Origin of the sequence: Streptomyces sp. NPDC003247 (genome assembly GCF_042888135.1) — a bacterium.
In the GTDB taxonomy this organism is placed as follows: Bacteria; Actinomycetota; Actinomycetes; order Streptomycetales; family Streptomycetaceae; genus Streptomyces.
This window is the reverse complement of record NZ_JBIAPF010000015.1, coordinates 1-57,671: the sequence shown is the minus strand read 5'-3', so window position 1 is coordinate 57,671 and position 57,671 is coordinate 1. Positions and strand designations below refer to the sequence as shown.

The window sequence follows — 57,671 nt, the reverse complement described above, 5'->3', positions numbered from 1 at the left end:
AGCATGCAGCTGGCCGCCTCGAGCGGCCTGCTCAGCCTGGCGCTGTTCCTGGTCGGTGTCGCCCTCATAGCCATGCTGGCCGGCAGTTTCTGGCTGGGCGCGCGAGTCAAGATGCGCGAGTCACCCAGGCCGCGCCCCGAGGAACAGCCGCATCTGCCGCCGGAGGGCCCGGTCCACGAGGTCCGGGAGAACCGGGAACCCGACGAGGTGCCCCGCATGGCGGAGGGCGGCCGTCCCCTGACCCCGTACGAACTGACCAACATGCAGACGCGGTCGAGCGACTCCAAGACACGTCCGCGCTGGAGCCGGGGCAGCAGCGGCTCGTTCGGCGGGGGCGGTCTGGGCGCCCACTGAGCGCGCCCACTGAGCGGACGTCCCGCCCTCGCCCCGCCGCCACTCGGCGTGCGCCGTACCGCTCGGCGCACGCCGTACCGCTCGGCGCGTCCGGCGCCTCCCGCGAACGGAAGCGTGCCTGGTGCCCACCGCGAACGGAAGTGAGACCGATGACCGACCCCGGCCGCACCGCCCTGCCCCTGCCCGACTACGACCACCTGCCCCTCGGCGGCCTGGAGAGCCGCGTACGGTCGCTCACCGCCGGGGAGGTGGAGGAGTTGCTCGCCTACGAACGGACGCACGCCGACCGGCTCCCGGTCACCGAGCTGCTCACGTCCCGCCTGGCGCAGTTGGAGGCGGGCGCGGAGCCGACCTCGGGCGATCCGGGCGCCCTGCGTCCCGAGCAGACCCAGGGGCGTGCGGGCTCGCCGGTGTCGCCGGCGACCTCGCCGGAGCCCTCCAGCCCGCCGCCGCACGGCACCCCGGACCAGCGGGGCAAGCCGAAGGGCGACCGGACGTCGTGAGGGTGCGCCGTGACGAGGGCCCGGGTGATCGCCCGGGCCCGCGTCATGGCCGGCGTCAGTGGTCGCGCAGGGCTCGCTCCGCCACCGACAGCGCCTGTTCGGCGTAGGCCCGGCCGAACAGGACCGCGTGGACGAGGAGCGGGAAGAGCTGGTGGATCCCGACCCGGCCGGTCCAGCCGTCCGCGAGCGGCGCCGCCCGCCGGTAGCCGTCGAGCACCAGCTCCAGGTGGGGGCAGCCGAACAGGCGGAGCATCGCCAGGTCGGTCTCGCGGTGGCCGCCGTGCGCGGCCGGGTCGATGAGCCGGACCTGCCCGTCCTCGCCCCACAGCACGTTGCCGTTCCACAGGTCGCCGTGGAGCCGCGCCGGCGGTTCGGCGGGACCGGCCCACTCCGGCAGCCGCGCGCAGACCCGCTCGACGACGGCCGCCTCGGCGGGACGCACCGTGCCCTCGTCGACCGCCGTGCGCAGATACGGCAGCACGCGGTGTTCGGCGTACCAGGCGGGCCAGTCCGCGCCGTCGGCGTTGCACAGGGGGGCGAGGCCGATCCGGGCCCGGCGGGGGCCGCCCGGCGGCGGGGCGCCGAAGGCGGGCGCGCCGGCGGCGTGCAGGGCGGCGAGGTCGCGGCCGAAGCGGAGGGCCGCCTCGGGGGTCGGTGGGCCCGTCACGACCCGGTCGGTCACCAGCGACCGTTCGTCGTGCCCGTGCACCGCGGGGACGCGGACCGCGCCGGCGTCGGCCAGCCAGCGCAGTCCGGCGGCCTCCGCCCGCACCGCCTCGGGGCCGTTGCCGCGCTTGACCATGACCGTGCGCCCGTCGTCGAGGGTCACCTCGGCCAGGGTCGTCGACCGGGGGCGTTCCCGGAGCGCGGTCGCACCCGTGAAACGGGCGGCGACGGCACCGGGCGTCTCAGGCGTGTACACGGCGCCAGGGTAGACGGCGCCAAGGTAGGCGACACACGTCACACGGAAGAATGCGAACGGGACATTTCGGCCGGCCGTGCGGTTTCCGAATACCGGACAGCCGGTGCCGCCTCCTTGCGATGCGAGATCGCGAGCCCGCACACGGGAGGAATCATCGGGTCACAGGCTGCCGTAGGCTGTGATTCCGAGGAAGGGCGGGTTGGTTATCAGCAGCCCAACGATGGAAAACGCATGATTTAACGTCCTGTGTCATGACACAGACGGTGACGCGGTCACGGACCGACGGGACGCAGAACGACGCCGACGGCGTGCGCGGCAAGGGCCTGGGCGGCAACTCCGTCGGCCTGCTGGGGAGTGCCGTGATCGGTGTCTCGACCGTCGCGCCGGTCTACTGCCTCACCTCCACGCTCGGCTCCACCGCGGGCGAGGTCGGGGTGCAGATGCCGGCCGTGTTCCTGGCCGGGTTCCTGCCGATGCTGCTGGTCGCCTTCGCCTACCGTGAGCTCAACAAGGCCGTGCCGGACTGCGGCACCTCCTTCACCTGGACGGTCAAGGCGTTCGGACCGCACGTCGGCTGGATGTGCGGCTGGGGCCTGGTCATCGCGACGGTGATCGTGCTGTCGAACCTGGCGGGCGTCGCCACCTCGTACTTCTGGCTGCTGGCGGGCGAGGTGACCGGCAGCGACCGGATCGCCGCCCTGGACGGCGACAAGGCGGTCCACATCGTCACCTGCCTGCTGCTGATCGCGGCCGCGACGGCGATCAGCTACCGCGGGATGACCACCACGAAGGGCGTGCAGTACGCGCTGGTGGCGCTGCAACTGGTGGTGCTGGCGGTGTTCGTCGCGCTGGCCCTCCAGAAGGCCCGCTCCGGGGAGCTCGCCGGTCACCTCGACTTCTCCTGGTCCTGGCTCAACCCGTTCGAGGTGAAGTCGTTCGCCGCGTTCAGCGCCGGACTCTCCCTGTCGATCTTCATGTACTGGGGCTGGGACACCTGTCTGACGGCGAACGAGGAGACCGTCGGCAGCGACCGGACGCCGGGCCGCGCCGCGCTCGTGGCGATGGTCGTGCTGGTCGGCTCCTACCTGACGACCTCGGTGGCCGCCCAGATGGCGGTCGGCGCCGGGACCGACGGTCTGGGCCTGGCCAACCCCGAGACCTCCGACAACGTCTTCGCCGCCCTCGCCGGCCCCGTCATGGGCGGCGCCCTCGGCATCCTGCTCTTCCTCGCCGTGCTCGCCTCGGCCGCCGCCAGCCTCCAGACGACGTTCATCCCCGTCGCCCGCACGGTGCTGGCGATGGCCACCTACGAGGCGCTGCCCGCGTCGTACGCGCGCGTGCACGACCGCTTCCGCACGCCCGGACGGGCCACGGTCGTCGCCGGCGTGGCGACCGGCGTCTTCTACACCGTCATGACGCTCGTCAGCGAGCACGTCCTCGTCGACACCATCTACGCCCTGGGCCTGATGATCTGCTTCTACTACGCGCTGACGGCCTTCGCCTGCGCCTGGTACTTCCGGGACACGCTGACCCGCTCGGTACGGGACGCGGTGTTCAAGGGCGTCTTCCCGGTGCTGGGCGGCATCCTGCTGACGGCCGTCTTCGGCAAGACGCTGTACGACATGTGGGACCCGGCATACGGCAGCGGCTCGGCCGTCCTCGGCGTCGGCTCCGTCTTCGTCATCGGGGTCGGCCTGCTGCTCCTGGGCGTGGTCCTGATGGCGGCGATGCGCCGGCGCAGCCCGGCGTTCTTCCGCGGCGAGGTCCTGACGACGGGCACGCCGGCCCTGGTGGTCGAGGACTGAGGACCCGTCTGAGGGAGCACGGACGCCGCTGCCGGGCCGGGGGATTCCCGGCCCGGCAGCGGCGTCCGGGGTCAGTCAGGCCGGCGGATGCCGGTTCTGTGTTCGACCGTCGTCGCTCACGACAGCTTGACGAGCTGGGCGTCCAGGACGGCCGCCGGGATCGACGGCGTGCCGCTGAGGTAGGCCACCGTGGTGCCGGAGCGGAGGATCACGGCCTTGGCCGCCGTCTTCTCGCCGTCCCGCTCCACGGTCGCACCCAGGCCCATCGCCTGGTCGGTGCCCTCGGGGGCGAGCTCCGGGGTGACCTCGCCGACCTTGTGCTCGTCGCCGTCGACCGTCGCCGTGAAGCCGTCCGCGCACGCGTCGAGGGCGGTGCCGATGGCGTCCATCGCCGTCTCGGCCTGGCCGGAGGCGTACTCGGCGAGGACCACGGTGACGGTGGCGCCCTCGCCGGACGCCTCCCGTACCACCGTGGACGCCGGCTTGCCGACCACCGAGCCGGACAGGGCGTGGGCGAGCGGGGCGCAGGCGTTCTCGGTGACCTGCACCGTGCGGCGGTCGGCCGAGGTGGACACCGTGAAGCCGTCCGCGTCCCGGGCGGCGAGCGCGGCGCCGCCGAGGCCGCCGGCCCGCGCCGTGGCGCCCGGCTGGGCGGTGGGCTTCAGCAGGCCGTCCTCGCCGCCCCCGCCGCCGCTCGCCGCGTCGCAACCGGTCAGCAGGCAGGCCAGCCACACCGCTGCGGCGATCGTCCGCATGTCCCGCAAGGTCTCATTTCCTTCCCGTCTCCATGACGATCGGTCACCGGCAGCGGCTCACGACTCGTCGGCCGCGCCGTCGGGGTCATCCCCCGGCCAGGCCTCCAGCTGACGGACGACGGCGTCGAGTTGCACCAGAAGGTCCGCCTCGGACATCTTCCCGTCGTCGTAGTCCGACCAGAGGTCGGATGCCTTCTCCACGACCAGCCCGAACTCTTCGATCGCATCGGCGAGCCGCAGGGGATCCCCCGACGCTTTCCCATCCCTGAGCATCCACAGCTGGGCGGATGCATAAGCAGAGATTCCCCTGCCGGCCAGCACGACGACGTCCCAACCCAAACGACCGTCAGAGGCCATTTTGACGAAGGGCGCCAAATAGGGGGAGATTTCCGCAGTCACGTGACAAACCTCAAAAGATTCAGGGTGCACAGGCCGGTCTTCGGACGTTTCCCGATGCTTCCGGGGCCGCGATCGAAGACCGGCCGAACATTTCGCCGGCTGATCAGCCGTCTCTGAACGCCGACTGTAGACCACGTTTCGCCCAAGCAGCCATGCGCACTCCGGTATCCGGGAGATCCGTCACTCCACCCTCTCGTAGGACATCACAGACGTGGGTGAGGCAACTGTTGGTCAAGAAGTCGTACTTCCCTTGACCGGTACCGATCTTCTTGCCCTGGAACTCGCGTGCAGCCCCGGCATTGGGAAGCCTGAACGAGAATGTCATCGTCCCGGCCGATCCGGTGTAGTTGCGAATGGCGGTCTGTGTGTGCCCCACGTTGGGCATCAGTTCGGAATGGGTGATCTCACCGGCTCCGTCCATTACCTCGACGGTGAAGTGGACGTTGTTCCCATCGCTGACGTGTGCGTGCACCAACGCCGTCCCCTCGTCGGCGTCAGGTCCACAGCCCTGATTGTGGACCAGGACCGGCGTGGTTCCTGCCAGCACGTAGTAGGTGTGCAGGTCACTTACGGTCAGGTTGTGGACGGTGGCCCACGGCGTGGTCCAGCGCTCGACCGCCGTGACCTGGACGTAGGTGCCGGCGCTGGTGCGCAGCCACTCGCCCGCCTCCAGGTCGGTGGCGTCGATCCACTCGCCCAGTTCCGGGACCCAGAACGGGTGTCCGTCCGTGGCCGTCACCTGGGCGGTCTTTTCGCCGTCGCCGGCTGCGACGGTCACCTTGACCAGATGCTTGACGCCCTGGCCGACGATTTCGGCGGTGACCGTCTCGGCGGCGGTCTCACCGGTCTCGGGGTCGGTCGCCAGGACCTTGTCGCCGTTCTTGACGTCCTCGATCGGCTTGCTGGTGCCGTCCGCCATCAGTACCCGGGTGCCGGGGACGAAGCTGTTGATCGGGCAGCTGGCGCCGGATGCGCCGCTGTCGTCATCGCCTCCGCCCGACGACTCCTTCTTCGCGGCACTCGTCTGCCGCGGCTTGGGTTCGGCCTTCTTCGCCGCCGTCTTGCGCGCCTTCTGGATCGCGTTGCCGGTCTTCTGCGCGGCCTTCTTGGCCTGACGGGTGGCGGCTTCCTTGGCCTTCTTCTTCAGCTGTGCCGCCAGCGCGGCCGCCTTCTTCTTGGCCGCTGCCGCCTTGCGGGCCAGTTCGCGTGCCTTGCGCGCCAACTCGATGATCTTGCGGGCCTTCTCCTTGGCCTTCATCAGGGCGTTGACGGCCTTGGCGATGCGGTACGCCGCCTTGGCGATGCCGAAGGCCTTGTACGCCTTCGTCCACGGGATGGCGTTGAGGAAGAGGTCACCGCAGGCCCAGACGTCGCCGCGGGAGAAGCAGCCGACCACGCTGTCCCAGCCGACGAACTCCTTCAGCGCCGCCCAGCCGATGGACAGGATGACGTCCGCCACCGACGTGTTCAGCGTCTTCTTCGCCGCCGCCTCTTCCGATGCCGACGGGCCGCCGTACTCCGAGCTGCCGCCTTCCGACGCCAGGCCCGACGGGTCGGCGAAGGTGACCGGGTTGTTCTCGCAGTAGACGTAACCGTTCATCTGGACCGGGTCGTTCAGGTCCAGGACCGGGTCCGGGGAGAGGAAGCGGCCCGTGTTCGCGTCGTACTCGCGGGCGCCCAGGTGGACCAGGCCGCTGCTGGTGTCGTCGTCGCCGCCGACGTAGCTCTGGTGGGAGCGCCAGGTCGTCGCCTCGGTCCGCTCGACGCCGAAGGGGTCGCGCTTGGAGAACTTGACCTTGTTGCCCGACGCCAGCGCCACGTTGATGTACGCGGTGCCCTGTTGGTCGGTGACCTGCACGGACAGTTCCGCCGTGCCCGTGCCCTGGGCGTGCCGCATCACGGTCGGGGCGCCGGCCTGCGAGTAGTAGCGCTCGGTGTAGGCCGGGCCGCCGGCCGCGTTGACCGAGATCGTCGACTCGCCGAGGTAAAGGGTGCGCTCGGTGGCGGAGATGGCCATCAGGCGCGATCCGTCACCGCCGTAGATGTACTTGGTCTCCTTGTCCGGCACCCACTGCTGGTTCGCCCCGGTGCCGCAGGTGTTCAGCTGGAGGTCGGTGCTGTCGGCCGAGTTGGAGCTCGGCACGTCCAGGCACTTGCCCGAGGAGACGTGCTTCAGGGTGCCGGTGGAGGTCGCCGTCCACTGCTGGGCCGCGGCCCCGGTGCAGTCGGCGATGACGACCAGCGTGCCGTTGGCGGTGCCGCCGGCCTTCGGGATCACGCACTTGCCGAGGACCTTCAGCGCGCCCGTCGACGGGTCCGAGGAGGACGCGGAGTCGATGCGGAACTTCTGCGCCTTGGAGCCGTTGCAGGTGTAGAGCTGGACGGGGTTGTCGGCCGTCGTCGTCGCGTTGGCCAGGTCCAGGCACTTGTTGGCCAGGCCCTTCCACGCGCCGGCGCCGTTCTCGCCGAAGCCCGTGATCTTCTCGACCTGGCCGTCCCACGTCCAGTCCAGCGCCTGCTCGGAGCCGTCGTACGTGCGGGTGAGCGTGTTGCCCGCGTCGTCGTAGGTGAGCGTCGTCGCCTTCGTGACCTGCGCGCCGGAGTCCGCCTTGTAGGTGGAGGACATGCCGGTCAGGGTATGGGGCTGGGTACCGTCCGCGTTGCCGTACGCGTACGAGGTGGTGGCGTCCTTGGTGGTGTCCAGGCCCGGGTCGTGCTCGACGAGCGTCTTGCGGTTGCCCAGCGCGTCGTAGGTGTACGACTGCCAGTAGCCGCTGTTCGCCGCCGTGACGTTGGTCGTGCCGTCCGAGTACTTCGCGGCCGCCGTGGTCTTGCCCGTCGCCGTGCAGGACGTCGGGGCGGTCCACGCCTCGGTGAGCTGGCCCAGCGCGTCGTAGGTGAAGCACTGGCGGTCGGTCACCGAGTTGGAGGTGTCGGCGATCGAGGTGACGTTGCCGGCCGGGTCGTACGCGTAGGAACGGGAGTTGACGCGGTGGCCGGTGACGGCCGTGGTGTCGCTGGTCGACTCGCGGTCGACGATGCTCTGGGTCAGCTCACCCGTCGCCTCGTCGAACAGGTTCGTCGTCCACACCCGGTTGGGGTTCTCACCGCTGGCCGTGCGCAGCACCTGCCCGTACGGGGAGTACGAGGTCTGCGCGGTGTACCAGGCCAGGCCCGAGGTGGAGACCGGCAGGCCGTCCTCGTTGTAGCGGACGACCACCTTCTCGGCGGGCAGGGTGCCCACGGAGGGCAGGTTGACCGCCTCCAGCAAGCCGGACTCGGAGTACTCGTAGCTGTAGGAGTAGCTCGCCTCCAGACCGTTGGCGAGGGCCACCGACTCGGGGATGGAGATCTTCTGGCCGGTCGGCTGGTAGTCGGTCGTGTAACCGGTCACCGCCGTGGTGTACGCCAGCCCGTCCGTGTAACGGGTCTGCGAGGTGGCCAGACCGACGCCGCCGATCAGCGTGTCGTACGTCGTCGAAGCCAGCAGCGTGCCGGTGGCGGAGTTCTCGTGCTGCTCGATGGAGCGGGACAGCTTGTCGTAGACCGTGTAGACGGCCGCGTTCTCGTCCGTGACCAGCTGCGGCCGGTCCAGGACGTCGTAGGTCGTCGTGGTCGTACCGGCGTCCGGGTCCACGGCCTCGATCTCACGGCCGCGGGCGTCGAACTTCCACGTCCAGACGTTGCCTTCGGAGTCCTTCGCCTCGACGCGGTCACCGCGCTCGTCGTACTGGTACGTCGTCGAGCGGTAGGCGGCGCGCAGCGCGTCCGTGAACGTGTCCACCCGGACCATGCGGCCCATGGCGTCGGACCAGGTGCGCTGTGCGGTGGCACCCGTCGGGTTGATCACCGTGGAGTTGTCGAGGCCGTACTCGTAGCGGGTCGCCTTGGTCGGGACCTCCTCACCGTTGAGGTACGGGGTCTCGGTGAGGGTGCGGCCCAGGCCGTCGTAGGCGTAGAGCGTGGCGTTGGGGACCTGGTAGTCCGAGGCCAGCTCGAACAGGACGGTGGAGGGCTCGTCCTTGTCGTAGTAGGCGTTGTTGGTCTGCTTGACGGTGCCGTTCGCGCTGTACAGGGTGTCGGTGATCAGGCGTCCGCCGCCGACCGCCGGCTCCTGCTTCTGCCGCTCGCGGCCCATGCCGTCGTAGATGACGGTGGACACGCCGTAGTCACCGTTGTCGGTGAGCGACTCGGTCGTGATGGAGACCGGCGAGCCGATCGTCGTGTCGTAGGTGATCTTCGCCGACGGGGACTTGGACGTGGAACGGTTCGGGTTCCACATCTGGGTGGTGCGGCCGAGCGCGTCGTACGTGTAGGTGGTGACGCGGCCGTTGACGTCCTCGTCGGTGAGGGCGACTCCGCGGCCGGGTTCCAGCGTGCTGGTCTCGCTCTGCCCCAGCGCGTTGGTCGTCTTGATCGAGTAGACCTGGCCCTCGGACGGGGTGTAGGTCGTGGTGTCCTTCGTGGCCTCGCCGTTGGCGATGGCCAGCGCGTTCTTCGTCGAGGTCGTGCGGCCGTAGTCGTCGTAGGTGACCTGGCCGTCCGCGACCCAGGCGCCGCCGGCGCCGGTGACCGCCCAGGTGGTGGTGGCGTTGCCGGTGGTCGGGGCGTCGCCGTAGGCGCCGCCGTCGTAGGCGACGCGGGAGCCGTCGATCCAGTCGGCCGCCGTCGCCGTGTCCGCCTGGGCGCAGGTTCCGGCGGTGGTCAGCGTCTGCTTGGCCAGGCCGATGAGGTGCTTGGAGGTGTTGTGGACGTACGTCATCACCGTGCAGGTGTCGTCGTCCGACTTGTTGGCCGTCGAGTCCGACGACCAGTCGTTGTACTCCGTCACCTGCGTGGGCAGGCCGTAGGTGTCCTCGTACTCCGTGACCGTGCGCAGGACGCGCAGGGTGCGCTTGTCGTCGCCGTCGCCGGAGGAACGGGTGTAGGTGAGCGACTCAGGGGTCAGAACGCGCCAGGCCTTCAGGTCCGGTATGCCGCCGGAGCGACTGCGGGCCGCGAGCTTGACCGCCTTCGGCTTGTCGACCGTGCGGGTCAGCCAGGTGGAGGCGGTGGCGGAGGAGTAGGTGAGGGACTCGGCGACACGGCCGGCGAAGGCTTCCTCGTCGGTGGCGATCGTGTTGCCGTCGACGTCCTTCACGGTGACCGAGCGGGTGCCGCCGCCGGGCAGCGGATCACCGTCCATGCCCCGGAAGAAGCGGGTCTCCGTCATCCCCCGCTCGGTGGACACGTACGCGGTGTCGGAGTCGTCGCCGGTGTAGGTGCGCACCCGGGCGAAGCCGCGCCACTGGTCGTAGGTGCGGGTCTTCTTCTTGGAGAACTCGGCCTGGTTCAGAGCCCAGGCGGCGTCACCGAGGTAGTCGTACGTCGTCGTGATCGCATCGACGCCGTTGAGGGCCGGCAGCTCCTGGACGTTGTCGACGACGTACTTGTGGAACCAGTCGATCGTCTCCTTGTCCGGATCGGGGTTCCAGTACGCCGGGAAGCACAGCCCGACATTCTCTTCCGGCTTGGGGAACTCGCCGTCGACCTTGCAGGCGTCGGTCTTGTACGTGACGACCGTCTCGCCGCCGTACTCGCTCACGACCCGGGCGATGCGCAGGCGGTCGAAGGCGGGGTTGGGGTCGCTGGAGCCGCGCTTGACGCGGTTGGGCATGGAGAGGCTGTTGGCGAGGAACTCGACCGGGTTGAGGGTGATGGCCTCGCCGTCGGTGCCGTAGCCGGTGCGGGTGATCGACTCCAGCCACAGGGCCGTGCCCTCGTCGGTGAGGTCGGCCGGCAGGGACTGCTGCAGCGTCCAGCTGTCCAGCTTGGACAGCTCCGTCGAGCCCTGCGTGCGCTGGGTCCACGTGGTCACCTGCGCCAGGCGCTTGCGCGACCAGAAGGTGGGGACGGGGACGTAGCACTCCTTGCCCGACGCGCAGTACAGGTCGGCCGGGGTGTCGTACCAGATGCGGTTCTTCGCGAAGTCGCCGGAGGTGAAGTTGTCGTTCTCGTCGCCCTCCGCCGTGCAGGCGATCTCCCCTTCCTTGAAGCACCGCTCGTCGACGTCGAAGGTCACCTTCGAGATCGGCGTGGCGTACGGGTCGGCCGAGGTCAGGCCGTACTCGATGCGCTTGAGGTAGCCGCCGCGGTCGTAGGAGACCGGCGTCTTGTACTTGTTGTTCTTGGCGTAGTAGTTCTTTTCCTTCGCCCACCACAGCGTCATCGCGTTGCCGTTGGTGTCCACGACGTAGTCGAGGTTCCAGCGCCACGCCTGGTCGCAGAACGAGCCCGCGAAGTCGCCCGACTTGTAGCAGGGCTCGCCGTTCTGGTTGCCTGCGACGGGCGCGGTGAACACCGAGTTGGTCACCGGGTCGCCGCTGGCCCAGTTGGCGTCCAGCTTGTGCTTGCCGAAGTAGTACTGGGTGCCGTCCCGGGTGGTGACACGCCAGTACTCGCCGTCCGCGTCACCGTTGTCCAGGCTCGCGTCCTTCAGCAGCTCCACCCGGGAACCGTCACCGTTGGCCGTGACCCACGCGTCACCGAACGGGCTGCTCGCGCTGTCGGGAAGCACCAGCTCCGTCGTCGTGCCGCCCAGCGTCAGCGTGGCGTTGTAGGAACCGAAGCAGAGGTCGCTGGTCTTCTTCGTGTTGTTGCCGTTGGTCTGGTCGTCACGGCAGGAGGTGTACGTCCGCGTGATCGAGCCCGCGTTGTACTCCCAGCCGTCACCGATCCACGACGGCTGGTTGTTCGACGCCGACGTACGGCCGTCCACCACCTGCGAGTTGTAACCGAACGACACCGACGGCGACGGGCCACCCGGCACGCTCGGCGTCTGGAGCGTGTAGGAGTACGTGAACGCACCCGAGTTGCCGCCCGCCGACCACGAACCGGCGCTCACCAGCGGCGTCGCACCGAAGTCACCCTTCGAACCCGAACCCGAGTCCGTCGCCAGCAGCACGGAGGAGCCCGAGCCGTCGGCGGTCGCGGCGGCCAGGGAAGCCAGGCGCGTGCCGGTCTCGGTCTTCGCCTCGCGGTACACGCCGTCGGTGACGACACCCTCACCCGAGGCGGAGGCGGTGGACGCCGTCGAGGCCTCCGCGGAAGTACCGCCCGCGGCCAGGTCCTCGGTGGCCACCGTCGCCAGGATGCGACGCTCGTACACCGGGTCGCCCTCGGCGTCGGTGCCGGTCTGCGCCACCACGTTGTCCGTGGTCACCTCGGTCGGCTCCGAGCAGCCCTCGGTGTCCGGGGTGGTCAGGAAGCAGGACGGGTACTGCACGAACTCCAGCCGGTCCGCCCAGTTCGCGCCGTACAGCTCGGAGAAGTCGCTGTAGTCCAGGGCGATCACGGCCTCACCGGTGGACTCGGCGGGCGGGGTGACCGTCAGGGCCACGCCCTCGATCGCCGTCGTGGCGAGCTCGTCCTGGCCGGCGAGGGACACCTGCCACTCACCCTCCAGGGCGGCGGCCTCCGTCGCGGTCGCCGTCTCCGGCGCACCCACCTCCACCGGCAGCGCGGTGCCGTCGGCCTGCGTCAGCGGCACCAGATCACCCGGAGCCAGCCCGGTCAGATCCTGGGTCGCCGTACCCCCGGCCGGAGCGGTGATCTCGGTCGGCTCGTACTCGGCCGGCGGCTCCGCCTCGGACGTGGTCAGCTCGGCGAGACTGCCGCCCTCCTCGCCCTCGGCCTGCTCGACATCCGGAAGATCGACCAGCTCGACCCCGCTGCGGTCGTCACCCGGCGGCAGCGCGTACGCGGCCGGCAGAACGCCCACCGCCAGCCCCACCACGAGCGTTCCGACGACACCAGCGCGCATCCGCGCCAGTCTGCGGCGCTCGGAACGCGTACTCACGCGCTCCCTCCTGCCGCTCCATGACAGCGATCCCCACACAGCGGCAGCCCCCGCGCACACAGTTCGGTCCATTGACGAACACGAATGTTCAACCACGTACTCACAGAAAGTCAACAAGCCGAATAAGGCCGGTGATCTAGGTCACAAGCACATTTCCCGCGGGCGCGATCAATGCAATCCGGACGGTTTAATGCGCTAAAGAACCGCCCAAACGGAGGTTAATCGTCCGTAACGTATGGGCAAATTGTGATCGTTTCGCACGCCCTGCCCGTCAAGTGAACTCGCTGGTCAGCCCTACCTACTAGACGTATGAGCGAGCCCGACGACTCCGCCCGAGAGGTCACGAAAAGGCAAAGGGAGTCGACCGGTGTGGCGCAATTCCCCGCCATCAGCCATGCTCTGTGCTCGCTTTCCCGGAGACCTGACAGGTATGACGACCGGGACGCACAGGGAGCACACCGAGTTCCGGGCGATCCGGAATTCCAGGGGGAGGGGACGCAGCACCATGGAACGTCGTCGCTTCGGCCTGCCCGCGTCCAGACGCGGGCGGGCAGGGGTGGGCGCACTAGTCGCCGGCGCGATCGGCGTCGGCCTGCTCACCGTGCCGTGGTTCGACGATCCGGGGACCGCGGACTCCCCAGCCGTGACCAAGAAGGCCGACGACGGCCCTCTGACCCAGGACGGCGCCCAGCAGAAGGCCGTCTCCACGGGCAAGCGCGTCGAGGTCACCGCCCTGCGCGACGAGACGTCCACGACGTACGCGCGCCCGGACGGCAGCTTCGAACTCGTCACCTACGGCGCCCCCGTACGGGCCAAGGTGAACGGGGTCTGGAAGCCCATCGACACCACCCTGGCCGAGACGGACGGCGGAGGCTGGGCCGCCAAGGCCACGGTCGATCCCGTCGTGTTCTCCGGCGGCGGCAAGGGCGCCACCACCAGCTCCGGATCCAGCTCCGGTTCCGGTTCCACGTCCGATTCCCGCGCGCGCAAGGCCTCCGCCTCCGGCCGTGGTGGTGTGACGACCGTTCAGCCCGCCGTCTTCACCGTCGCGACCGGCGGTGACGCCGTGCAGGTCGCCGACGCCACCGAGAACTACTCCGAGCTGGCCACCATGACCAGCGACGGCCACGACGTCACCCTGAGCTGGCCCGGCACCCTGCCCGAACCCGTCATCAGCGGTTCGAGCGCCCTCTACCGGAACGTCTTCGACGGCGTCGACCTCATGCTGACCGCGCAGGCCAGTGGCTTCAGCCACGTCCTGATCGTGCACAGCGCGCAGGCCGCGAAGGACGCGGCGCTGACCGGGCTGTCGTACGGGCTGTCGTCGCCGGACCTGACCTTCCACCTGGACCCGGTCACCAAGGTCGTCAGCGGCAAGGACCGCGACGGCCAGGAGATCGCCGTCTCCCCCACCCCCTACCTGTGGGACTCCGCGGGAACGTACGCCACCACCGAGGGCGACGACCCCGAGCCGGTCGAGGAGAGCCCGGAGCCGGCACCGTCGTACTCCGAGGAGTCCGGCGCCCCGGTTCCCGACGAGAGCGCCGTCCCCGAGGACGGACTGGACACGGACGCGCCGGCCGCGTCCGAGGAGCCCACCGCGTCCGAGGGGTCCACCGCCGACCCGGCCGCCTTCCACGGCTCGGCCGGGGCCGGTTCCGTCCGGGCCGGCTCGGCCGTCCTGCGGCAGGCCGCGTACGCCGACGGCGTGCCCGCCGCCGCCCTCACCGACGAGCAGGTGTTCGCCCTGCCCGGCCTCGCCGGAGCCGACCCGGGCACCCACCTGGCCGCCGCCGACGCGAAGCTGACCGCGCCCGGTGCCGCCTCCACCGGCCTGACCCTCCTCCCCGACGCGGACCTGCTCGCCGACGAGAGCACCGTCTACCCGGTCTTCGTCGACCCCACGATCTACGGCAAGACGAAGAACTGGACCACGGCGTACAAGAAGTACCCGAGCTCCAGCTTCTACGACGGCGCCAACTACAACAGCGGCACCACCGAGGCGCGCGTCGGCTACGAGTCGACCACCTGGGGCCTGTCGCGCTCCTTCTTCCGCCTCGGCTGGTCCACCAGCATCAAGGGCGCCCACGTCTCCTCCGCCTCCATCCGGCTGCGCGAGACGTACTCCTGGTCGTGCTCCGCGCGCGAGATGCAGGTGTGGCTGACCGGGAGCATCTCCTCCAAGACGACCTGGAACAACCAGCCGGACTGGAAGTCGGAGATCGGCACCAAGTCGTTCGCGAACGGCTACAACTCGTCCTGCCCGGACGCCTACGTCAGCTACGACGCCAAGTCCGTCGCCCAGGACGCCGCCGACGGCGGCTGGTCCTCGATGACGATCGGACTGCGCGCCACCACCGAGGACTCGGCGTACGCCTGGAAGAAGTTCCGGGCCGAGGGCGACAGCGCGCCCAAGCTCACCCTGGTCTACAACCGCAAGCCGAAGACGCCGACCTCGGTCGCCCAGTCCCCCGGCGGCGGCTGTGACCGCACCACGCCCTACATCCACATCGGCAAGCGTGACCTGACGCTGTCGGCGGTGTCCTCCGACCCCGACGACACCTCCACCAAGCAGGACCTGAAGTACCTGGACTTCGAGCTGTGGCGCACCGGCTACGGCGACGACAAGATCCTCGACAAGAACGTCACGGTGACCAGCGCCGGCAAGGCATCCGCCACCGTCGCCAAGACCTCGTTCACCAACGGCTACCAGTACTCCTGGCGGGTGCGCGCCATCGACGCCAGCGGGGCGGCCTCGGCGTACGCGCCGACCTCCGACCCCGGTGTGTGCCGGTTCATCTTCGACAGCGACAAGCCCAACGAGCCGCTGGTGTCGTCGACCGCCTTCCCGGCGGCCGACGAGGACGGATCGATCTGGTCGACGGTGAAGTTCGGCACCGCCGGCAACTTCACGATCGCGCCGGACGAGGACACCGACATCACCAAGTTCGAGTGGTCCTTCAACACCACCACCTACGCCAGCAACAAGACCGTCACGGCGGGCGCCTCGGCGACCGTGTCGCTCACGCCGCCCACCGCCGGACCCAACGTGCTGTACGTGCGGGCCGTGGACAGCGCGGGCAACCCGTCCCTGGGCACCAAGTACCTGTTCTACGTCACCCCGCGCGACGCCGCCGACAAGCCCGGCGACACCACGGGCGACGGCATCGCGGACCTGTACGCGATCAGCTCCAACGGCAACCTGCTCATGTACCCGTCGATGACCAGCGGTGACCTGCACGTCGGCCTGGAGGCCGGCCAGGACGACGGCGTCGGTCTGCTCTCCGACCCGGACGGCGACGGCCAGGACCACCTGCCGGGCTACTGGATGGGCAGCGACGGCAAGCCGGCGCTGATCGCCCACGGCGGCGACGCGGTCGCGGCCGACGGCGTCGGTGACCTCTTCGCCCGCATGCCCGACGGCAAGCTGTACGTCTACCCCGGGGACGGCTACGGCGGCGTCGACATCTCCCAGCGGGTGACCGTCCGGCTGCCGTCCGGCGCCCCGGACCCGGCGACGTTCGACCAGATCATCGTGGGCGACTACGACGCCGACGGCCGCGCCGACCTGTTCGCCACCGCCACCGGCGGCGAGATGTGGGCCTTCGAGGGCTACACCGGCGCCACCTTCCTCACGCTCACGAAGATCGCCTCGACGGCGTGGCTGGACCGCGACCTGGTCTCGGTCGGCGACCACGACAAGGACGGCGCCCCCGACCTGCTGTGGCGCTCGGGTGCCTCCAGCCGCCTGTACCTGCGCTACGGCGTGGCCGACAGCGCGGGCGGCTCCACCATCGCCTCCCTCGCCACCGCGGCGGCGTCCAAGACCGGCGCCGACGAGATCTACGCCGAGGGCTGGGACACCACCACCGTGCCCGTCACCCACCTGCGCGGCACCCCGGACGTCACCGGCGACGCCATCCCCGACATCTGGGCCCTGTCCAGCGCCGGCAGCATCTACTTCTACAAGGGTGGCGCGGCGACGATCGGCACGGGGACGGCGGTGATCAGCGCGGACAGCCTCTGGGGCACGACCAAGCTGATGTTCGGCTGACAGGCGGCGGCGGGGCGCCCCGGGCCCCCGGCCCCCCCGGGCCCCCCCCCCCCCCCCGGCGGGCCCCCGCCGGGGGGGGGGGGCCCCCGCCCCCCCCCCCCCGCGGGGGGGGGGGGGGGGGGGGGGGGGGGGGCCGCGCCCCCGCGGGGGGGGGGGGGGGTTGTGGTGGGGGGGGGGGGGGGGGGGGGGGGGGCGCCGGCCCCCCCCCCCCCCCCCCCCCCCCCCCCCGCTCCGCCGCTGTCGTCCCGTCGCGGGGCCGGAGTCCTCAGGACTCCGGCCCCGCTTCCGTGTCCCGGAGCCGGAGGGCGGAACGGTCCGGCTCCGGTGTGCCGACGCCGCTCCGCCCGATGCGGCGTCGGCAGAACTCCGTCGACTTCGAGCGGGAACGGTCAGTAAACGACATCGCGAAGCGGAGGGAGTGTGAAGGCGGTGTGATGACTCCAGGCATCGCGCGAAGTGAGGTGGACGATGGCCGACTTGGTGCAGGTGGAGCCGGCGGAACGACAACGGTGCGGCTGCCGCGTCCCGCTGCGGGAGGGCGGGGCCGAGGAACGGTTCCGGGGGCTGCTGGAGGCGGCACCGGACGCGATGGTCATCGTCGACGACACGGGCGTCATCAGACTCGTCAACGCCCAGACGGAGGCGCTGTTCGGCTACGGCCGCGAGGAACTGCTCGGCCGTCCGGTCGAGTTGCTGATGCCGCACCGTTTCCGCGGCCACCACACCGCCCACCGCGGCGGTTACGCGGCCAACCGGCAGGTGCGTCCCATGGGCGCCGGGCTCGCGCTGCACGGGCTGCGCAAGGACGGCACGGAGTTCCCGGTCGAGATCAGCCTGAGCCCGCTGGAGACCGCGGACGGCATGCTGGTGTCGGCGGCCGTCCGGGACGTCAGCGACCGCAAGGCGGCCGAGGCCCGCATCAACGAGCTGGCCGCGCTCGTGGAGTCCTCGCAGGACGCGATCCTCGCCCACACCCTCGACGGGCACATCACCTACTGGAACGCCGCCGCTCAGCGCCTGTACGGCCACACCGCCGAGGAGGCCATCGGCCGGCACGTCTCCCTGCTCGCCCCGCCGGAGCTGCGCGGCGAGGTCAGGGCGCTGCTGAAACGGCTGCGGCGGGGCCGGAAGGTGGAGCACTTCGAGGCGCTGCGGGTCACCCGCGCCGGGACGCTGCTGGACGTGGACGTCACGCTGTGGCCGACGCGGGACACCCTCGGCACGGTCGTCGGGGCGTGCGCGATCGTGCGGGACATCAGCGACCGCAAGCGCGCGGAGGCGGAACTGACCGCCCTGTACGAGCAGCAGCGGCACATCGCGCTCACCCTCCAGCGCAGCCTGATGGGCACCCCGCCCGCACTGCCCGGCCTGGCCACCGCCAGCCGCTACCGGCCCGCCACCCAGGGCGCCGGCGTGGGCGGCGACTGGTTCGACCTGATCCCGCTGGGCGGCGACCGGGTGGGCGTGCTGATCGGTGACGTGATGGGCCGCGGCCTCGAAGCGGCCGCCGTGATGGGCCAGTTGCGCTCGGCCGCGCACGCCCTGGCCAAGACCGGGATGCAGCCGCGGCAGCTGATGCGGGCACTCGACACCTGCGTCGCCGACCTCGACGTGCCCGACCAGCTCGTCACCTGCTGCTACCTGGTGATCGCCCCCGACACGGGCACGGTGACCCTCTGCTCGGCGGGCCATCTGCCGGTCCTGGTCGCCGGGCCCGGCGGCGTGCGCGCGCTCGACGGCCCGGTCAACGCGCCCCTCGGCGTGGGCGGCGTGTCGTACGAGCAGTCCCACGCGGAGATACCGCCGGGCTCCACCCTGGTGCTGTACACGGACGGTCTGATCGAGACGCCGGGCAGCGACATCGAGGTGCGGCTCGGTGAACTCACCGCCCTCCTGACGGACCTGTTCGCCGGCACGCCCTGTCTGGAGGCCGCGGCGGACCAGCTGCTGGCGGGGCTGCTGCCGGACCCCGACAGCCACAACGACGACGTCACCCTGCTGCTCGCGCAGCTGCCCGTCGCCCCGCTCGCGGCCGTCACCGCCGAACTGCGGGCCGACCCGGCCTCCGTGCGGGAGGGCCGTGCCGTCCTGCACAAGGCGCTGACCTCGTGGAACTGCGCGGACCGCGCCGACGACGCCCTCCTGCTGCTGTCGGAGACCCTGACCAACGCCGTGCAGCACGCCGAGGGGCCCATCTCCCTGCGCCTGCACCGCACGGCCACCGCCCTCACGGTCGAGGTCGGCGACCGCAGCCCGCGCCTGCCCGAGCCGCGCCCGGCCGCGCAGGACGAGGAGTCCGGGCGCGGACTGGTCCTGGTCGGTGCCCTCGCCGACAGCTGGGGCGTACGGCCGACCGACGGGGGCAAGACGACGTGGTTCACGCTGACGTGGTGACGCCGGGCACGGCTGCGCGGTCCGCTCCGTCCGTGTGCCCCGGTCCGGGTGGCTCGGGGGCGGCCGGTCAGCCGTCCCAGGTCCAGTCGGCGACCTCGGGCAGGTCGGTGCCGTGGACGCGGATCCAGTCGTGGTGGCGCAGCCGGGCGTCGTCCATGCGCTGGCGCAGGCCGGCGGCGCGCACCGCGAGGCCGGGGACGCGGTCGATCACGTCCATGACCAGGCGGTAGCGGTCGAGGTCGTTGCGGACGACCATGTCGAAGGGGGTGGTGGTGGTCCCGATCTCCCGGTAGCCGCGGACGTGCAGGTTCCGGTGTCCGGTGCGGCGGTAGGCGAGGCGGTGGATCAGCCAGGGGTAGCCGTGGTAGGCGAAGACGACGGGCCGGTCGGTGGTGAACAGGCCGTCGTACTCGAAGTCGGTCAGCCCGTGCGGGTGGTCCTCGCGCGGCATCAGCCGCGCGATGTCGACCACGTTGACCACGCGCACCGCCAGCTCGGGCAGGTGGCGGCGGAGCAGCTGGGCGGCGGCCAGCACCTCCTGGGTCGGCACGTCACCGGCGCAGGCGAGGACGACGTCGGGCTCGCGGGTGCCGTCCTCCGTGCCGGCCCACTCCCAGACGCCGGCGCCGCGCGCGCAGTGGACGCGGGCCTGGTCCGGGGTGAGCCAGTCGAAGCAGGGCTGTTTCCCGGCCACGACGACGTTGACGTAGTCGTGGCTGCGCAGCACGTGGTCGGCCACGGACAGCAGGGTGTTGGTGTCCGGCGGCAGGTAGACCCGGACGACTTCCTGGCTCTTGTTGAGGACGTGGTCGATGAAGCCGGGGTCCTGGTGGGAGAAGCCGTTGTGGTCCTGGCGCCACACGTGCGAGGTGAGGAGGTAGTTGAGGGAGGCGACGGGGGCGCGCCAGGGCAGTCGGCGGGTGACGCGCAGCCACTTGACGTGCTGGTTGACCATCGAGTCGACGATGTGCACGAACGCCTCGTAGCAGGAGAAGAAGCCGTGCCTGCCGGTGAGGAGGTAGCCCTCCAGCCAGCCCTGGCAGGTGTGTTCGGAGAGGATCTCCATGACCCGGCCGTGCCGGTCGAGGCGTTCGTCGACCTGGAGGGTCTGCCCCTGCCAGGCCTTGCCGGTGGCGGCGTAGACGGCCTGGAGGCGGTTGGAGGAGGTCTCGTCGGGGCCGACGAGCCGGAAGTCGCGCCGGTCCTCGGTCGCCCGCATCACGTCCCGGAGCAGCTCGCCCAGGACACGGGTGGGTTCGTGCCGGGTCGCGCCGGGTTTGTCGACGGGCACGGCGTACGTCTCCAGGGCGGGCAGGGGCAGGGCGCGCAGCAGCAGTCCGCCGTTGGCGTGCGGGGTGGCGCCGAGCCGGCGGGAGCCTTCCGGGACACAGGCCAGTACCTCCGGCCGGGGCGCGCCGTGCTCGTCGAACAGCTCCTGCGGGCGGTACGACCGCAGCCACCGCTCCAGGTGCCGCAGGTGCTCGGGGTGCTCGCGGACGCCGGCCAGCGGCACCTGGTGGGAGCGCCAGGTGCCCTCCACGGGCAGCCCGTCGACCTGCGCGGGGCCGGTCCAGCCCTTGGGGGTGCGCAGCACGATCACCGGCCAGCGGGGGCGGGCGGTGTGGCCGTCCTCGCGGGCGGCGCGCTGGATCGCGGCGATGCGGTCGAGGGCGGTGTCGAGTGCCTCGGCCAGCGCCCGGTGGACGGCGGCCGGGTCGTCCCCGGTGACGTGGACGGGGTCGTGGCCGTAGCCGCGCAGCAGGTCGTCGAGTTCCGGCTCCGGGACGCGGGCGAGCACGGTCGGATTGTCGATCTTGTAGCCGTTGAGGTGGAGGATCGGCAGGACGGCGCCGTCGTGGACGGGGTCGAGGAACTTGTTGGAGTGCCAGGAGGCGGCGAGGGGTCCCGTCTCCGCCTCGCCGTCGCCGATCACGCAGGCGACGAGCAGGCCGGGGTTGTCGAAGGCGGCGCCGTAGGCGTGCGAGAGCGCGTAGCCGAGTTCGCCGCCCTCGTGGATCGAGCCGGGTGTCTCCGGGGCGACGTGGCTGGGGATGCCGCCGGGGAAGGAGAACTGCCGGAACAGCCGGGCCATGCCGGCCGCGTCGCGGGTGACGTCGGGGTAGGTCTCGGTGTACGAGCCGTCCAGCCAGGAGTTGGCGACCACCGCGGGTCCGCCGTGGCCGGGGCCCCAGACGCACAGGGCGTCCAGGTCCCGGGTGCGGATGACCCGGTTGAGGTGGGTGTGCACGAGGTTGAGGCCGGGCGAGGTGCCCCAGTGGCCGAGCAGCCGCGGTTTGACGTGCTCCGGGCGCAGCGGTTCGGTGAGCAGGGGGTTGGCCATGAGGTAGATCTGGCCGACGGACAGGTAGTTCGCTGCGCGCCAGTGGGCGTCCAGGGTCCTCAGCTCGTCGTCGGTGAGGGGGGCGGACGCCTGCCGGGTGTCGACGGACATCTGGGTGTCCCTTCCGGATCGGGGTGCGTGGCGGGAGTGGGTTCCGGTCCGTGCCTTCCCACCCTCTCCCGGCCGCCGGGTACCCGCCAGGGCCGGTCGGCCCATCCGGAGCAACGCGGTGGACGGGTTCCCCCTCAGGAGCCGGTCCGGGTCCGGTCGAGCCGGTCGACGTGGGCCACGTTCGCCCGGTCCTCGGCGTCCTCGGCGGGCCGGCCCGTGAACCAGGCGTCGAGGATCTCCTCGAGCAGCGGCTCGGAGGTGAGGCGCAGGCTGAGCGCGAGGACGTTGGCGTCGTTCCAGCGGCGGGCGCCGTCGGCGGTGTAGGCGTCGGTGCACAGGGCCGCGCGGACACCGGGCACCTTGTTCGCGGCGATCGAGGCGCCGGTGCCGGTCCAGCAGCAGACCACGGCCTGCTCCGAGGTTCCGTCGGCGACGTCGCGGGCCGCGGCGGCCGAGCAGACCGCCCACCGGGGGTCGGCGCCGGGGTGCAGCGCGCCGTGCGTCACGACGTCGTGCCCGCGGGCGACCAGGGCGGCGACGAGGGCGCGGGCCACGGGTTCGTCCATGTCGGAGGAGACGGAGATCCGCATGGTACGGAGCCTACTGAGTGCGCGGTTCCCGACGCCACCGCGGGCCGGGGGCCCGGTCAGCGCCGGTTCGCTACACCTCCGTCGGCCGGGGCCCGGTCACTGCCGGTTCACGGCGCCATGGCAGGCCGGAGGCCCGGTCAGTGCCGGTTCCCGACGCCACCGCGGGCCGGGGGCCCGGTCACTGCCGGTTCGCGACGCCACGGCAGGCCGGAGGCCCGGTCGGTGCCGGTTCGCGGCGCCACGGCAAGCCGGGGGCCCGGTCAGTGCCAGTCCGCTACACCGCTGCCGGCCGGGGGCCGGTTCAGTCGACGTAGGACTCCAGGGTGCCGCGGCGCCGGATGTCGAGCGTCGCGCAGTGGAACGAGCCGCCGAACGGCGCGTAGTGCAGCAGGTCGCACGGGATCGGCTCGAAGCCCCACCCTTCGAGCGCGCGCAGCATGCCGGTGTGGTGCCGCTCGGCGATCACCCGCTTCTCGTCGATCATGAGGACGTTCATGTTGAGCCATCGGCCGCACATCGAGGTGACCCTGAGCAGCGGGTCGGCGATCGGTTCGGGGTCGGGCGCGACCAGGACCTCCCACGACCGCAGGACCTCGGGGAGGTGGTCGACGTCGATGTACTCGGGGTTGACCAGCACCTTGCCCGGCGCCAGCGGGAGGAAGGTGGTGTCGATGTGCATGGGCGTGCGGCAGCGGCTGTGGATCTCGTGGACGCGGTAGCCGGGTCCGAGGTGCCGGCGCAGCCAGTCGATGCCCATGCGGTTGGTGACGTTGCTCCGGGTGACGAACAGATCGCGTCCGGCGCGCACGAAGTCCGCCGCGTCGAACACCGGCTCGAACTCGGTGAGGACGTAGCGCATCGGCTCGCCGGGCCCGGGGACGCGGAAGTCCGCGTCGAAGAGGTCGTCGGTCAGCTGCGGTCTGGGGGCGGCCGTCCAGCGTGCGCCGCGCCGGAAGTAGTCCTTGAGGAGCGCGCGGTAGGAGTGGGTCTCGAAGTACCGGCACGGCCAGGCCATCGGCGTCTCGATGATCTCGTCGCCGACGACCAGCAGGCTGTCGCGCGGGCAGGTGTTGCAGAAGCCGCGGGACGACCAGTCGGGGGTACCGAAGCGCTGCCGGTGGTCGACCGCGTCGGGGCGCCGGACCGTGACGCCGAGGGACCGCAGCAGGGCGATGAACCCGTCCAGCTCGTGCCGCGCCCGTTCCACCAGGACGCGCGGGTACCGCAGGCCCGCGGCGAGCCCCTGCGCCCGTGCCGCCCAGGGCGGGATGTTGCAGGCGACGACCGGGTGCCGGGAGGGGATCGTCGCGCCGTCGAGCCGCCCGACGACGATCTCCTCCAGCGGGTCCCACTCGTTGTGCGAGTTCACCGGCGGGACGAGGGGCTCCCCGGCGGGGCGGGACGCGGCGGTGCCGCCCGGGTGGCCGAGCCGTTCGTCGCGGTGCCCGGCGCCCAGGTCCGAGGTGGCCATCGTCGCCTCCCGTCGTCGGTCCGGGGGGTGCCCGCACCCGGCTTCCTGCTCCGATCATCGGTCCTGGCCACGGGTCCGGCGAGCCGGGCGGGGCCGTCCGGAAGCCCCCGGTCCGTCCGCGCGGCGGGCGCCCGCGCGCGCCGCCGCCCCGATGACGGCGCGGCGGGCCCGTACGGTGAAGCGGTACGCGTCACTCCGCCGGGGAGAAGAAGGTCACAGCCGCGCCCTCTGCTGCTCGTTGACCGATCTGCCCTAGCATCCGGGCATGACGGTCCTGCCTGACGACGGGCTCGCGCTGGCCGGCGAGTTCCCCGACGCGACGCATGAACAGTGGCAGCAGCTGGTGACGGGGGTCCTGCGCAGGTCTGGCCGGGACGTCACGGGCGACGCGGCCGAGGACGCCCTGGCCGGCGTGCTGGAGGACGGGCTCGGTGTCCGGCCCCTGTACACCGCGCGGGACACCGCGCCCGACCCGGGGCTGCCCGGCTTCGCGCCATTCGTGCGCGGCGGACGGGCGGAGGGCAACACCGTCGGCGGCTGGGACGTGCGCCAGCGGCACACGGCGGTGGACGGCGGCGCGGTCCTGACCGACCTGGAGAACGGCGTCACCTCCCTGTGGCTGGTCCTCGGCGAGGGCGGCATCCCGGTGCCGGCGCTCGGCCGGGTGCTCGACGACGTCCACCTCGACCTGGCGCCCGTCGTCCTGGACGCGGGCGCGGAGACCGGCCCGGCCGCACGGGAGTTGTGGCGGCTGTACGAGGAGCGGGGGGTCGACGCGGACGCGGTGCGCGGCAGCCTGGGCGCCGACCCGCTGGGGCACGAGGCGCGCACCGGACGGCCGTACGACGTCCCGGCCGTGGCCGCGCTCGCGCGGGAGTGCGCCGAGCGGTACCCGCGGCTGCGGGCGCTGACCGTGGACGCGCTGCCGTACCACGAGGCCGGCGGTTCGGCCGCGCAGGAGCTGGGCTGCTCGCTGGCGACCGGCGTGGCCTATCTGCGCGAGCTGACCGGGGCGGGGCTGAGCGTCGAACAGGCCTGCGGGCAGCTGGAGTTCCGGTACGCGGCCGGCGCCGACCAGTTCCTGACCATCGCCAAGCTGCGGGCCGCGCGCCGGCTGTGGGCGCGCGTCGCCGAGGTGTGCGGGGCGCCGCGGGCGGGTGCCCAGCTCCAGCACGCGGTGACCTCGCCGGTGATGATGACCCGCCGGGACCCGTGGGTGAACATGCTGCGCACGACCATCGCCACCCTGGCGGCGGGTGCGGGTGGCGCGGACGCCGTCACCGTGCTGCCGTTCGACCACGCGCTCGGTCTGCCGGACGCGTTCGCGCGGCGCGTCGCCCGCAACACCTCCACGATCCTCATCGAGGAGTCCCACCTCTCCCGGGTGATCGACCCGGCGGGCGGCTCCTGGTACGTGGAGCGGCTCACCGACGAACTGGCCCGGGCGGGCTGGGAGTTCTTCCGCACCCTGGAGCGGGCCGGCGGTCAGGCCGCCGCCCTGCGCTCCGGGCTGGTGCGGGAACGCCTCGCCGAGACGTGGGCGGTGCGCGCCGCGAAGCTCGCCAAGCGCCGGGAACCGGTGACCGGCGTCAGCGAGTTCCCGAACCTGGCCGAGAAGCCGCTGGTGCGCGAGCCCGCGCCCGAGCCGCCGTCCGGCGGTCTGCCGCGGGTCCGGCGCGACGAGGCGTTCGAGGCGCTGCGCGCCCGTTCCGACGCCCACCTGGCCGCCACCGGCGCCCGTCCGCGCGTGTACCTGGCGGCCCTCGGCCCGGCCTCCGCGCACACCGCGCGGCTCTCCTTCGCCGCGAACCTGTTCCAGGCGGGCGGCATCGAGCCCGTCACCGAGGGCGGATTCGAGCACAGCGGGGCCGGCGAGGTCTGTCTGTGCTCCAGCGACGCGCTGTACGAGGAGCAGGCCGAGGCAGCCGCCCGGGAGCTGCGGGCGGCGGGCGCCGCGCACGTGTTCCTCGCGGGCCGTCCCGGACCGTACGAGGGAGTCGACACCTACGTCTTCGCGGGCTGTGACGCCGTCACCGTGCTCGCCGCCACGCTCGACCGCATGGGAGTGTCCTGATGTCCGTCTCCTCCGGCCCTTCCGGCATCCCCGACTTCTCCGGGATCGAGCTGGGGACCCCGGCCGCCGACGCCGGGCCCGACGAGTGGCGCACCGCCGTCAAGAAGGCGACCGACGGGACGGACCTGCGCTTCGAGACCCCGGAGGGCATCGCGGTCAAGCCGCTGTACACCGGGCAGGACCTGGAGGGCCTGGACTTCCTCGGCACCTATCCGGGCATCGCCCCGTACCTGCGCGGCCCGTACCCGACGATGTACGTCAACCAGCCCTGGACGATCCGCCAGTACGCGGGCTTCTCCACGGCGGAGGAGTCCAACGCGTTCTACCGGCGCAACCTGGCGGCCGGGCAGAAGGGCCTGTCGGTCGCCTTCGACCTGCCCACGCACCGGGGGTACGACAGCGACCACCCGCGGGTGACCGGTGACGTCGGCATGGCGGGCGTGGCGATCGACTCGATCCTCGACATGCGGCAGCTCTTCGACGGCATCCCGCTGGACCGGATGACGGTGTCGATGACGATGAACGGCGCCGTGCTGCCGGTGCTCGCGCTGTACATCGTGGCGGCGGAGGAGCAGGGCGTGCCGCCGGAGAAGCTGGCCGGGACCATCCAGAACGACATCCTCAAGGAGTTCATGGTCCGCAACACCTACATCTACCCGCCGAAGCCGTCGATGCGGATCATCTCCGACATCTTCGCCTTCACCTCGCAGCGGATGCCCCGCTACAACTCCATCTCCATCTCCGGCTACCACATCCAGGAGGCGGGCGCGACGGCCGACCTGGAGCTGGCGTACACGCTGGCCGACGGCGTGGAGTACATCCGGGCGGGGCGGGAGGCGGGCCTGGACGTGGACGCGTTCGCGCCGCGGCTCTCCTTCTTCTGGGCGATCGGCATGAACTTCTTCATGGAGATCGCCAAGTTGCGCGCGGCGCGCCTGCTGTGGGCCAAGCTGGTCCGGCAGTTCGACCCGCAGAACGCCAAGTCGCTGTCGCTGCGCACCCATTCGCAGACCTCCGGCTGGTCACTGACCGCCCAGGACGTGTTCAACAACGTCACCCGGACGTGCGTGGAGGCGATGGCGGCGACCCAGGGCCACACCCAGTCGCTGCACACCAACGCCCTCGACGAGGCGCTGGCGCTGCCCACCGACTTCTCGGCGCGCATCGCCCGCAACACCCAGCTGCTGCTCCAGCAGGAGTCCGGCACGACGCGGGCCATCGACCCGTGGGGCGGCAGCGCGTACGTCGAGAGGCTGACGTACGACCTCGCCCGCCGCGCCTGGCAGCACATCCAGGAGGTGGAGCAGGCGGGCGGCATGGCGCAGGCCATCGACGCCGGCATCCCCAAGCTGCGGGTGGAGGAGGCCGCCGCGCGCACCCAGGCCCGGATCGACTCGGGGCGCCAGCCGGTGGTCGGGGTGAACAAGTACCGGGTGGAGAGCGACGAGCAGATCGAGGTGCTCAAGGTCGACAACTCCGCGGTGCGCGGCCGGCAGATCGACAAGCTGCGCCGGCTGCGCGAGGAGCGCGACGAGGGGGCCTGCCGGGACGCGCTGGAGGCGCTGACGCGGGCCGCGGGCGGCGACGGCAACCTGCTGGAGCTGGCGGTGCGCGCGGCCCGCGCCAAGGCGACCGTCGGGGAGATCTCCGACGCCCTGGAGAAGGTGTACGGGCGGCACGCGAGCCGGATCCGTACCATCTCCGGCGTGTACCGCAACGAAGCAGGCGAGTCCCCTTCCGTGGACCGCACCCGCGCGCTGGTGAGGAGCTTCGAGGAGGCGGAGGGCCGCCGCCCGCGCATCCTGGTCGCCAAGATGGGCCAGGACGGCCACGACCGCGGCCAGAAGGTGATCGCCACGGCCTTCGCCGACCTCGGCTTCGACGTCGACGTCGGCCCGCTGTTCCAGACCCCGGCCGAGGTGGCCCGCCAGGCGGTCGAGGCGGACGTGCACATCGTCGGGGTCTCGTCGCTGGCCGCCGGGCACCTCACGCTCGTGCCGGCGTTGCGGGAGGAGCTCGCCGGGGAGGGACGCGAGGACATCATGATCGTCGTGGGCGGGGTGATCCCGCCGCAGGACGTGCCGACGCTGCTGGAGATGGGCGCGACGGCCGTGTTCCCGCCCGGCACGGTGATCCCGGACGCGGCGTACGACCTGGTCGAGCGGCTGTCCGGCGAGCTCGGGCACGGCCAGTAGCGCCGATGGCAGCGATCGATCTCGACACCTATGTGAAGGGTGTGCTCGCCGGGAAACGGGCCCTGGTGGCCCGCGCCATCACCCTCGTCGAGTCCACCCGGCCCCAGCACCGGGCGCTGGCGCAGGAGTTGCTCACCGAGCTGCTCCCGCACGGCGGGCGGGCGCGGCGGATCGGGGTGAGCGGGGTGCCCGGGGTGGGCAAGTCGACGTTCATCGACGCGTTCGGCACCCTGCTGACCTCGCTCGGGCACCGGGTGGCGGTGCTCGCCGTGGACCCGTCCTCCACCCGCACCGGGGGCTCGATCCTGGGCGACAAGACCCGGATGGAGCGGCTGGCGGTGGACCCGGCCGCCTTCGTGCGCCCCTCCCCCAGCGCGGGCACCCTGGGCGGGGTCGCCAAGGCCACCCGTGAGTCGATGGTGGTCATGGAGGCGGCGGGCTACGACGTGATCCTCGTGGAGACCGTCGGCGTCGGCCAGTCCGAGACCGCGGTCGCCGACATGGTCGACTCCTTCCTGCTGCTCACGCTGGCCCGCACCGGCGACCAGCTCCAGGGCATCAAGAAGGGCGTCCTGGAGCTGGCCGACGTGATCGCCGTCAACAAGGCGGACGGCCCGCACGAGCGCGACGCCCGGGCGGCGGCGCGGGAACTGGCGGGCGCGCTGCGGCTGATGCACGGCGGGGACGCGTTCTGGACCCCGCCGGTGCTCAGTTGCAGCGCCCGGGACGCGGCCGGGCTGGACACCGTCTGGGAACGGCTCGAACAGCATCGCTCGCTGCTCGACTCGACCGGCCGCCTCACCGCCAAGCGCCGGGACCAGCAGGTCGGCTGGACCTGGGCGATGGTCCGCGACGAACTGCTCGGCCGGCTGCACGCCGACCCCGCGGTGCGCGCGGCCGCCCCCGTCCTGGAACGGCAGGTCAGGGACGGCGAGGTGACGGCCACGGTGGCCGCCGAGCGCATTCTGGCCGCTTTCCGGGGGAGCGACCGGCCCGCGTCGGGGTGAGGGCCGCCGGGCGGGTCAGGTGGCGGTCGCGGCCGCCGCCGCGCGGCCCGCCGCCCGGCCGGAGAAGAGGCAGCCGCCGAGGAAGGTGCCTTCCAGGGAGCGGTAGCCGTGCACCCCGCCGCCGCCGAAGCCGGCGACCTCACCGGCCGCGTACAGTCCGGCGATCGGGTCGCCGGAGGCGTTCAGGACCCGTCCGGAGAGGTCGGTCTGGAGGCCGCCGAGGGTCTTGCGGGTGAGGATGTTGAGGCGTACGGCGATCAGCGGGCCGGCGTCCGGGTCGAGGATGCGGTGGGCGGAGGCCGTACGGCTGAGGGAGTCCCCCGGGTAGGCGAGGGCGTTGCGGATGCCCATCACCTGGACGTCCTTGGTGTACGGGTTGTCGATCTCGCGGTCCCGGGCCTCGATCTGCCGCTTCAGCCCGTCGAGGTCGATCAGGTCGGTCCCGGTCAGTTCGTTCATCCCGGCGACCAGGTCGGGCAGGGTCGTGGCGACGACGAAGTCCTCGCCCTGCTCCTTGAACCGCTCGATCGGCTCGGGGGTCTGCCAGATGCGGGAGAGGAGCTTCCAGACGTTCTTCTCGGTGAGGTCGGGGTTCTGCTCGGAGCCGGAGAGCGCGAACTCCTTCGCGATGATCTTCTGGGTGGTGACGAACCAGGAGTAGTCGTATCCGGTGTCGGTGATCGACTTGAGGGTGTGGAGGGTGTCGTAGCCGGGGATGTCGGGGCTGTTGAAGCGCTTGCCCGTCGCGTCGAACCACATCGAGGACGGTCCGGGCAGGATGCGGATGCCGTGGCCCGGCCAGATCGGGGCGTAGTTGCGCAGGCCCTCGGTGTAGTGCCACATCCGGTCGGGGTTGACGATCCGGCCGCCCGCCTTCCCGGTGATGCCCAGCATGCGGCCGTCCACGTGGGCGGGCACGCCCGTGATCATGGAGCGGGGCGGGGTGCCGAGCCGGGCGGGCCAGTTCTGCCGGATCAGGTCGTGGTCGGCGCCGATGCCTCCGGAGGTGACGATCACCACGGGGGCGCTCAGTTCGAACTCTCCGACCACGGTGCGGGAGCTGGATTCGCCGCGCGCCGCGCCGCTGGGCTCCAGGACGGCGCCGTGCACGCCGGTGACGGCGCCCCCGGTCGTCACGATGCCGTCGACCCGGTGCCGGAACCGGAAGCCCACCGTGCCGTCCGCGACCGCGGCCCGCACCTTCTTCTCGAACGGCTCGACCACCGCCGGTCCGGTCCCCCAGGTGACGTGGAAGCGCGGCACGGAGTTGCCGTGCCCGTCCGCGAGACCGCCGCCGCGCTCGGCCCAGCCGACGACCGGGAACCACTGCACGCCGAGTCCGGCCAGCCAGGACCGCTTCTCCCCCGAGGCGAAGTCGACGTACGCCTCGGCCCACCGGTAGGCCCAGTGGTCCTGGCCGGCGGGGTCGTCGACGCCGCGGTCGAAGCCGGCCGTGCCGAGCCAGTCCTGCCAGGCCAGGTCCTTGGAGTCCTTGATGCCCATCAGCCGCTGCTCCGCGGAGTCCACGAAGAACAGCCCGCCGAAGGACCAGAACGCCTGCCCGCCCAGGTTGGTCTCCGGCTCCTGGTCGAGGAGCAGCACCTTCCGTCCGGCCGCGGCCAGTTCGGCCGTGGCGACCAGTCCGGCAAGCCCGTGGCCCACGACGATGGCGTCGGCGTCGGCCGACGCGGCGGTGGCGGCGAAGGCGGGGCCCGCCGCCTGGGCGAGCGCGGCGCCGGCGAGCACCCCGCCCGCGGCGGTGAGGGCGTGGCGGCGGGTGATCCCCGCGGAGGACGCGGCGGCGGGGCCGGGATGCGCTGCGGGCTCTTGTCTGTTCTCCATGACCTGCCTTCCGGAACGGGGCGACGGGGCGGAGGGTGCGCGCGGTGCAGCTCTCAGGGACCTCGGGGGAACCTGGGAGGTGCCCGGGAGAAAGGGGTTACCGGCGGTAGCGGTTACCGAAGGTAGCTCACGGTGTACCGGGGCGCCAGAGTGATGCAGCAGAGCATCCGGCCGTCCTGCGGACGGCCGGTCGCGGCGGGGTCGTCGTGTTCCTGGGGGCGTGTCGAGGTCGACGTCCTGCCGGTGGGGTGGAGGTCGTTACAGGTCGATGCTCTGCCGGTGGGGTGGGCGTCGATGCCCTCGGGGTGGGGGGGGTGCCGATGCGTTGCTGGCGGGGGTGTCGATGCCCTGCCGGTGGGGGTGCCGATGCCCCGTCGGTGGGGGTGCCGATGCCCTGCCGGTGGGGTGCCGATGCGTTGCTGGCGGGGGTGTCGATGCCCTGCCGGTGGGGGTGCCGATGCGTTGCCGGCGGCGGTGTCGATGCCCTGCCGGTGGAGGGCCGTTCGTCACGGTGTGCCGCTGGCCTCCACCACCAGGGCGAGCACGGCGTCGAGGCCGCCCTGGGTCAGGGCCCGGCGCTGGCGCTCCGCGCCGGTGCCCTGCCGCAGGAGGCGGTGCACGAGGGCGGTGACCCCGCGGGTGTCACCGGCCGCGTCCAGCGCGGGACCGACGTGCTCCAGCAGCCCGGACACCACGTCGCCCGCCGGGCGGCGCCGGCCGGCGGGGTCGATCAGCTCGCCGCTCAGTCCGTGGCGGGCCGCCTGCCACATCGCCCCCTGCGCCAGCTCGGGATGCTGGTCGGCCACGGGACGCCCCTCCCACGCCTCGACCACGGCGGTGTCGACCAGCGCGCGCAGCAGACCGGCGAACATCACGGCCTCGTCGGCGCGCAGTTGTACGTCCATGCAGCGCACCTCGACCGTGGGGTAGCGCTCGGACAGCCGGGCCTGCCAGTACACCTGCCCGGCGTCCGCGATGACGCCGGTGGACAGCAGCCGCCGTATCCGCGCGTCGTAGTCCCTCTCGTCGGCGAAGCGCGGCGGGACGCCGCTGACCGGCCAGCGGCCGAAGACGACGGTGCGCCAGCTGGCGAAGCCCGTGTCGCGTCCGTCCCACAGCGGGGAGTTCGCCGCCATGGCGGTCAGCGTCGGGAGCCATCCCCGGATGCGGTTGAGCACCTCCACGCCCGCCTGCCGGCCGGGCACGGCGATGTGCACGTGCATGCCGTCGACCATCTGCTCCGCGACCAGTTGCGGCGCCTGCCGCTGCATGATCCGGTAGCGGGTCTTGCCGGTGACCGGGACGGGGCTGTCCTCCCGGAACAGCGGGGTGCCGCTGGCGATGATCCGGCAGCCGTGCGTCTCCGCGGAGCCGGCCACGGCGTGCCGCAGACGCAGCAGGTGCCCGCCGACCTCGTCCAGGGCGTGGCACACCGGCGTGGCCACCTCGATCTGCGCCTGCAACAGCTCCGGCTGGATCTCCCGCGCGGCGACGAACGGCTCCAGCCCGGCCGCGACCCGGACCTTCTCCGCGTGCGGCATCAGCCGGCCTGTGACCGGGTCGACCAGCAGGTACTCCTCCTCGACACCCACCGACGCCATCGCCGACCCTCCGTTCCCGCCACGCGCCGCCCGGGCGGGGGCGGACACGCTCCGGGCCGGACACCCGCTGACGAGGGTGCCCGGCGTCTCCCCCGCTGCCTGAGGATGCGCCGTATGGCGGAGTCCCGCAACCGCACCCGTTCGGATCGGGCCGCGGGCCGGTCGGCGCGGGCGCCGCCGGAGCGAGGCCGCGCACGAGCCCGCGCGAAAAGGCCGGGGAGGGCGAGTCGGGAGACGTCGGAGGGCGGGGTCGGGAGACGTCGGAGGGCGGGGTCGGGAGACACCGGAGGGCGAGTCGGGGGACGTCGGAGGGTGGCGGTCCGCGGGGGTGGCGGCTCGGCCATCGCGTTTTCCCCCGACCCGCGCGGTTACCCGTGCGGTGGCGCGTCGGGCGGGCGCCTGGGATCAGCCCGGACGGACGGACCGAGACGAAGAGGCAGCACGCGGCAGCGGGAACGGAGTGCCCATGGCCAGCACGAAGGTGTCCGACTACATCCTCCAGCGGTTGCGCGAGTGGGACGTGGAGCATGTCTTCGCCTACGCCGGCGACGGCATCAACGGTCTGCTGGCGGCGTGGGGACGCGCCGGGAACAAGCCGAAGTTCGTGCAGGCGCGGCACGAGGAGATGGCCGCCTTCCAGGCCGTGGGGTACGCCAAGTTCTCCGGCAGGGTCGGTGTGTGCGCGGCCACGTCCGGGCCGGGCGCGATCCACCTGCTGAACGGCCTGTACGACGCCAAGCTCGACCACGTGCCGGTCGTGGCGCTGGTCGGTCAGACCAACCGCAGCGCCATGGGCGGCTCGTACCAGCAGGAAGTGGACCTCCAGAACCTGTTCAAGGACGTCGCCTCGGAGTTCTGCGAGACGGCGATGGTGCCCGAGCAACTGCCGAACCTCATCGACCGGGCGCTGCGCACCGCGTACGCCAAGCGCACCGTCACCGCGGTCATCCTCCCCGCCGACGTGCAGGAACTCGACTACAGCCCGCCCACCCACGCCTTCAAGATGGTGCCCTCCAGTCTCGGACTGGGGCGGTACGCGCCCGTACCGGCCGACGAGGACGTCCAGCGGGCCGCCGACGTGCTGAACGCGGGTGAGAAGGTCGCCGTGCTGATCGGGCAGGGCGCGCGGGGTGCGCGCGCCGAGGTCGAACGGCTGGCGGACGTCCTCGGCGCCGGCGTGGCGAAGGCCCTGCTGGGCAAGGACGTCCTGCCCGACGACCTTCCCTACGTGACCGGTTCCATCGGTCTGCTCGGCACCCGCCCCTCCTACGAGCTGATGCGGGAGTGCGACACCCTGCTGATGATCGGCTCCAGCTTTCCGTACACGCAGTTCATGCCGGAACTGGACCAGGCGCGCGCGGTGCAGATCGACATCGACCCGCACATGATCGGCCTGCGCTACCCGTTCGAGGTGAACCTCGTCGGCGACGCCCGCGAGACGCTGCAACGGCTGCTGCCCCGCCTGCACCGCAAGGAGGACCGCGCCTGGCGGGAGAAGATCGAGAAGAACGTCGCCCGCTGGTGGGAGGTGATGCAGCGGCGCGCCGCCGTGGACGCCGACCCCGTCAACCCCGAGTACGTGGTGCACGCCCTGGACGGCAGGCTGCCCGACGACGCCGTCATCGCCGCCGACTCCGGTTCCGCCGCCAACTGGTACGCCCGCCACCTGCGGCTGCGCGGCCGGATGCGGGGCTCGCTGTCGGGCACGCTGGCGACGATGGGGCCGGGGGTGCCGTACGCGATCGGCGCGAAGTTCGCCCACCCCGACCGGCCGGCGATCGCCCTCGTCGGCGACGGCGCCATGCAGATGAACGGCATGATGGAGCTGGTCACCGCCGCCAAGTACTGGCGTGAGTGGTCCGATCCGCGACTGATCGTGGCGGTGCTGAACAACGGCGACCTCAACCAGGTCACCTGGGAGATGCGGGCCATGTCCGGCGCCCCGCAGTTCGAGGAGTCGCAGGCCATCCCGGACCTGCCGTACGCGGAGATCGCGCAGCGGATCGGCCTGGACGGCGTGCGGGTGGAGAAGCCCAAGCACGTGGAGGCCGCCTGGGACCGGGCGCTCGCCGCGGACCGGCCCTTCGTCATCGACTTCCGCACCGACCCGGCCGTCCCGCCGATCCCGCCGCACGCCTCCCTGGACCAGATCGAGGCGGCCGCCTCCGCGATCCTGCACGGCGACAGCGACCGCGGCTCCATGATCAAGCAGGGCTTCAAGGCCAAGGTGCAGGAGATGCTGCCGGGCAGCCGGCACCGGGCCGACCGCCCCGGCGCGGGACGGCACGACAGCGGCGCCGAACACACGTGAACCGGGCGGCAGCGTCCGCGGCGGTGCGCGACGGCCCGGTCGTGGAGCGGCTGTCCGCCTCCGCCTGATCCGCCCGTGAGCCGCCTGATCCGCCCGTGAGCCGGAAGCCGCCGCCGTCCCCCGGAGGCCCCGGGACCTCCGGGGGCCTCCGTGGAGCTCCGGGGGCCCTGCGTTCCTGTGCCCCGGGACCCGGGCCCCGAGTCCCCTGCCGCCCCCTGCCGCCACGTCACCGCCGCCGTGCGGGCCGGGAGTGGCCACGTCACCGCCGCCGTGCGGGCCGGGAGTGGCGGCGCAGGCGGCGCAGCCCTGTCAGGACGGCTGCCGCCGTGCCGGCCAGTCCGAGGACGCCCAGGGGCAGCAGGGCCCGCGGTCCCGGGGCGGACGGGCGTTCGGGGTCGGCGTCCCGTCCGTGGAGGGCGGCCGCCAGGACCTCCGCCAGGTGCAGCGGGGTGCGTCCGGTACCGGCCTGCTCGACCTGGGTACGGCAGCTGAAGCCGTCGGCGAGGACCAGTGTCGCGTCGTCCGCCGCGCGCACGGCGGGCAGCAGCCCGGCCTCGGCGCAGGCCATGGAGATCTCGTAATGGCCCTTCTCGAAGCCGAAGTTGCCGGCCAGTCCGCAGCAGCCCGCGTCCAGCACGTCGGCGTCCACTCCGGCCCGCTCCAGCAGCTCGCGCTCCGCGTCGAAGCCCATGACGGCGTACTGGTGGCAGTGCCGCTGCACCACCGCGCGCGCGTCGACGGCCGGGGGCCGCCAGTCGCCGGCGCGCTCGACGAGCAGTTCGGCGAGGGTGCGGGTCTGTCCCCGCAGGCGCCCCACGTCGGGGTCCTCCGGCAGCAGTTCGGCCGCGTCGGAGCGGAAGACGGCGGTGCAGCTGGGTTCCAGTCCCACCACGGGCGTGCCCCGGCGCAGGTCCGCGCGCAGCACGTCGAGGGTGTGGCCCAACACCCGCTTGGCGACGTTGAGTTGCCCGGTGGAGATCCAGGTCAGTCCGCAGCACACCGCGGCGTCGGGCACCTTGACGTGGAAGCCCGCCGCTTCGAGGACCTCGACGGCGGCCCGGCCGACGGCGGGGTGGAAGTGGTCGGTGAAGGTGTCGGGCCAGACCACGACCTCGCCCCGCCGGCCGTCGCCGCGCGGTCCGCCGCGCTCGCGCCACCAGTCGGTGAACCGCTGCTCGGCGAAGACGGGCACGTCCCGCTCGGGGGCCACGCCGCCGAGCGCCTTGGCCGCGCGGGCCACCCAGGGCACCGCCGTCAGTGCGTTGACGGTCCTGGGGGCGCGGGCGACGACCCGGGCCACCGCCGGCAGCCAGCCCATCGAGTAGTGCGCGAGGGGCCGCGGCCGGCCCTTGTAGTGGTGGTGCAGGAACTCGGCCTTGTAGGTGGCCATGTCGACGTCGACCGGACAGTCGGTCTTGCAGCCCTTGCAGGCGAGGCAGAGGTCGAGCGCGTCGTGCACCGCGCGGGAACGCCAGCCGTCGGGGATCGGCGAGTCGTTGCGGACCATCTCGAACAGCAGGCGGGCCCGGCCCCGGGTGGAATGCTCCTCCTCGCGGGTGGCCCGGTAGCTGGGGCACATCACACCGCCCTCGGAGGAGCGGCACTTGCCGACGCCGACGCAACGGGCGGCGGCCCGGCTGAACTTGCCGTCGTCGTGCGGGAAGGCGAAGACGGTCTCCGGCTCCCAGGGCAGGTAGTCCGCGCCCAGGCGCAGATTCTCGTCCAGACGGTACGGCAGGACGATCTTCCCGGGGTTCATGCGGTGCCCCGGGTCGAACAGCCCCTTCAGCCGTTCGAACCCCTCGATCAGTTCCGCGCCGAACATCTTCACCAGCAGCTCGCCCCGGGACTGGCCGTCCCCGTGTTCGCCGGACAGCGATCCGCCGTAGGACACGACCAGGTCGGCGGCCTTCTCCACGAAGGCGCGCATCCGGCCGACGCCGTCTTCCGACTCCAGGTCGAAGGGGATACGGGTGTGCACGCAGCCGTGGCCGAAGTGGCCGTACACGGACGGGTGTCCGTAGCCGAACTCCTCGTACAGTCGCTCGAGGTCACGCAGGTAGTCGCCGAGACGGTCGACCGGGACCGCCGAGTCCTCCCAGCCCTCCCATGTGTCGGGCTTGCCGGGCACGTGCGCGGTGGCTCCCAGGCCGGACTCACGGACCAGCCACAGTTCGTGCACGTGCTGCTCGTCGTCGTACCACGTGTGGTCGACGTCGTCCGGCTTGGCGTCGATCAGCGCCCGGGCCTTGGCCTCGACACCCTCCCGCGTGTCCGAGGTGAACTGCACCATCAGGTAGGCCCGGCCGCCGGGCAGGTCCTTCAGCGCCTCCGGGTTGAGGTGCTTCTCCTGCTGGAAGTGGATCAGCTGGTGATCCACGCCCTCCAGGGCCGCCGGCTCGTGCTCCAGGACAGCCGGCACGTGGTCGGCCGCCTTGCAGATGTCCTCGTATCCCAGCACGACCAGGGCGGTGTGCTCCGGCACGGGCACCAGTTCCAGCTCCGCGCGCAGGACGGTCACCAGCGTGGATTCGGAACCGGTCAGAAGCCCGGCGACGTCGAAACCGTGCTCGGGCAGCAGCGAGTCGAGATTGTAGCCGGACACCCGCCGCGGAATGTCGGGAAAGCGCTCGCGCACCAGTCCGGCGTACCGGTCCCGCAGGGCCACCAGTCCCCGGTACAGCTCAGCCTCCCGCCCCTCGCCGCCGGTCAGCCGTTCCCGTTCGCCGTCGCCGGTCCGGCCCACCCACATCCGCACACCGTCGTAGGTGAGCACCTCCAGACGGTGCAGGTTGTCGACGACCTTGCCGTACGCCTGGGCGGTCGACCCGCACGAGTTGTTGCCGATCATCCCGCCGACGGTGCAGTTCGCGTGGGTGGACGGCCGCGGGCCGTACTGGAGGCCGTACCCGGCCAACTGCCGGTTCAGGTCGTCCAGGACGATGCCCGGCTCGACCACGCAGCGCCGGTTCGCCGGGTCCACGGACAGCAGCCGGTTGCAGTACTTGCTCCAGTCGATGACCACCGCGGTGTTGCAGCACTCCCCGGCCAGGCTGGTGCCGCCGCCGCGGGAGAGCAGCGGCGCGCCGTGCTCCCGGCACACGGCCACCGCCTCCACGGCCGCCTCCACCGTCCGCGGGAGGACCACGCCGAGGGGGACCTGCCGGTAGTTGGAGCCGTCCGTCGAGTACGCCGCGCACGTCCCGGTGTCGAAGCGGACCTCGCCGTCGACGCGGGACCGCAGATCCCGTTCGAGCGCGTGGACGTCCACCTCGTCACCGGGCGCCGAGGGGCGGCGGACGACAGGCAGGGGCAGATCGACGGGGTCCATGAGCAACCTTCCTGGGCGCACGCGCTGCCCCGACCGTGTATCCCCGGCCGGACGGGGACAAACGGACGGTACGGCGTTCGGCCTACCGGGCCGTACCGCCGGCCACCGCGACCCGCACGCCGGACGGCGCGGCCTCGGGGGACCCGTACAGGGCGCCGCGGCCTCGGCGGATCGCGTGCAGGCGCCGCGGTCTCAGGGGATCGCGGTCTCAGAGGATCGCGGTATCAGGGGATCGCGGTATCAGGGGATCGCGTGCAGGGTGCCTCGGTGGAAGACGATCGACGTGGTGGCGGCCGTCCTGTCCAGGGCGGTGACCCGCGCGAGGGCGAAGTGGTGGTCGCCGAGCTTGCGTATCTCCTCGACCCGGCAGTCGAGCCAGGCCGCCACACCGGGCAACAGCGGGTTGCCCGAGGGGGACTTGCGCAGGGCCAGTCCGGCGAACTTGTCCGTGCCGCTCGACGCGAACCGTGCGCACAGCTCCTGTTGGCCGCCCGACAGCACGTTGACGGTGAAGGTAGCCGATCTGCTCATCTCCGGCCAGCTGGAGGACTTCTCGTCGACGAAGATCCCGACCAGGGGAGGTTCCAGGGACACCGACACGAACGAGCCCACCGTCAGCCCCGCCGGTCCCGTCCTCGTCTGCGCCGTGACCACGGTGACGGCCGTCGGCACCTCGCGCAGCACACTGCGGAACAGGGCGGGGGCGACGGGCACGTCGACCGGAGCGGCGGACGAGGCCCGGCCCATCACCGGCCTCGCCAGCTGTGCGGGGCGCGGAAGCCGCCCTCGCGCTCCAGCCTGCGCCAGCGGGCCGTCACACGGCCTCGCCGGGCCGGTGCGGCGGTGGGCCGGGCGACCGCGCGCGCCAGCAGGACGGCCATGACGGCGGCGACCTCCTCGGGCCCGGCACGGCCCTTCTCGACACGGATGTCAGGGGTGGGCATACGACAGGCTCCTCGGCGTCACTGGGGCGGGTTGCCGTGCTTGCGGGAGGGCAGGTCGGCGTGTTTCGACTGGAGCATCGCCAGGGACCTGATGAGGATCTCGCGGGTCTCGGCGGGGTCGATGACGTCGTCGACCAGACCGCGTTCGGCCGCGTAGTAGGGGTGCATCAGCTCGGACTTGTACTCCTTGACCATGCGGGCCCGCATGGCCTCGGGGTCCTCGGCCCCGGCGATCTGACGCCGGAAGATGACGTTGGCGGCACCCTCGGCACCCATCACGGCGATCTCGTTCGTCGGCCAGGCGTAGGTGAGGTCCGCGCCGATGGACTGGCTGTCCATCACGATGTAGGCACCCCCGTACGCCTTGCGCAGGATCAGGGAGATCCGGGGCACGGTCGCGTTGCAGTAGGCGTACAGCAGCTTCGCGCCGTGCCGGATGATGCCGCCGTGCTCCTGGTCGACGCCGGGCAGGAAGCCGGGGACGTCCAGGAGGGTGAGGATCGGGATGTTGAAGGCGTCGCACATCTGCACGAAGCGCGCGGCCTTCTCCGACGCCTCGATGTCGAGGACGCCGGCCAGCGCCTGCGGCTGGTTGGCGACGATGCCCACCACCTGGCCGTCCAGGCGGGCCAGCGCGCAGATGATGTTGCGCGCCCAGCGCTCGTGGACCTCCAGGTACTCGCCGTCGTCGACGATCTCCTCGATCACCTTGGCCATGTCGTACGGCCGGTTGCCGTCCGCCGGGACCAGGTCCAGCAGCACCTCGCCGCGGCGGTCGACCGGGTCGCCCGACTCCACGCGCGGGGGGTTCTCCCGGTTGTTCTGCGGCAGCAGCGACAGCAGGTAGCGGACCTCCGCGATGCAGGTCCCCTCGTCGTCGTAGGCGAAGTGGCACACCCCGGAGGTCTCGGCGTGCACGTCCGCGCCGCCCAGCCCGTTCTGGGAGATCTCCTCACCGGTGACGGCCTTGACCACGTCGGGCCCGGTGATGAACATCTGCGAGGTCTCACGGACCATGAAGACGAAGTCGGTCAGCGCCGGGCTGTAGGCCGCGCCGCCCGCGCACGGGCCCAGCATCACCGAGATCTGCGGGATGACACCCGAGGCCCTGGTGTTGCGCTGGAAGATCCCTCCGTAACCCGCGAGCGCGGAGACACCCTCCTGGATCCGGGCCCCGGCACCGTCGTTCAGCGACACCAGCGGAGCACCCGCCGCGATGGCCATGTCCATGATCTTGTGGATCTTCGTCGCGTGGGCCTCGCCCAGCGCCCCGCCGAAGATCCGGAAGTCATGGGCGTAGACGAAGACCGTACGCCCCTCCACCGTGCCCCAACCGGTGATCACACCGTCGGTGTACGGCTTCTTCGCCTCCAGACCGAACCCGGTCGCCCGGTGCCGGCGCAACTGCTCGACCTCCTGGAAGGACCCCGGGTCCAGGAGCAGCCCGATGCGCTCACGGGCGGTCAGCTTGCCCTTGGCGTGCTGCGCCAGGGTCGCCTTCTCGCTCGGCCCGGCCAGCGCCTGCGCACGGATCTCGTGCAGCTCGGAGACCTGATGGCGTGTCACGTGTGATGTCCGCCTCTCGACCGGGGAACGGTCGCCGCGGCACGCGCTTCCCAGGGTGGGGGAAGTGGCACCGCGGTGACCGCCCGGGGGAACGCGCGGCATGTCCGCTCAGCGACGGTCGTGTGCGGGCCATGCCCCGCCGGGTGGTTCCCGACGCTAGGCGAAGCTGCCCACACCGCGGTAACTCCGCCTCCTCGCCCTCGTCACTCCGCGCCGATCAGCGTCCGGACGAAGTACTGCGTGTCGAAGAACTCGCGCATGACCTTGATGCGGCCGTCGCGGACGGTGAACACCGAGACGACGTTCGCCTCGTACGGCACACCGGTGCGGGAGGCGGAGCGGGCGACGCAGTCGAGCACCACCGTGTCGCCCTCGGCGACGAGCTGGGAGATCTCGACGGTGTAGGGGACGTCCGGGGAGCACAGCTCCATCAGCGGCAGCATGAACTTGTCGAAGATGTCGTCCAGACCGACCCGGGTGCCGGCGAGCGGATGGTCTCCGGGGATGCGGAACTCGGCGTCCTCCCAGAGAGTGGCCGCGATGGCCTCCGGGTCCCGTTCGTCGATGGCCTTGAGGTAGGCCAGGACGACGCTCTTCGCATCGGGGTACGTCATGACTGCTCCCGGTGGTGAGGTGGTGGGGTGGGGCGGAGCCCCGGTGACGTCGGGCGGCGGGTGCCGCCGAGGACGGCGCGGGGCGTCGCGGAACGGGCGCCGCCCGGCACGGACGCGGCACGGACGCGGCAGGCCCCTTCGGGACGCTACACGTCCCGACGCCCCTCCGCATCCGGCCAAGGAACGCCGAACACCCGTGAAAGACAAGCCAATTGACCCGGAGAGACCGGCCGGAGGGCGAAGAATGCGGGGGGAGGCCGCAGGCGGCGCCGACGGGCTGACGCCACCGTCTCCGGGGCCTCTCGCAGGGGCGGTGAGCGCCACCGGAGAGCGAAGATCGGCACGGACAGTCACACTTGTTTTAGGGCGTTACGAAGGTTACGGTACCCAGTGGAAGCCCGCTGCGGATTCACCGCCGAAAGGGCTGGCGTACGTCACACGGGGTTCCGCTCCTGCTCGGGCAGCGGCGGAGTGACACACATGGGGGACATCGCGCATGCAACAAGCCTGTGCATCGATCATTCCAGCGCTTCTCACCGCGCCGCATCCCGCCGACCCGGCCTGTCGCCGGCGTCAGGAGCCTCAGGCGAACGCCCTGCGGAACGAGTAGTTCCGCACGTGCGACGCTCTACCGTCCGCGTGCACCGGCCGGAAGTCCGGCGCTTTTCCGCGGTCTGACACGGGCTTCGGCCCGAAACTCCTCCACGATCACCTTCGGCTTCTCGGAGCGAAGGTCACCGGCCCGGGAACAGGCGCGCCGGCACGGGCCGGCATCCATCCGCCTGTCCCACGAACCACAGAGATCGAGTGCCTGAAAGAGACGCCCATCTGCCAACCCGGATCAAGTCAATGGTGGAGCAGCCATGTGGTTTCGAATACTTGGACCATTGGAAGTTCTCAAGGACGATCAACCCATTCCGCTGGGCGGGACCAAGCAGCGCGCGACGCTGGGTTACCTGCTCCTGAACGCCAATCGTGTGGTCCCCACACGAGAACTCCTCGGTGCGCTGTGGGCGGACGGCAGCTTACCGACCACGGCGCGCAAGATCCTTCAGAACGCCGTGTGGGGTCTGCGCGGGGCCCTCTCGCCCTGCCACGCCGACCGCCAGGCCGGGGTCCTGGTCACCAAGACTCCCGGATACGTCATTCAGGTCGACCCGGACCGGGTCGACCTGCACCTCTTCCACCGCCGGATCCGGGAGGGGCGCGCCCTGCTGGAGTCCGGCTCCTCCGCGCAGGCCGCGGACATCCTCCGTGACGCCCTGTCGCTGTGGCAGGGCCAGGCGCTGGCCGACCTCGTCGAGAGCGGGATCGACTGGCCGGAGCTGGCCGCCGCCGAGAGCGCCCGGCTGGACGCGATGGAGGACTACTTCGAGGCCGGACTCCACTGCGGCCGGCACCAGTCCATGCTCGGCGCGCTGGAGTCCATGGTCGAGGCCGAACCGCTGCGCGAGCGCCTGTGCGGCCAGCTGATGCTGGCCCTGTACCGGTGCGGCCGGCAGGCCGACGCGCTGAACGTGTACAGCCGGGTCCGCGCCTCCCTGATCGGGGACCTCGGCCTGGAACCGCGGCGCGAACTGCAGTCGCTCCAGCAGGCGATCCTCAACCAGGACTCGGGCCTGTCCCTGCCCGAGGCGACGGCCCCGGTCACCGTGCAGACGGAGACCGGACCGTCGGGGGACCACGCGTGGCTGCGGTCGCCGCAGCCATGGGCGGCCGCGGCCCCGCCCCTGGCGTCGGCCCAGGAGGCGATGGAGCACAGCGAGTACGCCTCCTCCGGCACGGGCGACCTCGGGGCGCACCCGCGGGTGCCCCGCCAGCGCACCGCCTCGGCCGGCCGGCGCCGACCGGTCAGCGTGCTGCTGCTCAAGGCCCGCCTCAGGTCGCCCACGGACAGCGGCCGGTCGGAGGGCACCGACGAACTGCGCGACAGCGTGACCGGCCGTATCCGGGAGGTCGTCGGCGGATTCGGCGGATCGGTGATCGGTTCCATCGGTTCCACCCAACTGGCCGTGTTCGGGCCCTGGGACGGCGACGACTACGCCGAACGGGCCGTACGCGCCGCGCTGGGGATACGGGACGAGTTCCACACGCCCGACGCGGTCGTTCCCCTCACGCGCTCCGCCCGGCGGAGCCGGGAGGCGACGGTACACGCAGCAGTGTCCACGGGGGAGGCATTGCTGCGGTACGACGACCACGGTTCCGATGTCCGGTCGGCGGACGGGACACTGCTCGACGAGTGCCAGTCCCTGCTGTCCCACACGGGAGCGGGGGACGTCTGGGTCTGCGGCAGCACCCGGCAGCTGGCCGCCTCGGCGCTGTCCTACGTCCATGTCAGCGACTCGCCGCAGGCGTGGAAGGCGGACCGGCCACGGACGCGCGACGAGCGGTCACGACTGCCGGGCGTGGTGGACCGGGAGATCGAACTCGACGTCCTGCGCGGCATGCTGGAACGCGTCCGGCACCGCGGCACCCCTCACGTGGTCACGATCCTCGGGGAGGCCGGCACCGGCAAGAGCAGGCTGCTCAAGGAGTTCGAGCGTCGTGCCATGGGGCAGCCCGTCGCCATGCGCTTCCTCGTGCCGTGCAGCCTCGACCGGCAGGGGGAGGCGTGCGGCGGCACGCATCTGTTCCACTCCCGGATGAGCCCTCTCTTCGATCCCCACGGCACCGAGACACGGGAGATCGATCTGACCCGGTTGGTGAAGTCCACCCAGTCTCCGTTGGCGGACATCGCGCAGGGCTGCCCGCTGGTCATGGTGGTCGACGATCTGCACGAGGCGGACGACGCCCTGCTGGACTTCATCTGCGCCGTGAGCAGCGAGGCGGCCGAGGGGACCTTGTTCATCGCGGCCGCGGCCCGCCCCGAACTCTTCGCTCGGCGGCCCGGGTGGGGTGGGGGGACTCCGCACTTCATGACGATCTCCATCGACGCTTCGGGCTCGGGTCACCAGCCGCTGACGAACTCCCGGGCCCAGCCCGCGGAGCCGCCGGTTCCCGGATTCGTCGACTGCATGCCCTGACTCCGTGTCCACTCACGCCGAGGGGTCAGGTCCGAGAGCGGCCGGGTCGGGGGGACGGTGCCGGACCAGGGCGCTTCTGACGGATCTCCGTGGGAGAAGGAGCGGCGTTCGGTGCGTGCCCTCGGCGTGCGGTGTGAAGGGTCATGTGGCGGAGCCACCTGGCCCTTCGCGCCGTGCGGTGAGTGGGGGTACCGCCCACGCCGTTCAGGCAGTGGGGGAGCGTGCCGGGCGTCGCGACGCCGCGGAGATCCGTCAGAAGCGCCCTGGGCCCCGTCCCCCCGGCTCAGTGGTGCAGCCCTCGTTTGCCGGGCGTCCAGAAGGGCTTGACTCTGATCTGGGTACGGGGCCACGCACGCACGTGGACGAGGTGGTTGCGGATCGCCTGGCAGGTGCGTGCCTCGCCGGCGATGTAGGCGGCCCCGGGTTCCCCGGGGAGTTCCAGGTCCGACACCGCGCCCAGCAGGACGTCCGAGGAGACCGGCGAGGCTCCGTCGCGGTACACCCGCTTCAGACGGTGCGGTCCGGGGACGGGCACCTCGTCGTCGGGGGAGTCGCTCTCCAGCGCTCCGTACACCCGGGCACCGGGTCCGAGCGCCCTGATCATGGGTCCGAACGCGGCGGACGCGGTCTCCTCGCCGACGAACAGGTGGTAGGGGGCATCCGGTTGGAGGTCGAAATCCCCGAGCGGCCCCCAGAACTCGACCACCTGGCCCTCCTGTGCGCCGCGCACCCAGGTCAGGCCGATGCCCTCGCCGTCGTAGAGATGGGCCCGGATCTCGAGTTCGCGGCCGTCCTCGGACTGGTCCCAGACCGAGTAGGTGCGGAGCGTCTCCCCCGGGCGCACGATCCCGTACAGCGACAGGGGGTCGTTGATCTGGACTCTGATGTGCCGTCCCGGCTCGACGGTCACTCCACGCAACGCCTCCACGGCGATCCGGATGCGCTTCATCGTCGGGGTCACCAGGCCCGTCTCCGTGATCACCCCGTCCAGCCGGTGCTTGGCGAAGAGGTGCTCCAGGGGGTTGAGCGACGGGCGCCGTGCGGGCTTTACCGTACCGTCCGGCATCAGGACTCCTTCTCATGGACGAGTGCTGCGAGGGAGGCTTCCGGCCACGCCCCGCCCGACTCCACGGCAAGGCCCCCGGCGGCCGCCTTCTCCAACGCGCCGATCAGACGCTCGACCTGAGCGTCCTTCACCGCCAGCGCCCGGGACACCCCCCAGACAGCCGCGGTGAGGACGGCCGCCAGCGCCACCGACTCCCCTCGCGTGAAGCGCTTTCGCATCCGGACCCCCCTATGGTTTGACCATGGACGACGCTTTATATTCTTAGAAAAGTTTAGGTCAGTGACTTAACTTACAACCACTAACAAACCATAGCTTGTCTATCATGTCAATGACCCGAAGTGAGGACAGAAAGATGCCGCAACAGACCTCGAGCCGCCGCGTGGAGCGACGCCGGCAGGCCACGCTCCTCGAGATCCGCACCACAGCCCGTCAACTCCTGCGCAAGCACGGGCCGACCGGTGTGACGGTCAATGCCGTGGCCCGCGAGATGGGCATGAGCGGACCGGCCGTGTACCGCTACTACCCCAGCCACGACGCGCTGGTCGAAGCGGTGATCGCGGACTTCTACCAGGAGCTGACGACGACCATGCAGGAGGCGCGGGACGCCTGCCCGCCGGAGCACCCGGGGCGGCGGCTGGCCGCCACCTGCCGCTCGATGCGGACGTGGGCCATCAACCACCCCAGCGAGTTCAGCTGGATGTTCGCCAGCCCGGTGCACGCAGCGACCCGCGAGGACGCCGAGTCGCCCCGGCTCCGCGCCGGGCAGCAGTTCGAGAAGGTCTTCCTCGACCAGCTCGTCGACATCTGGGAGAAGGACCCCTACCCGGTTCCGCGGTTCGAGGACCTGGCCCCTTCCTTGCAGGAGCAGATGACCGACTACGCGGCCCGGGTCGACAGCCCGCTGCCCCCCGAGGCGCTGCACCTGTTCCTGACGAGCTGGATCAGACTGTACGGACTGCTGTGCATGGAGGTGCTCCACCAGCTGGACTTCGCCTACTCCGACCTTGAGCCGGTCTTCGAGGAGAACCTTCAGGAGCTGTGCTCCGTGCACAACCTGGAGTACGAGCCCCCGCAGGCCTCGTGACGCCGCCCGGCAGCCCGTCCCCTGCGCCTCTTCCCGGAAGGGGCGCGAGGGACGGGCTGCCGTGTGCCCGGCCTCCGGTACCGCCTCAGGGGCGGACGAGGGCGTCCCGTACCACCTCGGCGACCTGCTGGACCCGGTCGTCGAGGTAGAAGTGGCCGCCGGTGAACGACCGCACCTCGGTGGGCGCGGTGGAGAGCCGGCGCCACTGTGCCGCTCCCTCCCGCGTGACGATCGGGTCCGTGTCCCCGACCAGCACCGTGAGCGGGCGGTCCAGCGTGGTGCCGGGCCGCCAGGAGTACGCCGCGAGCGCCTGGTAGTCGGCCCGCACCGCCGGCATGATCAGCTCGACCACGTCGGGATCCTCCAGGACGCCGTCACCGACACCGCCGAGTCTGCGCAGCTCGGCCAGCAGCTCCGCGTCGCCCGCCAGGTGGTCGCTGGGGCCCGGGCCCAGCGAGGGCGCGGCCCGCCCCGACAGGAACAGACGCACGGGGCGCGTCGCGGGTCCGTCCCGCCCCAGCAGCAGCGCGGTCTCGAAGGCGACCAGCGCGCCCATGCTGTGGCCGAAGAACGCGCGGGGCCGGGCACTTCCGGCGTCCTCCCCCAGCTCCCGCGCGACCCGCTCCGCGAGCCCGCGGACGTCCCGTACCGGCTCCTCACGCAACCGGTCCTGACGTGCCGGGTACTGCACGCCGACCACCTCGACGGTCGGTGCCAGCGCGCGGCACAGGGCCGTGTACGCGCCGGCGGCGCCTCCCGCGTGCGGGAAGCAGACCAGCTGCACCGCACCGGGCCGGTCCGCCGGTGGCCCCAGCCGTCTGATCCACTCGCCTGCCATGTCCGCCCCTTCCCACCCTCATCGCTCGCCGCGCTCGGCGCTTCTCGTCCTCATCGCTCGCCGCCGTCGCCTGCCGGGCTCGGCGCTTCTCGTCCTCATCGCTCGCCGTCGTCGCCCGCCGGGCTCGGTGTCCCGTCGTCGTCGGTCGTCGCGTTCGGCCGGATCAGGCCGCTTCTGCGGGCGGCGGGAAGTGGCCGACGCCCACGAAGAAGTCGACGTACTTCTCGAACAGCTCCCGTGTGATCGGGGGGCACCGCACTCCGGTTCCGGCGAGGGCCGTCTCCGTGTCCGTCGTGTCGATGCCCGGATAGGCGCGGTCGCCGCCCAGGGCCATCGCCTCGAACGCGTCGAACAGCGGCAGCATGGCGTTGCCGCGGTCGGCCTGGACGAGGTCGCGCCAGGCGGCGTGGTCCAGCTCGTCGAGCGCGTAGCCGTACCCCCGCAGGTAGCGCACGCAGTCGTGGAAGGTCACACCGCTCTGGTTGAAGAAGTGGAAGGTCCGTCCGGACGCCTCCTTCTTCCGGGACAGGGCGAGGATGCCCGCGCTGACGTAGTCGACCGGGACGAAGTGCACGTGCCCGCCCAGGCCCTCGGGGGCCGCTCCGGCCTGGATCAGGCCTTTGAGGCTGAGCCACACGAAGTCGCTGGTCTGGCAGGCGCCTCGGTCCTGATCTCCCGAGATGACATCGGCCCGGTGGATCGTCACCGGCAGCCCCCGGTCCGCGGCGAGGCCCACGATCCGCTCCGCCACCCACTTGCTCTGGACGTATCCGGTGGGCTGTTGCTCGACCGGCGCGGTCGGGTCCTCGGGCCTGCGCGGGACGCCGTCCGGCTCGCCGCCGGCGAAGACGCCCGTCGTGGACACGTAGTGGACGGGCACCGAGCGGTGCCGCGCGGCCAGCCGCAGCACCTCGACGGTGCCGGAGACGTTGGCCGCCTTCAACTCACCGTACGGGTGCAGCCAGTTGACGGTCGCTCCGGCGTGGTGGACGACGTCCACCCGCCTCGCCAGGGTGTCGAAGGCGTCCGCCGCCAGACCCAGGCGCGGCTCGGCGAGATCGCCGACGACCACCGAGAGACGGGCGGGGTCGATGTCGTCCCACACCCGGAACCACTCCAGTCGCCGCCGGAGCCGCGCCCGGGCGGCCTCCTCGTCCGCGCCGCGCACGAGGCAGTGCACCGTGCCCCGCCCGGAACGCATCAGGTCACGGAGCAGGAAGGCGCCGAGGAAGCCGGTGGCCCCCGTCAGCAGAACCTCCCGCGGATCCACCACCTCGTACACCACCTCGTCGGCGGGACGGATGTCGTCGGGCAGGGCGATCTCGGCCGCGAAGTCCACCGCGTCGCGCGACGTGGACACCTCCTCCCCCAGCCGCTCCAGCAGGGCGGAGCGCAGGAAGGCCGCGAGCTCCGCCGGCGTGGGCCGGTCGAAGACCACGGTGGCCGGGAGCCGGCAGCCGGTGGTGGCCGCCAGCTGGTTGCGCAGTTCGACGGAGGTGAGGGAGTCGAAGCCCAGTTCGGGGAACCGCTGCGTCGGCCGGATGCCGTCGGCGGCGGTGTGCCCGAGCACGGTGGCGGTCTCGGCCAGGACCAGGCCGAGGACCCGCCGCAGCTGCTCCTTCTCGTCGAGTCCGGCCAGCCGGCCGACCAGGGTGTCGAAGCCGTTGTCGACGTTCTGGGCGGTACGGCGCACCGGGAAGCGCAGCAGACCGTTCATCACGGGCGGTACCTGGGAGGGCCGTTCGCGCAGGGGCCGCGGGTCGAACGGCGTGCCCACCAGGGCGGGCGTGCCGAGCCGCAGCGCGGTGTCCAGCATGGCGGGCCCCTGTTCCTGGGAGATGGGGCGGAAGCCGCCTCGGGCGATACGGCCGAGGTCCGCTTCGTCCAGGTGGCCGGTCATGCCGCTGTCCTGCGTCCACACGCCCCAGGCCACGGAGGTGGCGGCCAGTCCGGCGGCGGCGCGGTGTTCCGCGAGGGCGTCGAGGAACACGTTGGCGGCCGCGTAGTTGGACTGGCCCGCGCCGCCGATCACACCGGCGATGGAGGAGAACAGGACGAACGCCGTCAGGTCGTGGTCGCGGGTGAGCTCGTGCAGGTGCCAGGCGGCGTCGACCTTGGGGCGCAGGACGGTGTCGAGGCGCGCGGGCGTGAGGTCCGGCAGCAGGCCGTCGTCGAGGACACCGGCGGTGTGGACGACGCCGGTGAGCGGGCGGTGTGCGGGGATGCCGTCCAGCAGGGCGGCCAGCGCCTGACGGTCGGTGGTGTCGCACGCGGCGATGTCGACCTCGGCGCCCAGCCCGGTCAGTTCCCGGCGCAGTTCGTCCGCGCCGGGGGCGTCCGGGCCGCGGCGGCTGACCAGCAGCAGCCGCCGCACGCCGTGGTCGGTGACCAGGCGGCGGGCGAAGAGGGCGCCCAGGGATCCGGTACCACCGGTGATGAGGACGGTGCCGTCGGGGCTCCACCGGTTGCGGCCGGTGCCGTCGGGGCTCCGCCCGTCGCGGCCGGTGCCTTCGGGATTCCGCCCGTCGCGGCCGGTGCCGTCGGCCTTCCGCCCGTCGCGGCCGGTGCCTTCGGGATTCCGCCCGTCGCGGCCGGTGCCGGTCGTCGCGGCGGCCGGGCCGGGCGGGGCGACACGGCGCAGTCGGGGGACGAGGATGCGGCCCTCGCGGACCGCGGTCTGCGGTTCCCCGGAGGCGAGGACCGCCGGCAGCGCGGCCGCGGAACGGGCGTCGTCGTCGAGGTCGGCCAGTACGAAGCGGCCGGGGGCCTCCGACTGCGCCGAGCGCAGCAGGCCCCACAGCGCGGCGGCGCCGGGATCCGTCACCCCTTCGCCGCCGGCGCCCATCGCTCCCCGGGTCGCCACGACGAGGCGGGTGGCGGCGAGCCGGTCGTCCGCGAGCCACTCCTGCGCCAGCTCCAGCACGCGGCGGGCCGCCTCGCGCACGGCGTCGGGGACGCCGGCGCCCGAGGCCGGTGCGGGATCGCCGGTGAGGTCGAGGAGCACGGCGTCCACCGGCCGGTCGGCGGCCGCCACGGCGGGTATGCCGTCGAACGTCCGGGCGCCGGGCACGGTGAGCCCCCGGCCGGAGCCGAGGCGGCCCCAGCGGAGCGTGCCGCCGTCGTCCCGGGCGGCGCGCAGCGGCTCCCAGGCCGTCTCGAACAGCGCGTCGTAGCCGTGCTTGACGGCGCTGCCGAGCACCTCCGGGGTGAGCGCCCGCAGCTCCACCCGTTCGGCGCTGAGGACGGGGCGTCCGGCGCGGTCCGCCGCGAGCAGCGCGAACCCGTCGCCGACCCGGTCGAGACGGACGCGGAGGGCGGCGGCCCCGGTGGCGTACAGGCGCACCCCACGCCAGTCGGCGGCGATCCGGGCGGCGCTGTCCGGCGGCGCGTCGGTGAGCCGGACGAGACGGACGGCCAGGTCCAGCAGGGCGGGGTGCAGGCCGAAGTACGCGCAGCCGGCCCGCAGGCGCTCGGGCAGGCCGACCTCCGCGAAGACGCTGCCGCCCGACCGCCAGGCCACGGTGCCCTCCGGGGGCGGGGGCTGCCGCGCGTCGCCGGAGGCGGCCGGCTCCGGGGACGGCTCGGCGGGCGCTTCAGGGTACGGCTCGACGAGCGGTTGTTCAGTGGACGGTTCGGTGAGTTCGATCCGCTCGGCGCCGGGCGGCGGCCATTCGGGGATGCCCGTCCCGTCGGCCGCGGCCGCCGTCCCCAGCAGTCCGGACGCGTGGACCGTCCAGAGCGTGTCGGGGGCGTCGGTGCGCGCCGAGACGGTGACGCCGCGGCGGCCGGTGCCGTCGGGTGCCGCGACGCGGACCTGGATCTGGAGCGCGCCGTGTTCCGGCAGGACCAGCGGTGCGGCGAGGGTGAGTTCCTCCAGTTCGGTGCACCCGGCCTCGTCGCCCGCGCGGACGGCGAGTTCGACGAAGACCGAGGCCGACACCACGGCGGTGCCGAGGACGGTGTGGTCGGCGAGCCAGGGCCGGTCCTGGCGGGAGAGCCGCCCGGTGAGCAGGATCTCGTCCCCGTCGGCGACCGGCACCGCCGCCCCGAGCAGGGCGTGCCCGGCGCCGGCCAGGCCCAGGCCGGCCGCGTCCCCGGTCACGGCCTGCTCATCCAGCCAGTACCGCTTGCGCTGGAAGGCGTAGGTCGGCAGGTCGACCCGTCGGCCGCCGGCGACGGCCGGGGACCAGTCGACGTCCACGCCCTGCGCCCACACCTCGCCCAGCGAGGTCAGGAACCGGTCGAGGCCGCCCTCGTCCCGGCGCAGCGTCCCCGCCACCACGGCCGCCCGTTCCGTGCGCGTCGCGCCGTCGAGCGTTTCCTGGACGCTCATGGACAGCACCGGGTGCGCGCTGATCTCGATGAACGCCCCGAACCCGTCGGCCGCCAGGGACTGGACGGCGGAGTGGAAGCGCACGGTCTGCCGCAGGTTGCGGTACCAGTACCCGGCGTCCAGCGCGGTGGTGTCCAGCCAGCCGCCGGTCACCGTCGAGTAGAACGGCACGTCGGACGTGCGCGGCCGGATCCCGGCGAGGACCCGGGCCAGCTCGTCCTCGATGCGCTCCACGTGCCAGGTGTGCGACGCGTAGTCCACCGGGATGCGCCGGGCCCGTACGCCCGCCGTCGCGCAGTCGGCGAGCAGCTCGTCCAGGGCGTCCGGGTCACCGGCCACCACCACGGACGTGGGGCCGTTGAGCGCCGCGACCTCCAGCCGGCCCGGCCACCGCTTCAGCCGGGACTCGACGTCGGCGAGCGGCAGCGCGAGCGACACCATCCCGCCGCCGGTCAGCCCCGCCGCGATGGCCTGCGACCGCAGGGCCACCACCCGCGCCGCTTCCGTCACGGACAGCGCTCCGGCGACACACGCGGCGGCGATCTCGCCCTGCGAGTGGCCGACCACCGCGGCGGGCTCGACGCCGTGGGAGCGCCACAGCGCCGCCAGCGACACGTTCACCGCCCAGGAGACGGGCTGCACGACGTCGACGCGTTCGAGCGAGGGCGTGCCCGGTGCCTGGCGCAGGACCTTCTCCACATCCCAGTCGACGAAGGCGGCGAGTGCCCGGCCGCACTCGGCCATGCGCTCGGCGAACACCGGCGAGGTGTCCAGCAGGCCCACCGCCATGCCCGCCCACTGCGATCCCTGGCCGGGCAGCACGAACACCACCCGGCCGGCGGGGCCGGGAGCGGTGCCCTTCACCGCCCCCGGCGCGGACTCCCCGCGCGCCAACGCGTCCAGTCCGGCGAGCAGTTCGTCACGGGAGGCGCCGGTGACGACGGCGCGGTCCTCGAACACCGCCCGGCTCGACGCCAGCGACCAGGCCACGTCGCGGACGTCGAGCCCGGGGTCGGACTCCACGGCCGCCAGCAGCCGGGCCGCCTGCCCCCGCAGTCCCTCCGGTGAGCGCCCGGACAGCACCCATGGCACGACGGACGAGCCGTCGGACACCGGGCCTTCGGACACCGGGCCTTCGGACACCAGGCCGTCGGACACCAGGCCGTCGGACACCGCGGCGGCCGCCACCGGGACGCCCGGCGCCGAGGTGGCCGGGGTCGCCTCGGCGGGTGGCTGCTCCAGGATCAGGTGGGCGTTGGTGCCGCTCACCCCGAAGGAGGAGACGCCGGCGCGGCGCGGTACCCCGGTCTCGGGCCAGGGCCTGTTCTCGGTGAGGAGCTCCACCGCGCCGGAGTCCCAGTCGACCTGGGGGGTGGGCGCGTCCACGTGCAGCGTCCTGGGCAGCACGCCGTGCCGCATCGCCTGCACCATCTTGATCACGCCGCCCACTCCGGCGGCGGCGACGCTGTGCCCGATGTTCGACTTCAGCGACCCGAGGTAGAGCGGCCGTCCGTCACCGCGCTGTCCGTAGGTGGCGAGGAGTGCCTGCGCCTCGATCGGGTCACCGAGCCGGGTCCCCGTCCCGTGCGCCTCCACCACGTCCACGTCCGTGTACGACAGTCCCGCGCTCGCCAGCGCCTGCCGGATCACCCGCTCCTGCGACGGACCGTTCGGCGCCGTCAGACCATTCGACGCACCGTCCTGATTCACCGCCGAACCCCGCACCACCGCCAGCACCCGATGGCCGTGCCGCCGGGCGTCGGACAGCCGCTCCAGCAGCACCAGGCCGGCGCCCTCGCTCCACGCGGTCCCGTCGGCCGCGGCGGCGAACGACTTGCACCGTCCGTCGGCGGCGAGACCGCGTTGCCGGGCGAAGTCGACGAGGCCTCCGGGGTCGCAGTTGACCGTCACGCCGCCGGCCACGGCCAGTGTCGACTCGCCCGACCGCAGCGACTGGATCGCCGAGTGCATCGCGACGAGGGAGGAGGAGCAGGCCGTGTCGAGGGAGACCGCGGGGCCTTCGAAACCGTAGGTGTAGGCGATGCGGCCGGAGGCGACGCTGCTGAGCTTGCTGGTCATGAGGTAGCCCTCGAGTTCCTCGGGGGCGTTGAGCCCGAGGTAGCTCTCCTCCACGATGCCGACGAACACTCCGGTCCTGCTGCCCTTGAGGGTGGTGACGTCCAATCCGGCGTGTTCGAACAGCTCCCAGGAGATCTCCATCAGGAGCCGCTGCTGCGGGTCCATCGCCTGCGCCTCACGCGGCGAGATGCCGAAGAAACCGGCGTCGAACCAGGGGGCGTCGTGCACGAAACCCGCCTGCACCGAGTAGCTCTTCTCCTTGAGCTTCTCGATGTCCCAGCCGCGGTCGTGCGGCAGTTCCGTGATCGCGTCGACTCCCTGGTCGACCAGCCGCCACAGGTCCGCGGGCGAGGCGACGTCGCCGGGGTAGCGGCAGGCCATGCCCACGATGGCGACGGGCTCGTCGTCCACGGCCTCCCGTTCGGCCAGCTGCCTGCGCGTCTCCTGGAGATCGGCCGTCACCCGCTTGAGGTACTCGACGAGCTTCTCTTCGTTGGACATGGGCTCGGTCTCCCTTCCGGAGAGGTCACGCTGAGGTGGTGGGGCTGAGGGGGGCGGGGGTCAGTCGGTGGGGCCCGAGAGTTCCGTGTCGATGAGGGCGAAGAGTTCGTCCACCGACGCGGACTCGATCCTGACCGCCGGGTCGGTGTCCTCCGCGTCACCGGTGCCCTGCGCCGTCGTGCCGAGCCGGGACGCCATGGCCCGGAGCCGGCCGCGGACCATGTTCCGGTGCCGCTCGTCCTTGGCGATCGCCGCGAGCAGGCCGTCTAGGCGGTCCAGCTCGGACAGGACCAGTGCCGAGACGTCGGCCTCGGCCGGGGCGAGCCGGTCGAGCAGATGGCCGGCGACGTCCCGGGGCGTCGGGTGGTCGAAGACGAGGGTGGCCGGGAGCCTGACCCCGGCGGCGGCCGACAGCCGGTTGCGCAACTGGACGGCCGCCAGCGAGTCGAAGCCCATCTCCTGGAACGCCTGGTCGGCGGCGACCGCGGTCACGTCCGGCTGTCCGGTCACGGCCGCCGTCTCCGCCCGGACGAGGTCCAGCAGCAGCGCCCGGCGTTCCGCCTCTCCCAGGTCCGCGAGCCGGTCGGCCAGCGTGTCGGGGCGCGCGTCGGCGGTGGTGTGCGCGGTCCGGCGGGCCGGTCCCGCCACGAGGTCGCGCAGCGCGGGCGGTACGGCCTCGTGGGCGCGCAGCGCGGCCCGGTCCACGGCACCGGCGATCACCGCGCTGGCGCCGCCCCCTGTCGCGCCGAGGGCGACCGCGCGGTCGAAGAGGGCACGGCCCTGCTCCGGGGTGACCGGGTGGAGCAGGTCGAGGCCGGGGCGCCGCTCGACGGTGCCGGGGCGCCGCTCGACGGTGCCGGGGCGCCGCTCGACGGTGCCGGGGCGCCGCTCGACGGTGCCGGGGCGCCGCTCTGCGATGCCGGGGCTGTCGTGCTCCCAGCGGGGCCAGGCCACGGCGGTGGCGGGCAGCCCCTGGGCCCCGCGGAGGCGGGCCAGGCCTTCGAGGTGGGCGTCGGCCGCCGCCGTGTTCGCCCGGCCGGGTCCGCCGAACGCGCCCGCGGTGGAGGAGAACAGGACGAAGGCGGTGAGGCCGTGGTCGCGGGTGAGTTCGTGCAGGTTCCACGCGGCGTCGGCCCTCGGTCGCAGCACCCGGTCGAGCTGCTCGTTGGTCATCGCGGACAGGACACCGTCGTCCAGGACGCCGGCCGCGTGGACGACGCCGGTCAGCGGGCGGTCGGCGGGGATGCCGGCCAGGAGGTCCGCCAGCGCCTCCCGGTCGGTCACGTCGCACGCGGCCGTCTCCACCTCGGCGCCCAGCTCGGCCAGTTCCCGGCGCAGCTCGTCCGCGCCGGGAGCGTCCGGGCCGCGCCGGCTCACCAGCAGCAGGTTCCGCACCCCGTGCGCGACGACCAGGTGCCGGGCGAACAGCGCCCCCAGGCCACCGGTGCCCCCCGTGACGAGCACCGTGTCGTCCGGGGTCCACGGGCTCGCGGACAGACCGTTCCCTGACGGACTGGACGAACCGTTCGCGGACGGTCCGGCGGCCGGCACCGGACGCAGCCGGGGCACGCGCAGCTCCCCCGAGCGCACCGCCGCCTCGGGCTCCCCGGACCGCACCGCGGACGCCAGCCGGTCGAGCGGCGGTGTGCCGGTGTCCGCGTCGGCCAGGACGATCCGGCCGACGCCCTCAGCGGCGGCGGTGCGCAGGAGTCCCCGCACCGCCGCGGACTCCAGGTCCAGCCGCGCCGCGTCGCCCTCCTCGGCCGCGACCGCACCGCGGGTCAGCACGACGACGGGCGTGTCGTGCAGCGCGTCGGCGGCCAGCAGCTCCCCTACGAAGGCGAGCGCGCGGTGCGTCCCCCGGTCCAGGTCGCCGGTCGGCCGCCACGGCACGAGCAGCAGGTCGACGGCGGTCTCGCCCGACTCGACGGCGCGCGCGGCGGCCGCCAGGTCGGCGAAGCGGGGCACGCCGGGCAGGTCGGCACCGACCGCCGCCCAGCGGGCCGCCGGCGCGGGTCCGGCGTCGTACCGGACCCACTCGATCGTGGACAGGCCGTCGCCCCGCGGCCGGCCGGCGCCGAACTCCTCCCCCGGCACGGTCCGGTAGGTGAGCGACCCGACGTCGAGCACCGGCCGCCCCCGCGGGTCGAGGAGTGCGAGGGTGACGGTGTCGTCGTCGGTGCGGACCGAGCGCACCCGTACGGTGTCGGCGCCCACGGCGTGCAGCCGTACGTCACGCCAGACGGCGGGCACGGCGACGTCGCCGTCGCCGTCCGGCACCGGGGACGCGGGCAGTGCCGCGGCCAGCAGGGCGGGGTGGAGTCGGTACTGTGCGGCCTCCGTCAACAGCTCTTCCGGCAACCGGACTTCGGGGCCGTGCTGTTCTTGACCGGCCGTGCCGTCCGATGGTGCGGATTCGCCGGCCGAGAGGCGTCCCTGGGCACAGGCGGTCCATGGGCTGTCGGAGGCGTCGGGGGTGTCGGGGCGGGAGTGGACGGCGAGGGTGCGTCGGCCGTCGGCGTCGGGTGCGCCGACCCGGACCTGGATCTGGAGCCCGCCCGTCTCCGGCAGCACCAGAGGCGCGGCGAGGGAGAGTTCCTCCAGTACCGTGCAGTGCGCCTCGTCACCGGCGCGGACGGCGAGTTCGACGAACACCGAGGGCGGCAGCACGGCGGTGCCGAGGACGGTGTGGTCGGTGAGCCAGGGGTGGGTCCGGCGGGAGATCCGTCCGGTCAGCAGCACCTCCTCACTCCCGGCCACCGGCACCGCCGCACCGAGGAGGGGATGAGCGGCACCGGTCAGCCCCAGACCGGCCGCATCCCGGCCACCAGCCCGCTCCTCCAGCCAGTACCGCCTGCGCCGGAAGGCATACGTCGGCAGATCCACCCGCCCCGCACCCGGCAGCACCCGCGCCCAGTCCACCCCCCGCCCCCGCGCATGCAACCGGCCCAACAACACCGCCAACGACTCCAGCTCCGACCGTTCCTTGCGCAACACCGGCACCACCAGACCGGGTTCACGCCCGACACCGGCCGACACCAGAGCACTCAGCACGGCGTCCGGACCGATCTCGACGAAGTCGGTGACACCCTCCTCGATCAGCTGCCGGGTCGCGTCATGGAACCGCACAGTGTCCCGCAACTGCCGCACCCAGTACCGCGGCGAGCACGCCTCCCGCTCCGACAACACCTCCCCCGTCACCGTCGACACCAACGGAATACGCGGCGCCCGGAACGACAGCCCCGCCACCACCTGCTCGAACTCCTCCAGCACACCGTCCATGTGCGGGGAGTGAAAGGCATGACTGACCTTCAGCCGCCGCACCTGCCGGCCACCGTCACGCCACCGCTTCTCCAGATCCCCCACAACCTCCGCGTCACCCGACACCACCACCGCGTCCGGGCCATTGACCGCCGCCAGCGACACCCGCCCCCCGAATTCCGCCAGATCACCCACCACCACCTCCGGCGCAGCCCGCACCGCCACCATCGCACCACCCGACCGCGCCGACCCCATCAACCGGCCCCGCGCCACCACCAACCGCGCCGCATCCCCCAACGACAACACACCCGCCACATGCGCCGCCGCCACCTCACCCACCGAATGCCCCGCCACAAAGTCCGGCACCACACCGAACCCCTCCAACAACCGGAACAACGCCACCTCCAACGCGAACAACGCCGGCTGCGTGAACTCCGTACGATCCAAAACCCCCTCCGCCTCCGC

General features: G+C 72.4%; 30 protein-coding genes (1 of these 30 running past the window's edge). 11 read left to right on the top strand and 19 right to left on the bottom strand.

The annotated features are described in order from the left end of the window. Positions 1–354, top strand: partial view of a DUF6479 family protein gene (locus ACFYWQ_RS36620; protein ID WP_389522799.1) — the 3' portion only. It extends 12 nt beyond the left edge of the window; the window shows 354 of its 366 coding nt (coding positions 13–366); its start codon lies beyond the left edge, outside the window; the stop codon is at positions 352–354. Positions 355–503: 149 nt separating this feature from the next. Further along, complete coding sequence (locus tag ACFYWQ_RS36615) at positions 504–857, top strand: hypothetical protein (protein WP_389522797.1); 354 nt, start codon at positions 504–506, stop codon at positions 855–857. A gap of 55 nt (positions 858–912) precedes the next feature. Here ACFYWQ_RS36615 and ACFYWQ_RS36610 read toward each other — a convergent pair whose 3' ends face one another. Continuing rightward, complete coding sequence (locus ACFYWQ_RS36610; protein WP_389522796.1) at positions 913–1,779, bottom strand: fructosamine kinase family protein; 867 nt, start codon at positions 1,777–1,779, stop codon at positions 913–915. A gap of 251 nt (positions 1,780–2,030) precedes the next feature. On the opposite strand from ACFYWQ_RS36610, the gene ACFYWQ_RS36605 reads away from it, so the two are divergent. Beyond that, on the top strand, positions 2,031–3,584 hold the full coding sequence (locus ACFYWQ_RS36605) for an APC family permease (RefSeq protein ID WP_389522794.1): 1,554 nt from the start codon (positions 2,031–2,033) through the stop codon (positions 3,582–3,584). A gap of 116 nt (positions 3,585–3,700) precedes the next feature. Here the strand turns inward: ACFYWQ_RS36605 and ACFYWQ_RS36600 are convergent, their stop codons facing one another. The 3 genes from ACFYWQ_RS36600 to ACFYWQ_RS36590 all read right to left on the bottom strand — a co-directional run bounded on the left by ACFYWQ_RS36600 (position 3,701) and on the right by ACFYWQ_RS36590 (position 12,575). After that, positions 3,701–4,339: a hypothetical protein gene (locus ACFYWQ_RS36600; RefSeq protein ID WP_389522792.1), complete on the bottom strand. Its 639-nt coding sequence runs from the start codon at positions 4,337–4,339 to the stop codon at positions 3,701–3,703. Positions 4,340–4,396: 57 nt separating this feature from the next. Beyond that, a complete protein-coding gene (locus tag ACFYWQ_RS36595) occupies positions 4,397–4,738 on the bottom strand; it encodes a hypothetical protein (protein ID WP_389522790.1) in 342 nt (113 codons plus the stop codon). A 103-nt stretch (positions 4,739–4,841) separates the two neighbouring features. Next, positions 4,842–12,575 (bottom strand): polymorphic toxin-type HINT domain-containing protein, encoded by a 7,734-nt coding sequence (locus ACFYWQ_RS36590; RefSeq protein ID WP_389522789.1) that lies wholly within the window; start codon positions 12,573–12,575, stop codon positions 4,842–4,844. A 505-nt stretch (positions 12,576–13,080) separates the two neighbouring features. On the opposite strand from ACFYWQ_RS36590, the gene ACFYWQ_RS36585 reads away from it, so the two are divergent. Together ACFYWQ_RS36585 and ACFYWQ_RS36580 are read left to right on the top strand one after the other, a co-directional pair. Then, a complete protein-coding gene (locus ACFYWQ_RS36585; RefSeq protein WP_389522787.1) occupies positions 13,081–16,629 on the top strand; it encodes a DNRLRE domain-containing protein in 3,549 nt (1,182 codons plus the stop codon). Positions 16,630–17,097: 468 nt separating this feature from the next. Continuing rightward, entirely contained in the window at positions 17,098–19,023 is a 1,926-nt protein-coding gene (locus ACFYWQ_RS36580; RefSeq protein ID WP_389522785.1) for a PAS domain S-box protein, read from the top strand. Between the two features lie 67 nt (positions 19,024–19,090). On the opposite strand, the gene ACFYWQ_RS36575 is transcribed toward ACFYWQ_RS36580, so the two are convergent. The 3 genes from ACFYWQ_RS36575 to ACFYWQ_RS36565 all read right to left on the bottom strand — a co-directional run bounded on the left by ACFYWQ_RS36575 (position 19,091) and on the right by ACFYWQ_RS36565 (position 23,536). Further along, positions 19,091–21,475 (bottom strand): phosphoketolase, encoded by a 2,385-nt coding sequence (locus ACFYWQ_RS36575; RefSeq protein WP_389522783.1) that lies wholly within the window; start codon positions 21,473–21,475, stop codon positions 19,091–19,093. 134 nt (positions 21,476–21,609) lie between these two features. Further along, positions 21,610–22,065 (bottom strand): RpiB/LacA/LacB family sugar-phosphate isomerase, encoded by a 456-nt coding sequence (locus tag ACFYWQ_RS36570; RefSeq protein ID WP_389522781.1) that lies wholly within the window; start codon positions 22,063–22,065, stop codon positions 21,610–21,612. A 301-nt stretch (positions 22,066–22,366) separates the two neighbouring features. After that, entirely contained in the window at positions 22,367–23,536 is a 1,170-nt protein-coding gene (locus ACFYWQ_RS36565) for an amidinotransferase (protein ID WP_389522779.1), read from the bottom strand. Positions 23,537–23,801: 265 nt separating this feature from the next. On the opposite strand from ACFYWQ_RS36565, the gene ACFYWQ_RS36560 reads away from it, so the two are divergent. Genes ACFYWQ_RS36560 through meaB form a run of 3 tightly spaced genes read left to right on the top strand, consistent with a single transcriptional unit; the run spans position 23,802 to position 28,812 of the window. Next, positions 23,802–25,610 carry a methylmalonyl-CoA mutase family protein gene (locus ACFYWQ_RS36560; protein WP_389522777.1) on the top strand — a complete coding sequence of 603 codons (1,809 nt, stop codon included), beginning with the start codon at positions 23,802–23,804 and terminating at the stop codon, positions 25,608–25,610. Then, positions 25,610–27,805: a methylmalonyl-CoA mutase gene (gene scpA, locus ACFYWQ_RS36555; RefSeq protein WP_389522775.1), complete on the top strand. Its 2,196-nt coding sequence runs from the start codon at positions 25,610–25,612 to the stop codon at positions 27,803–27,805. The genes ACFYWQ_RS36560 and scpA overlap by 1 nt, the downstream gene beginning before the upstream one ends. A 5-nt stretch (positions 27,806–27,810) precedes the next feature. After that, on the top strand, positions 27,811–28,812 hold the full coding sequence (meaB, locus tag ACFYWQ_RS36550) for a methylmalonyl Co-A mutase-associated GTPase MeaB (protein WP_389522773.1): 1,002 nt from the start codon (positions 27,811–27,813) through the stop codon (positions 28,810–28,812). Between the two features lie 15 nt (positions 28,813–28,827). On the opposite strand, the gene ACFYWQ_RS36545 is transcribed toward meaB, so the two are convergent. Together ACFYWQ_RS36545 and ACFYWQ_RS36540 are read right to left on the bottom strand one after the other, a co-directional pair. Then, positions 28,828–30,654, bottom strand: coding sequence for an FAD-binding dehydrogenase (locus ACFYWQ_RS36545; RefSeq protein WP_389522772.1), 1,827 nt, complete (start codon positions 30,652–30,654; stop codon positions 28,828–28,830). A 506-nt stretch (positions 30,655–31,160) separates the two neighbouring features. Next, complete coding sequence (locus ACFYWQ_RS36540) at positions 31,161–32,255, bottom strand: glutamate--cysteine ligase (protein WP_389522770.1); 1,095 nt, start codon at positions 32,253–32,255, stop codon at positions 31,161–31,163. A 466-nt stretch (positions 32,256–32,721) separates the two neighbouring features. Between ACFYWQ_RS36540 and ACFYWQ_RS36535 the strand changes: the two genes are divergently transcribed. Next, positions 32,722–34,566: a thiamine pyrophosphate-requiring protein gene (locus tag ACFYWQ_RS36535; protein ID WP_389522768.1), complete on the top strand. Its 1,845-nt coding sequence runs from the start codon at positions 32,722–32,724 to the stop codon at positions 34,564–34,566. 259 nt (positions 34,567–34,825) lie between these two features. Here the strand turns inward: ACFYWQ_RS36535 and ACFYWQ_RS36530 are convergent, their stop codons facing one another. The 5 genes from ACFYWQ_RS36530 to ACFYWQ_RS36510 form a co-directional block, all read right to left on the bottom strand. Further along, entirely contained in the window at positions 34,826–37,897 is a 3,072-nt protein-coding gene (locus ACFYWQ_RS36530; protein WP_389522767.1) for an FAD-binding and (Fe-S)-binding domain-containing protein, read from the bottom strand. 240 nt (positions 37,898–38,137) lie between these two features. Further along, positions 38,138–38,644 (bottom strand): flavin reductase family protein, encoded by a 507-nt coding sequence (locus tag ACFYWQ_RS36525; RefSeq protein WP_389522766.1) that lies wholly within the window; start codon positions 38,642–38,644, stop codon positions 38,138–38,140. Then, complete coding sequence (locus ACFYWQ_RS36520) at positions 38,644–38,841, bottom strand: acyl-CoA carboxylase subunit epsilon (RefSeq protein WP_389522764.1); 198 nt, start codon at positions 38,839–38,841, stop codon at positions 38,644–38,646. The genes ACFYWQ_RS36525 and ACFYWQ_RS36520 overlap by 1 nt, the downstream gene beginning before the upstream one ends. Positions 38,842–38,859: 18 nt before the next feature. Then, positions 38,860–40,509, bottom strand: a complete 1,650-nt coding sequence (locus ACFYWQ_RS36515; RefSeq protein ID WP_389522762.1) for an acyl-CoA carboxylase subunit beta — start codon at positions 40,507–40,509, stop codon at positions 38,860–38,862. A gap of 101 nt (positions 40,510–40,610) precedes the next feature. Then, entirely contained in the window at positions 40,611–41,021 is a 411-nt protein-coding gene (locus tag ACFYWQ_RS36510) for a nuclear transport factor 2 family protein (protein ID WP_389522760.1), read from the bottom strand. An 887-nt stretch (positions 41,022–41,908) separates the two neighbouring features. Between ACFYWQ_RS36510 and ACFYWQ_RS36505 the strand changes: the two genes are divergently transcribed. Further along, a complete protein-coding gene (locus tag ACFYWQ_RS36505; RefSeq protein ID WP_389522759.1) occupies positions 41,909–44,044 on the top strand; it encodes a BTAD domain-containing putative transcriptional regulator in 2,136 nt (711 codons plus the stop codon). Positions 44,045–44,327: 283 nt separating this feature from the next. Here the strand turns inward: ACFYWQ_RS36505 and ACFYWQ_RS36500 are convergent, their stop codons facing one another. Then, a complete protein-coding gene (locus tag ACFYWQ_RS36500) occupies positions 44,328–45,110 on the bottom strand; it encodes a siderophore-interacting protein (RefSeq protein ID WP_389522757.1) in 783 nt (260 codons plus the stop codon). Continuing rightward, positions 45,110–45,328, bottom strand: coding sequence for a hypothetical protein (locus tag ACFYWQ_RS36495; protein ID WP_389522755.1), 219 nt, complete (start codon positions 45,326–45,328; stop codon positions 45,110–45,112). The genes ACFYWQ_RS36500 and ACFYWQ_RS36495 overlap by 1 nt, the downstream gene beginning before the upstream one ends. A 134-nt stretch (positions 45,329–45,462) precedes the next feature. Here ACFYWQ_RS36495 and ACFYWQ_RS36490 point away from each other — a divergent pair, with 134 nt between their 5' ends. Further along, on the top strand, positions 45,463–46,194 hold the full coding sequence (locus ACFYWQ_RS36490; protein ID WP_389522754.1) for a TetR/AcrR family transcriptional regulator: 732 nt from the start codon (positions 45,463–45,465) through the stop codon (positions 46,192–46,194). 85 nt (positions 46,195–46,279) lie between these two features. On the opposite strand, the gene ACFYWQ_RS36485 is transcribed toward ACFYWQ_RS36490, so the two are convergent. The 3 genes from ACFYWQ_RS36485 to ACFYWQ_RS36475 all read right to left on the bottom strand — a co-directional run bounded on the left by ACFYWQ_RS36485 (position 46,280) and on the right by ACFYWQ_RS36475 (position 57,608). Next, complete coding sequence (locus tag ACFYWQ_RS36485; protein WP_389522752.1) at positions 46,280–47,032, bottom strand: thioesterase II family protein; 753 nt, start codon at positions 47,030–47,032, stop codon at positions 46,280–46,282. Between the two features lie 163 nt (positions 47,033–47,195). Then, positions 47,196–53,945: a type I polyketide synthase gene (locus ACFYWQ_RS36480; protein WP_389522750.1), complete on the bottom strand. Its 6,750-nt coding sequence runs from the start codon at positions 53,943–53,945 to the stop codon at positions 47,196–47,198. Between the two features lie 60 nt (positions 53,946–54,005). After that, the gene (locus tag ACFYWQ_RS36475) at positions 54,006–57,608 is read right to left on the bottom strand and encodes an SDR family NAD(P)-dependent oxidoreductase (protein ID WP_389523145.1); all 3,603 of its coding nucleotides are present in this window, start codon (positions 57,606–57,608) and stop codon (positions 54,006–54,008) included. Between the last annotated feature and the right edge of the window lie 63 nt (positions 57,609–57,671).

Bases quoted from the DNA above. Each gene is read 5' to 3' on its own strand.
- ACFYWQ_RS36615 (WP_389522797.1), top strand. From the start codon at position 504: ATGACCGACCCCGGCCGCACCGCCCTGCCCCTGCCCGACTACGACCAC.
- ACFYWQ_RS36605 (WP_389522794.1), top strand. From the start codon at position 2,031: ATGACACAGACGGTGACGCGGTCACGGACCGACGGGACGCAGAACGAC.
- ACFYWQ_RS36600 (WP_389522792.1), bottom strand. From the start codon at position 4,339: ATGCGGACGATCGCCGCAGCGGTGTGGCTGGCCTGCCTGCTGACCGGT.
- ACFYWQ_RS36585 (WP_389522787.1), top strand. From the start codon at position 13,081: ATGGAACGTCGTCGCTTCGGCCTGCCCGCGTCCAGACGCGGGCGGGCA.
- ACFYWQ_RS36580 (WP_389522785.1), top strand. From the start codon at position 17,098: ATGGCCGACTTGGTGCAGGTGGAGCCGGCGGAACGACAACGGTGCGGC.
- ACFYWQ_RS36575 (WP_389522783.1), bottom strand. From the start codon at position 21,475: ATGTCCGTCGACACCCGGCAGGCGTCCGCCCCCCTCACCGACGACGAG.
- ACFYWQ_RS36570 (WP_389522781.1), bottom strand. From the start codon at position 22,065: ATGCGGATCTCCGTCTCCTCCGACATGGACGAACCCGTGGCCCGCGCC.
- ACFYWQ_RS36565 (WP_389522779.1), bottom strand. From the start codon at position 23,536: ATGGCCACCTCGGACCTGGGCGCCGGGCACCGCGACGAACGGCTCGGC.
- ACFYWQ_RS36560 (WP_389522777.1), top strand. From the start codon at position 23,802: ATGACGGTCCTGCCTGACGACGGGCTCGCGCTGGCCGGCGAGTTCCCC.
- scpA (WP_389522775.1), top strand. From the start codon at position 25,610: ATGTCCGTCTCCTCCGGCCCTTCCGGCATCCCCGACTTCTCCGGGATC.
- meaB (WP_389522773.1), top strand. From the start codon at position 27,811: ATGGCAGCGATCGATCTCGACACCTATGTGAAGGGTGTGCTCGCCGGG.
- ACFYWQ_RS36545 (WP_389522772.1), bottom strand. From the start codon at position 30,654: ATGGAGAACAGACAAGAGCCCGCAGCGCATCCCGGCCCCGCCGCCGCG.
- ACFYWQ_RS36540 (WP_389522770.1), bottom strand. From the start codon at position 32,255: ATGGCGTCGGTGGGTGTCGAGGAGGAGTACCTGCTGGTCGACCCGGTC.
- ACFYWQ_RS36535 (WP_389522768.1), top strand. From the start codon at position 32,722: ATGGCCAGCACGAAGGTGTCCGACTACATCCTCCAGCGGTTGCGCGAG.
- ACFYWQ_RS36530 (WP_389522767.1), bottom strand. From the start codon at position 37,897: ATGGACCCCGTCGATCTGCCCCTGCCTGTCGTCCGCCGCCCCTCGGCG.
- ACFYWQ_RS36525 (WP_389522766.1), bottom strand. From the start codon at position 38,644: ATGGGCCGGGCCTCGTCCGCCGCTCCGGTCGACGTGCCCGTCGCCCCC.
- ACFYWQ_RS36520 (WP_389522764.1), bottom strand. From the start codon at position 38,841: ATGCCCACCCCTGACATCCGTGTCGAGAAGGGCCGTGCCGGGCCCGAG.
- ACFYWQ_RS36515 (WP_389522762.1), bottom strand. From the start codon at position 40,509: ATGCCGCGCGTTCCCCCGGGCGGTCACCGCGGTGCCACTTCCCCCACC.
- ACFYWQ_RS36510 (WP_389522760.1), bottom strand. From the start codon at position 41,021: ATGACGTACCCCGATGCGAAGAGCGTCGTCCTGGCCTACCTCAAGGCC.
- ACFYWQ_RS36500 (WP_389522757.1), bottom strand. From the start codon at position 45,110: ATGCCGGACGGTACGGTAAAGCCCGCACGGCGCCCGTCGCTCAACCCC.
- ACFYWQ_RS36495 (WP_389522755.1), bottom strand. From the start codon at position 45,328: ATGCGAAAGCGCTTCACGCGAGGGGAGTCGGTGGCGCTGGCGGCCGTC.
- ACFYWQ_RS36490 (WP_389522754.1), top strand. From the start codon at position 45,463: ATGCCGCAACAGACCTCGAGCCGCCGCGTGGAGCGACGCCGGCAGGCC.
- ACFYWQ_RS36485 (WP_389522752.1), bottom strand. From the start codon at position 47,032: ATGGCAGGCGAGTGGATCAGACGGCTGGGGCCACCGGCGGACCGGCCC.
- ACFYWQ_RS36480 (WP_389522750.1), bottom strand. From the start codon at position 53,945: ATGTCCAACGAAGAGAAGCTCGTCGAGTACCTCAAGCGGGTGACGGCC.